40 protein-coding genes are annotated in these 52,144 nt (G+C 64.2%); 13 read left to right on the top strand and 27 right to left on the bottom strand.

Going from position 1 to position 52,144, the window contains the following annotated elements:
- Positions 1-211 precede the first annotated feature (211 nt).
- The 3 genes from QZY01_RS03440 to QZY01_RS03430 all read left to right on the top strand — a co-directional run bounded on the left by QZY01_RS03440 (position 212) and on the right by QZY01_RS03430 (position 5,784).
- The gene (locus tag QZY01_RS03440; RefSeq protein ID WP_294533370.1) at positions 212-811 is read left to right on the top strand and encodes an SLATT domain-containing protein; all 600 of its coding nucleotides are present in this window, start codon (positions 212-214) and stop codon (positions 809-811) included.
- Between the two features lie 538 nt (positions 812-1,349).
- Positions 1,350-1,772, top strand: coding sequence for a toll/interleukin-1 receptor domain-containing protein (locus QZY01_RS03435; protein WP_294533367.1), 423 nt, complete (start codon positions 1,350-1,352; stop codon positions 1,770-1,772).
- A 4-nt stretch (positions 1,773-1,776) separates the two neighbouring features.
- Positions 1,777-5,784 carry a hypothetical protein gene (locus tag QZY01_RS03430; protein ID WP_294533365.1) on the top strand — a complete coding sequence of 1,336 codons (4,008 nt, stop codon included), beginning with the start codon at positions 1,777-1,779 and terminating at the stop codon, positions 5,782-5,784.
- Between the two features lie 375 nt (positions 5,785-6,159).
- Here QZY01_RS03430 and QZY01_RS03425 read toward each other — a convergent pair whose 3' ends face one another.
- The 19 genes from QZY01_RS03425 to bchF form a co-directional block, all read right to left on the bottom strand.
- Complete coding sequence (locus QZY01_RS03425) at positions 6,160-7,203, bottom strand: phytoene/squalene synthase family protein (protein WP_294533362.1); 1,044 nt, start codon at positions 7,201-7,203, stop codon at positions 6,160-6,162.
- Entirely contained in the window at positions 7,184-8,713 is a 1,530-nt protein-coding gene (locus QZY01_RS03420) for a phytoene desaturase (protein ID WP_294533359.1), read from the bottom strand. Before QZY01_RS03420 ends, QZY01_RS03425 begins: the two co-directional genes overlap by 20 nt.
- A gap of 69 nt (positions 8,714-8,782) precedes the next feature.
- A complete protein-coding gene (bchO, locus tag QZY01_RS03415) occupies positions 8,783-9,658 on the bottom strand; it encodes an alpha/beta fold hydrolase BchO (protein WP_294533356.1) in 876 nt (291 codons plus the stop codon).
- 64 nt (positions 9,659-9,722) lie between these two features.
- Entirely contained in the window at positions 9,723-11,495 is a 1,773-nt protein-coding gene (locus QZY01_RS03410) for a magnesium chelatase subunit D (RefSeq protein ID WP_294533353.1), read from the bottom strand.
- Positions 11,492-12,508 carry a magnesium chelatase ATPase subunit I gene (bchI, locus tag QZY01_RS03405; RefSeq protein WP_294533350.1) on the bottom strand — a complete coding sequence of 339 codons (1,017 nt, stop codon included), beginning with the start codon at positions 12,506-12,508 and terminating at the stop codon, positions 11,492-11,494. The genes QZY01_RS03410 and bchI overlap by 4 nt, the downstream gene beginning before the upstream one ends.
- 434 nt (positions 12,509-12,942) lie before the next feature.
- Positions 12,943-14,259 carry a 5-aminolevulinate synthase gene (hemA, locus tag QZY01_RS03400; protein WP_294533347.1) on the bottom strand — a complete coding sequence of 439 codons (1,317 nt, stop codon included), beginning with the start codon at positions 14,257-14,259 and terminating at the stop codon, positions 12,943-12,945.
- A 34-nt stretch (positions 14,260-14,293) separates the two neighbouring features.
- The gene (gene puhE / locus QZY01_RS03395) at positions 14,294-15,400 is read right to left on the bottom strand and encodes a putative photosynthetic complex assembly protein PuhE (RefSeq protein ID WP_294533344.1); all 1,107 of its coding nucleotides are present in this window, start codon (positions 15,398-15,400) and stop codon (positions 14,294-14,296) included.
- A gap of 12 nt (positions 15,401-15,412) precedes the next feature.
- Positions 15,413-16,474 (bottom strand): magnesium-protoporphyrin IX monomethyl ester (oxidative) cyclase, encoded by a 1,062-nt coding sequence (acsF, locus tag QZY01_RS03390; RefSeq protein WP_294533341.1) that lies wholly within the window; start codon positions 16,472-16,474, stop codon positions 15,413-15,415.
- Positions 16,471-16,776, bottom strand: a complete 306-nt coding sequence (locus tag QZY01_RS03385; protein WP_294533338.1) for a hypothetical protein — start codon at positions 16,774-16,776, stop codon at positions 16,471-16,473. Before QZY01_RS03385 ends, acsF begins: the two co-directional genes overlap by 4 nt.
- Positions 16,773-17,255, bottom strand: coding sequence for a photosynthetic complex assembly protein PuhC (gene puhC / locus QZY01_RS03380; RefSeq protein WP_294533335.1), 483 nt, complete (start codon positions 17,253-17,255; stop codon positions 16,773-16,775). Before puhC ends, QZY01_RS03385 begins: the two co-directional genes overlap by 4 nt.
- 19 nt (positions 17,256-17,274) lie before the next feature.
- Positions 17,275-17,919: a photosynthetic complex putative assembly protein PuhB gene (gene puhB / locus QZY01_RS03375; protein ID WP_294533332.1), complete on the bottom strand. Its 645-nt coding sequence runs from the start codon at positions 17,917-17,919 to the stop codon at positions 17,275-17,277.
- Complete coding sequence (gene puhA / locus QZY01_RS03370; RefSeq protein ID WP_294533329.1) at positions 17,916-18,680, bottom strand: photosynthetic reaction center subunit H; 765 nt, start codon at positions 18,678-18,680, stop codon at positions 17,916-17,918. Before puhA ends, puhB begins: the two co-directional genes overlap by 4 nt.
- Entirely contained in the window at positions 18,677-20,122 is a 1,446-nt protein-coding gene (locus QZY01_RS03365; protein ID WP_294533326.1) for a BCD family MFS transporter, read from the bottom strand. Before QZY01_RS03365 ends, puhA begins: the two co-directional genes overlap by 4 nt.
- Positions 20,119-20,820 (bottom strand): magnesium protoporphyrin IX methyltransferase, encoded by a 702-nt coding sequence (gene bchM / locus QZY01_RS03360; protein WP_294533323.1) that lies wholly within the window; start codon positions 20,818-20,820, stop codon positions 20,119-20,121. The genes QZY01_RS03365 and bchM overlap by 4 nt, the downstream gene beginning before the upstream one ends.
- On the bottom strand, positions 20,820-21,701 hold the full coding sequence (gene bchL / locus QZY01_RS03355; protein WP_294533320.1) for a ferredoxin:protochlorophyllide reductase (ATP-dependent) iron-sulfur ATP-binding protein: 882 nt from the start codon (positions 21,699-21,701) through the stop codon (positions 20,820-20,822). Before bchL ends, bchM begins: the two co-directional genes overlap by 1 nt.
- A complete protein-coding gene (locus tag QZY01_RS03350; RefSeq protein ID WP_294533376.1) occupies positions 21,698-25,429 on the bottom strand; it encodes a magnesium chelatase subunit H in 3,732 nt (1,243 codons plus the stop codon). The genes bchL and QZY01_RS03350 overlap by 4 nt, the downstream gene beginning before the upstream one ends.
- Positions 25,404-26,969, bottom strand: coding sequence for a ferredoxin:protochlorophyllide reductase (ATP-dependent) subunit B (gene bchB, locus QZY01_RS03345; RefSeq protein ID WP_294533316.1), 1,566 nt, complete (start codon positions 26,967-26,969; stop codon positions 25,404-25,406). The genes QZY01_RS03350 and bchB overlap by 26 nt, the downstream gene beginning before the upstream one ends.
- A gap of 2 nt (positions 26,970-26,971) precedes the next feature.
- The gene (locus tag QZY01_RS03340) at positions 26,972-28,252 is read right to left on the bottom strand and encodes a ferredoxin:protochlorophyllide reductase (ATP-dependent) subunit N (RefSeq protein WP_294533313.1); all 1,281 of its coding nucleotides are present in this window, start codon (positions 28,250-28,252) and stop codon (positions 26,972-26,974) included.
- A complete protein-coding gene (gene bchF, locus QZY01_RS03335) occupies positions 28,249-28,758 on the bottom strand; it encodes a 2-vinyl bacteriochlorophyllide hydratase (protein ID WP_294533310.1) in 510 nt (169 codons plus the stop codon). The genes QZY01_RS03340 and bchF overlap by 4 nt, the downstream gene beginning before the upstream one ends.
- Positions 28,759-29,128: 370 nt before the next feature.
- Between bchF and QZY01_RS03330 the strand changes: the two genes are divergently transcribed.
- The 7 genes from QZY01_RS03330 (at position 29,129) to QZY01_RS03300 (ending at position 36,073) form a co-directional block, all read left to right on the top strand.
- A complete protein-coding gene (locus tag QZY01_RS03330; RefSeq protein ID WP_294533307.1) occupies positions 29,129-29,860 on the top strand; it encodes a cobalamin B12-binding domain-containing protein in 732 nt (243 codons plus the stop codon).
- A 35-nt stretch (positions 29,861-29,895) separates the two neighbouring features.
- Entirely contained in the window at positions 29,896-31,362 is a 1,467-nt protein-coding gene (ppsR, locus tag QZY01_RS03325) for a transcriptional regulator PpsR (RefSeq protein WP_294533304.1), read from the top strand.
- A gap of 203 nt (positions 31,363-31,565) precedes the next feature.
- The gene (locus QZY01_RS03320) at positions 31,566-32,921 is read left to right on the top strand and encodes a BCD family MFS transporter (protein ID WP_294533301.1); all 1,356 of its coding nucleotides are present in this window, start codon (positions 31,566-31,568) and stop codon (positions 32,919-32,921) included.
- Between the two features lie 29 nt (positions 32,922-32,950).
- Complete coding sequence (locus tag QZY01_RS03315) at positions 32,951-34,129, top strand: geranylgeranyl diphosphate reductase (RefSeq protein WP_294533298.1); 1,179 nt, start codon at positions 32,951-32,953, stop codon at positions 34,127-34,129.
- Positions 34,126-34,641, top strand: coding sequence for a TspO/MBR family protein (locus tag QZY01_RS03310; RefSeq protein ID WP_342394870.1), 516 nt, complete (start codon positions 34,126-34,128; stop codon positions 34,639-34,641). Before QZY01_RS03315 ends, QZY01_RS03310 begins: the two co-directional genes overlap by 4 nt.
- A gap of 5 nt (positions 34,642-34,646) precedes the next feature.
- A complete protein-coding gene (locus QZY01_RS03305) occupies positions 34,647-34,985 on the top strand; it encodes a hypothetical protein (RefSeq protein ID WP_294533295.1) in 339 nt (112 codons plus the stop codon).
- A 302-nt stretch (positions 34,986-35,287) separates the two neighbouring features.
- Entirely contained in the window at positions 35,288-36,073 is a 786-nt protein-coding gene (locus tag QZY01_RS03300; protein ID WP_294533292.1) for a cobalamin-dependent protein, read from the top strand.
- Positions 36,074-36,159: 86 nt separating this feature from the next.
- On the opposite strand, the gene QZY01_RS03295 is transcribed toward QZY01_RS03300, so the two are convergent.
- The 8 genes from QZY01_RS03295 to QZY01_RS03260 form a co-directional block, all read right to left on the bottom strand.
- Positions 36,160-38,961: a biliverdin-producing heme oxygenase gene (locus tag QZY01_RS03295; protein ID WP_294533289.1), complete on the bottom strand. Its 2,802-nt coding sequence runs from the start codon at positions 38,959-38,961 to the stop codon at positions 36,160-36,162.
- 35 nt (positions 38,962-38,996) lie between these two features.
- Positions 38,997-40,313 (bottom strand): transcriptional regulator PpsR, encoded by a 1,317-nt coding sequence (gene ppsR / locus QZY01_RS03290; RefSeq protein ID WP_294533286.1) that lies wholly within the window; start codon positions 40,311-40,313, stop codon positions 38,997-38,999.
- Positions 40,314-40,433: 120 nt separating this feature from the next.
- The gene (idi, locus tag QZY01_RS03285; RefSeq protein WP_294533282.1) at positions 40,434-40,967 is read right to left on the bottom strand and encodes an isopentenyl-diphosphate Delta-isomerase; all 534 of its coding nucleotides are present in this window, start codon (positions 40,965-40,967) and stop codon (positions 40,434-40,436) included.
- A gap of 3 nt (positions 40,968-40,970) precedes the next feature.
- Positions 40,971-41,672, bottom strand: a complete 702-nt coding sequence (bchJ, locus tag QZY01_RS03280; protein WP_294533279.1) for a bacteriochlorophyll 4-vinyl reductase — start codon at positions 41,670-41,672, stop codon at positions 40,971-40,973.
- Positions 41,638-43,380, bottom strand: a complete 1,743-nt coding sequence (gene bchE / locus QZY01_RS03275) for a magnesium-protoporphyrin IX monomethyl ester anaerobic oxidative cyclase (RefSeq protein ID WP_294533276.1) — start codon at positions 43,378-43,380, stop codon at positions 41,638-41,640. The genes bchJ and bchE overlap by 35 nt, the downstream gene beginning before the upstream one ends.
- Positions 43,381-43,508: 128 nt before the next feature.
- Positions 43,509-44,924: a poly(3-hydroxybutyrate) depolymerase gene (locus QZY01_RS03270; protein ID WP_294533274.1), complete on the bottom strand. Its 1,416-nt coding sequence runs from the start codon at positions 44,922-44,924 to the stop codon at positions 43,509-43,511.
- Between the two features lie 52 nt (positions 44,925-44,976).
- On the bottom strand, positions 44,977-45,429 hold the full coding sequence (locus tag QZY01_RS03265) for a hypothetical protein (RefSeq protein ID WP_294533271.1): 453 nt from the start codon (positions 45,427-45,429) through the stop codon (positions 44,977-44,979).
- Positions 45,430-45,546: 117 nt separating this feature from the next.
- Positions 45,547-46,272 carry a Crp/Fnr family transcriptional regulator gene (locus QZY01_RS03260; RefSeq protein WP_294533269.1) on the bottom strand — a complete coding sequence of 242 codons (726 nt, stop codon included), beginning with the start codon at positions 46,270-46,272 and terminating at the stop codon, positions 45,547-45,549.
- A gap of 164 nt (positions 46,273-46,436) precedes the next feature.
- Here QZY01_RS03260 and QZY01_RS03255 point away from each other — a divergent pair, with 164 nt between their 5' ends.
- From QZY01_RS03255 to QZY01_RS03245, 3 genes are all read left to right on the top strand, one after another.
- Positions 46,437-48,008 (top strand): arylsulfatase, encoded by a 1,572-nt coding sequence (locus QZY01_RS03255; RefSeq protein WP_294533266.1) that lies wholly within the window; start codon positions 46,437-46,439, stop codon positions 48,006-48,008.
- Between the two features lie 69 nt (positions 48,009-48,077).
- The gene (locus tag QZY01_RS03250) at positions 48,078-49,559 is read left to right on the top strand and encodes an arylsulfatase (RefSeq protein WP_294533263.1); all 1,482 of its coding nucleotides are present in this window, start codon (positions 48,078-48,080) and stop codon (positions 49,557-49,559) included.
- Positions 49,560-49,609: 50 nt separating this feature from the next.
- The gene (locus QZY01_RS03245; protein WP_294533260.1) at positions 49,610-51,979 is read left to right on the top strand and encodes an arylsulfatase; all 2,370 of its coding nucleotides are present in this window, start codon (positions 49,610-49,612) and stop codon (positions 51,977-51,979) included.
- Positions 51,980-52,144 lie beyond the last annotated feature (165 nt).

Here is a 52,144-nt window from a genome sequence, read left to right as displayed (position 1 = left end):
CGTATTGTCGATCATGGCGGGCGTGGCTGGCGTGAAACGTGTGAAGGGTTGGCTTAGACACCCGAATCCTACGCCTTATCATGGCCTTAAGCTATGCCCGCCAGCCCAAAAATCACACGCCGTGAATTATCCGGGCTAGACGGCGGAAGCCATTAAGTCGGAATGCTTTCGCTACGCCGCGCGTGTCGGTGCCTATGCAACATCCAACGCGTTGAAAACGTTTCTCGACCGCATCGACGGTTTCGCCAAGACCGCGACGGACGCGGGACTAACGCCCGTTGATGACCCGATTCCGGCCAAAGCTGACGAGCGTATGCCGTCTGATCCGATGGCTCCGCGTCCCGAGGACGAGGATGCGGCGAAATGCTGGTATGTGACGCACCGAATCGACGAGCAAATTGAATACTACCGCAAGGGGCAGGAGAAGAATGAGGCGCTGGCGCGCCGGCTCTGGTGGGTCGCGTTCCTCGCTGGCCTCGCGGCGGTGCTGTTCGGCGCAATCGGAGCTTACGCGCAGGCCTTCGCGCCGTGGATAGGCTCGTTGACGACCATCGCCGCGGCGGTCGCGGCCTATGGCCTTGTGGACCGGCGCAAATATCTCATCGCGAGCCACGCCGGGATGCAAGCCAGCCTTAAGCGGATCAAGGCATTAAACGAATTACAGCCGGCGAGCCTCGCCGATCTCGTCACCGAAACGGAGGACCTACTCGACCGAGAACACGGGGAATGGCAGCCGCACATACTCGGTACGCTCCATATGCCACAGCCGGAGGCGGCGGAAGCGCCCGGTGCAGCGGCAAGCGGCGGGTGACCGCGCGACAGCTACGCTCTTATTCATAAAGTTCACAGATTTTACCGTGTTTTGCGACCGGCCTGATTGCGGGTGCGTGGGTCCGTTCGGCTACGCGCCATGGCGGGCAAGCTGAAGGTCAGGGCCACTATTCCGCTTTGGAGTTGCAGAGTATCCATCCGCCGTGCCACGCCGGCACGTGCTGACCGGCTTCAAAGCGATCGCTGTCAAATCGCTTCCAACTCCGACCCCTTTTCGCGTCCAATAACCACCCCCTCGCGGCGTGAGGTTGCTGTTTGAGAATCGGGCGTCAAACAAGATGAGAGTTTGCCGCCGCAGTCGCAACGCAGGGAGGGCTGAGCCCGACCGAAGCTGCAGCTGCGGGCGTTCGCAGATGGCCCGTCGGGCGGGGGAGGATGTCGGCTGTCAAACCGGCATAACGCTCGTTAAGAGTTTATGGACTTTGACCCCAATTACAAGCACTATTGAACCAATTATAGCTCCACAGGCTGGCGCGACGGGCACCCGTCGTTTCTTGCCGCTTACTACGGGTCTGCAAATGTCCCGCATTTTTCTTAGCCATTCGAGCAAGGACGATTTTTCCGCCGTCGCGGTTCGCGATTGGCTAGGCGAGGAAGGCTGGAACGACGTCTTCCTTGATCTAGATCCGGCGCAAGGCATTCATCCCGGCCAACGCTGGGAACGAGCGCTTTATGAGCAGGCCAGCCGGTGCGAGGCGGTGATCTTCCTCGTCTCGAACAATTGGCTGAATTCCGACTGGTGCCGCAACGAGTATGAACTCGCCCGCCGGCTCAACAAGCGGGTGTTCGTCGTGCTGATTGAGAACATCCCCCATGGAGATTTGCCTGATTACCTCAAGCAGACTTTTCAGGCGGTGTCGTTCGCCTCGGGCGAGGATCCGCATATTCAGCGCGGTGCGGCCGGGCACGCAGGAGGAGCGCCACGTCACTTTTTCGCGTGAGGGGTTGGCGCGGCTCAAGGCCGGATTGACCCAGGCCGGTTTGGACCCACGCTTTTTCGCCTGGCCCCCGGAGGGCGACCTCGATCGCGCGCCCTATCGCGGAATGGAGCCGATCGACACCTTGGATGCCGGCGTCTTTTTCGGCCGCGACGGCCCGATCGTCGAGGCGCTCGACGCCTTGCGCGGTCTCAGGGAGGCTGCGGCGCCGCGGCTGTTCGTCATCCTGGGTGCCTCGGGCGCGGGCAAATCCTCGTTCCTGCGCGCCGGTCTGCTGCCTCGTCTTTCGCGCGATGACGTGAATTTCCTGTGCCTGCCGTTGATCCGCCCCGAACGCGCGGCGCTCACAGGCGTCAACGGCTTGGTTGCGTCGCTGGCGGCGGCCAGCGTCAGGGCCGGTCTGGAGGTCACGCGCGCCAGCATCCGCGCGGCGGCGGCAGGTGGGGGCGAAGCCCTGCGACCTGTCGTGCAGGATCTCGTCGCCCGCGCGGCGCTTGCAACGCGCGCGCAAAAACCTCCTTCGCTCGTCCTCGCGATCGATCAGGCCGAGGAGCTTTTTGCGGGGGAGGGCGCGCAGGAGGGTGAGGAGTTGCTGACCATCTTGCGCGATCTGGCGTTGGTCGATGCGCCCGCGCTTATCGTGCTGTTCGCAATTCGCTCGGATTCCTATGACGCGCTGGAACATGCCAAGCCAATGGAAGGCCTCGGTCAAAAGGCCTTTCCGCTGCTCCCCATGCCCCGAGGCGCCTATCAGACGGTGATCGAGGGTCCGGCGCGGCGTCTCGTCCAATCGGGCAAGAAGTTCGAGATTGATCCGAGCCTGACGCAGGCGCTGCTCGAAGACATCGAAAGAGGCGGCGGCGGCGATTCCCTGCCCTTGCTCGCCTTCACGCTGGAGCAGCTTTACCGCGACCACAACGACGGCAAGCGCCTTTCCCGCGCTGATTACGAGGCTTTCGGAGGGCTGTCGGGTGCGCTCGATGCGGCGATGGCTAGGGTTTTCGAGGCGGCGGACAGAGATGCTCGCATTCCCCGGGACCACGCGGCGCGGCTCGCGCTGTTGAGGCGCGGCCTCATTCCATGGCTGGCCGGAGTCGACCCCGAAAGCAGGACAACGCGCCGCCGCCTCGCCCGCGCGGCGCATATCCCGGAGGATGCGCGCCCGCTGATCGCCCTGCTGGTCGAGCAACGCCTGCTCACGCGCGACATCGACAAGGGCGCGGGCGAGACGACGATCGAGCCCGCGCATGAAGCGCTGTTGCGGCAGTGGGCCTTGCTTCAGGGCTGGCTGGCGGAAGATTTCGGCCTGCTCTCCACGCTCGAAGGCGTCAAGCGCGCCGCGCGCGACTGGGACGCGAACGCTCAGGCGGCGGCTTGGCTTGCGCATCAGGGCGAGCGGCTGGCCGAGGCGCAAGCGCTCGACCAACGGCCAGACATCGCGTCAAAACTCGATTCCCTCGACCGTACATACCTGTCGCATTGCCTCAATGAGCAGGAGCGCAGGCGTTCTGAAGCGGAATTGCGCCTGCGGGAGCGCGATGAAGAACGGGAACGGCGAACGCGAGACGCCGAGGCGCTCGCCATCGCTGAGCGAGGCATATCTGCGGCGCGTTTGGCGGAAGCTCAGGCTGCGCAGCGCGTTGCCCGGCGCACACGCATCGGATTGGCGGTCGCCAGCGCGCTGACGATTGTGGCCACAGCCCTCGGCTTGTATGCGACGCAAAAACAAAAATTCGCCGAACTGAAGATCGCGGAAGCCAAGCAGAAAACGCGGGAAGCCGAGTCAAATCTGGCTGCTTCGTTATGGCAACAATCGCTTTTCCTTTCGTCCCTCTCAAAGGAAGTGTCCGCGAACGGAAATGATATGACCGCCATGCTTCTTGCCATCGAAGCCTTGGGAAGTGTCCCGTTGAGCTCTAGTCCACCGCAGGCGGAGCGAGCGCTTTTTGAAGCGCGAGCTGACGCGAGAGAACTGGCGGTCTTTCCTAGGCATGGAGACGTTGTGAACAGCGTCGACTTCAGCCCAGATGGCGAGCGCATCGTGACCACTTCAACAGACAAGCCTAATCTCAGCAGCGATGATCCGACCGCTCGCGTCTGGAATATCAAAGACAAATCCCTCATTTCGGAATTGAAATTGCAATCGAGGGCGACTTCGTCTGTCTTCAGTCCAGACGGGCGATTGGTGGCCACAAGCGGGGATGTTGAGGCTGTTGTCTGGAATCCGGACAACGGCAAACTCGTCCGATCATTCAAACCATTGAATGCCCAACACCCGTCGTTTCATGGCGCCGTTGAATCAGCCGTGTTCGATAGAAGCGGCGGCAGGCTCCTAGTCGGATCGGAGGATTATAACGCGTATTTGTTTGATGTTGAGACCGGCCGCCAAATTCGAGACTTCATTGGACATCAAGGGAATGTTTTGAGTGCGGCCTTCAGCCCGGATGGCGCGCGCATAATTACAACTTCGGCAGACGCAGACGCGCGCATATGGGAGACGACTACAGGGACGGTCCTGCATGTGCTGAATGGCGTCGAGAGCGCGGCTTTCAGCCCTGATGGACGCAGCGTCGCGACGGTGCATGGCAATTTGATACGAACATACGATGTCGCCTCCGGAGCCTTGCTCAAATCGTTCGCCCGCGGCTTGCATAATTTCTGGAGTGTGACGTTCAGTCCGGATGGGAAAAATATTCTTGCAGCGTCAAACGATGGCGCCGCCCACATGTGGGATGCCAACACCGGCGTTCGGGTGACGCTATTCAAAGGGCATTCGGACGGTGTGCGGTATGCTCGCTTCAGCGCCGACGGCACGCTCATCGCCACAGCCTCAGCCGATCGAACGGCGCGCGTTTGGCGCACCACACCCTCCTTTGGGACAGCCGTCGCGTTGGCGGGGATAAACCGCGGCACGCATATGGTCTTAAGCCCCAATCATGCGACCGTGTTGATCTGGGATCATTCCACAAAGAATGCGCAAAATTTATTTGATGTTAAAAGTAACAAATTGATATCAAATCTGGGCGGTGCCGATAACGCAATCACAGATGCAATCTTCAGCGAGGATTCCGAAAAGCTCCTAACCATAAGCAACCATGGCTACGTTATTAAAGTATGGGATGTCAGTTCTGGGAAACTTATTTTCACCACAAGACCGGAAACGTTTCTGTCTGAAGCTTCTTTTTCGTCAGATGGAAAAAAGATAATTGGCGGCATAAGTAACGGAATGGCGCGCATCTGGGATGCCGATTCAGGAAAAGAGCTTCTAACCTTCAGCGAAAGGCTTCCGACTACGTTGCTAAGCGTCAGCTTTAATCACGACGGTCAATCTGCTGTGACCGGCGACTTCAATGGTTATGTTGCCTTATGGGACGCTAAAACAGGACATTTCATAAGATATCTTGATCGCGCTGGCTATGTTGGTGTAACAAATGCTCATATAGACTACAGAAATAAATCGGCAATGGCCACCACCCGGAATGATATAATATTGTGGGATCTCGATAATTCGCATATTAAATTAAGAATAAAAACGACAGACAGCTTCATCCGACAGGCTAATTTCAGTTCGACAGGAGAGCGTATTTTCGCAATTTTTGGTAACGGAGCGATCGAAGTGTGGGATGCTCACAATGGCGGCACTGTGGCGTTTTTTCCCGGAACCCCGCAAACCGACGGCGGCGACATTTTCGGCTCAATCGCGGGCAATTCGACCATCAGATTTGAATCAGATGGAATTGCAAGAATTTATGATTTCCACGAGCGAACCCAGTCTCTTGTGGAGGACGCGCAAAATAGAGCTTCGCGATGTCTTACGCCAGCTCAGCGTCGAGACTATTCGCTTAACTCGGATCCGCCCACCTGGTGCATCACTTCAAGTAAATGGCCATACGATACGCAGGACTGGCGGGATTGGATGCAGTACCGCTCTAGTTTCAAAGCTGTTCCGCGCCCAGACGATGAGCAATGGACGGAGTGGGTAGCTCACCGTAAGGCCGGACTGCTTTCGCGATAGTTTAGCGAGTTGGTCAACGAAATCCGGAGCGAAGCGCATGACTGACGGAAGGTCACGTTTCCGCTCAGATTCGCGCCCTCTGGAGCATCTCTCCCTTTCGATCCGGCGACGTCCGCTTATCAGCGGACATGAGGCGGTCAGGACCAAGCGCTGGACGACGCCTATGAGCCGATTCCGGCCATCGCTCGATTGGCTCGTTACGGTTTCGCAGGCGATCAGAATTATTCTTTCCCGTCGCCCGCCTCGCTTTGGGCGCGTTCGCGATCCTGTCGGATGCTGCGCTTTGTCGCGACCAACTGCCAAATCAGAATCGCCAGGATGACGCCGAAGGAAAAGACCATTTCGATGGCGCCGTAAGACTCACCCACCGGCGCCTCAGCGTCCCATTTGTTCGGCGCGCTCCAGGCGTTCAAACATTTCGAGCACGTTTACGAGGCGCGAACGCAGCGTCGCGCGCGCGACGGCAAAGTCGGGCGCGCGCTCGCGCAACACCGCCTCGACCAGAAAACTGGTCTCGGGCAGGGCCGGCGCCGCCGCGACGGAACGCGGGATGTAAGCGCGTACGCTGGCGTCGGCCAGCAGCGACAGCTTGCGCGCGCGTCCGACGCGCGCGCGCGCATTGACGGAATCGTGGCCACGCCGTTCGACCTCGCGGCCGATCTCGCAATAGATCGTCGCCGCCGCGAGAATGGCTGGCCGGCAAGAGGGCGGAAGCCGCGCCACGCCATCGCGCGCGCGCTGGTAAAGCCGGTCGGCCTCGGCGAGCAGGCGCGCGACGACGCCGGCCAGCGCGGGGGAGGGCGCCGGCGACGCCAAAAAGGCTTCGGCGTCGATCCCGGCCTCCTCAAGCCATTCGAGCGGCAGATAAAGCCGGCCGGCGCGGGCGTCTTCGCCGACGTCGCGCGCGATATTCGTCAATTGCATGGCGACCCCGAGGTCGCAGGCCCGCGCCAGCGCGAGCGGATCGCGCACATGCATCAGCAGGGTCATCATTACCCCGACCGTTCCCGCCACCCGCGCGCCATAGGCGCGCAGCTCCGATAGCGTCGCCGGACGGCGTCCCTCGCTGTCCCAGGCGAGCCCGTCGAGCAGCGCGAACGGAACCTCGCGGGGAATGCGATGAACCCGGGTGAGATCGGCGAACACCCGATCGGCGGGGTGATCCTCCGGGTCGCCGGCATAGACGCGGTCGAGCCTTTCGCGCAACCGCTCGACCGCCGCCGCCTTGGCAAAATTCTCATCTACCGCGTCGTCCGCGAGCCGGCAGAAGGCGTAGAGCCCGAAGGCCGGGCGGCGCACGGCGTCCGGCAACAGCCAGGACGCGGCGTAAAAGCTCTTCGATCCGCCGCGAATCGCGTCACGGCAGGCGTCATGGTCGGCGTCGCTCGCCAGATTCCCTTCAAACGAAAGCGGATGCATGTGGCGCCACCTTGTCAAGAACGCGCGCCGACGACAGCACGCCCGGAAGTCCCGCGCCCGGATGCACGCCGGCGCCAACTAGAAACAGGTTTTTTACGTCTTCGCTGCGGTTGTGCGGACGGAACCAGGCGCTTTGCGTCAGCAGCGGCTCCAGCCCAAAACCTTCCCCATGGGTGGCGTTGAGACGATCGCGAAAATCGATGGGAGTCGTCACTTTCGAAACGACGATATGGCGGCCAAGGTCGGGCAGCAGATTCGCTTCGAGCCAGGACTCGATGCGCTGGCGATAGGTCTCGGCCTCGACGCTCCAGTCCTGGCCGCCCTGAAGATTGGGCACCGGCGAAAGCACATAGAAGGCGTCGCAGCCCGGCGGCGCGACGGACGGATCGGTCGCGGTCGGGCGATGGAGGTAAAGACTGAAATCATCCGACAGTTTCTTGCGCCGGAAAATGTCCTTCAGCAATTCGCGGTAGCGCGGACCCATCAGGATGGTGTGATGGCCGACCTCGTCATAGCGGCGGTCGGTCCCGAAATACCAAAGGAACAGGCCCATGGAATATTTCGCGCGGTTCAGCTTGGCGTCGGTCCAGCGCCGCCGCGCGCTCGCCGGCACGAGATGGCGATAGGTCCAGGCGGAATCGGCGTTGGAGACGACGATATCGGCGCGCAGCCTTTCGCCGTCGGACAATTCGACGCCGACCGCCTTGCCGCCCTCGACCAGAATCTGGCTGACGTCGGCGCGGTAGCGGATTTCGCCGCCCTGCGACTCGATCAGACCGACAAGCCCGCGCGTGAGCGCGCCGGTGCCGCCGATCGCCGAATGAACGCCGAAGGTCGTTTCGAGGAAGGCGATCAGACAATAGATCGAGGAGGCGCGAAACGGATCGCCGCCGATCAGCAGCGGGTGGAAACTGAAGACGGTCCGCAGCCGCTCGTCTTTGAAGAAGCTCGACACCACGCTGTAGACGCTGCGATAGCCTTGCAGGCGGATCAGCTCCGGCGCGATTTTCGCCATGTCGAGTATCGAGTTGAAGGGCTCGTCGCCGAGCTTCTCGAAACCGATGCGGTAAATAGCTTCGCTCATCTTGAGGAAGGCGTCGAGATGATCGGCTTCTCCCGGCGAAAAGCGCTCGACCTCGGCCCGCATGGCGGCGCGGTCGGAGCTGTAGGTGAAGGTCGCGCCGTCGGGAAACCGAATCTTGTAGAACGGCTTCATCGGAACCAGTTCGACGTCGTCGGCAAGACGGCGGCCGCAGAGGCTCCATAATTCCTCGAACAGGAAGGGCGCGGTGACGATGGTGGGTCCGGCGTCGAAGGTGAAGCCGCCCATTCTATGCACGTAGGCGCGACCGCCGGGCGCGTCGAGGCGCTCCAGAATCTTGACCGCATAGCCGCGCGCGCCGAGCCTGACGGCCGCTGCGAGGCCGCCAAAACCGGAGCCGATCACGATCGCTACGGGTTTTGCCCGTCCCGACCCGCCATCTGAGTTGACATCTCGAACTGTAAACATAAATAGACACTATATACGTCATTTTCCAACAGACAAGTCGAATGTCGGCGCAAGGCGCGCCGGGACGGCTCAATCTGCAAAAAAGGCGGATTGGGCGGCCTCGATTTGATCGGCGACGGCGCGCGGGTCCTCCTCATGGGCGAGATGGCCGAGGCCCGGCAAGCGGATGATTTTCGCCCGTGGCAGGAATTTGGCGATTTTTTCGGCGTCGTCGGGGCGGATCGCCTTGTCGTTTTCGCCGACGATCAGCAAGGCGGGGATGGCGATGCGGCGCAGATCCTCGGGCATGCGCGTCAGATCCCAGTTCGCCATCATTTCCAGCGCGCCGGCGCAATGCGCGGGGTTTTGCATCAGGCGGGCGTAAAGATCGAGGCCCTGCGCGTCGAGTTTCGAGCCCATGCCGGCGATGAGTTGGGCGACCGAACCGCGATCGGCGCTCCAGGCGACAAAGCGCGCCGCGAGCGGGTTCAGGTGAAGCAGTCGCGCCAGGACGGGGAAAATCTGCCCGCCAAACCCCTCGAAGGGCAGAAAGGCCCCGTTGATGGCGACGAACAGGTCCGGCTCAAGCCGCCCCTCGGCGATGAGGCGGGCGAGGATCGCCGCGCCGGCCGAATGGCCGATGACCAGTTTGGGCGCGACGTCGAGCCGGGCGAGCAGCGCCGCGAGCGCCCGCGCATAGCCCTTGAGCGACCTGTCGGTCCAGCGTTCGGAGGTGGTGAAGCCATGTCCCGGCAGGTCGGGCGCGATCACGCGGTAATGCTCGGCGAGCAGCGGGCTCAGTCCGCGCCAGGAGTGCGTCGCCCCGGCGGCGCCGTGAACGAGCAGCGCGGGCGGGCCGGAGCCGATATCCTGCACATGCCAGCGAAACCCGTCCGCGACGACGAAACGGCTCGACTCGCGCAGCGGCCAGTCGGCGCCTTCGCGGGCGAAATCCAGACCTTTCATCGGTCCAAATCTTTCATCAATCGCGGTCTTTCATAAGTTCTGGCGTTTCAGTCGCTCTGGACCCTCATCGCTGCAGCGCGCCGCGCACGGCGGCGTTGATTCCGGCGGCGTCCGCCCGGGGCAGCTTGATATAGCGCGCGGTCATCGCCTCGGCCAGGGCCCGCACGGGCGCGTCGTCCCGCCCGGAGGCGCCGATCTGGGCCGTGTCTATGGCGAGCGCGGCGACATTTGCCGCGCGGATCCGGCGCGCGGCGTCGAGCGCGTCCTCCATCGCCCGTGGACGACCGGGCTCGCCGTCGCGCCCGATATTGGCGCGGCCGTCGGTCATCATCACGATCAGCGGCGTCTGGCCCTTGCGGCGGCTTTGATCGGCGACGCCGAGCGCGGCGTCGAGACCCGCCGCGATAGGCGTGCCGCCGCCGCCCGGCAGGCCGCTCAGCGCCCGCCGCGCCCTGGCCGTGGCGCGCGTCGGCGGCAGCACGAGTTCGCCGGTCCGCCCGCGAAAGGCGATCAGCGCGACGTGGTCGCGGCGCGCATAGCAATCGGCGAGCAGCAATTCGATCGCGCCCTTGACCTCGGCGAGCCGGTTCATCGCCAGCGAACCAGAGGCGTCGACGACGAAGATCGTCGTCGCGCCGCGCTTCTGGCGATGGCGGGTGATCCGGAAGTCCTCGGGTTTGACGATAATCCGCCTGGGCCCGGCCTGGATGGCGGCCCCTTGGGCGGCCGCGCCTTCGCGCAGCCGTCGCCAGGGCGCGGCGGCGCGAAGGGTGGCGACGAGGGCGAGCCTGCCCTTGGAAAGTTCGCCGGGCCGCGCGTCGAGCGGCCGGCCGCGTCGCAGCGAATAATTCTCCTCCCCGGACTTTCCGTCGCTGGCGCCGCTCCGGTTGCGCTGAACGCCGGCGGCCAGAGCGGCCAGCAAGCCCGGCGGCAGGGCCGCGCGGGCGGCTTCGAGCACGCGCTCCTCAAGCTCCCGGGGCGTATTGTCTTCTTCGGCCGTCTCGGTGTCATCAGCCTCATCCTCGGGCGGCGGCTCCTCCTCCTCCTCCTGGGGTTCGGCGGGCATCCGGGTGGCGCGCGGACCCAGCGCGAGCGCGGCGGCCAACTCGACATCCTCATCCTCGACCCGCGTCACGCCCCGCAACGCCGCGAGGCCGCGCGCCGCGCGCAAGGCGAACAGGACGGCGCGGGGCGAGGCGACGCCGAGTTCCACCGCGATTGCGACCAGCGTCGCACTCGCTTGCTGGCCGACTTCGACGCGCGGCGCGCGGATGCGCGCGGCGGCGAAATCTTCCTCCGACAGGATGGGCGGCTCGATGTCGCGCCAGCCGACGCCGTCGAGATCGACCCAGAAGGCCAGTCTTTCCGCGAGCGCGGCGGGCGCCGCCTCGTCGTCGCGGCCTTCGTCGAGCGCGACCACGCCGATGCGCGCGGGCAGGACCGCCGACAGGCCATCGCGTTGCAGGGCGATCTCGCCGGTATCCAGCGCGGCGGCGAGACGGGCCGCGACCCCGGTCGAGATCCGTTCCGCCATCGCCACGGCCAGCACCCCGCCGTCCGCCGCCGCGAGGACGCCGGTTTCGGCGATCGGCCTGCCGGCGCGCAAGGTGGCGGCGACGTCGAGACCGCCGATAAGCCGGTCGTCGGCGATATCGGCGGGCGCCCGAAAGAGCCGCATCGGCGCGAGGTCTGTAACGATCCTTGACATCAGCGCATCGCGCGCCGGACCCGGGCCCGAGCGCAGAAGCAGCCCGGAGCCAATCGGATCTAGTGCGAACAGGGCGCCGGCGAGGCTCGCGCGCCGCCAGGGCGTCGAGACGGCGTCCGACGCGGTCATGGCCCGAAAACCTCTTCGATCGCCCGCTGCACGCGCGGCGCCGAACCGCCATCGTCGAGCGGATTGCGGCGCAACCGGTGACTGAGGACCATGGGCGCGAGACGTTTTAATTCCTTGTCGCCGATCGCCGGAACGTCTTCGAGCGCCGCGAAGGCGCGCGCGGCCCGGATCAGCGTCAACTCGCCGCGCAAACCATCGGCGCCGAGCGCGATGCAGAGCCGCGTCGCGCGCTCCAGCGCCGCGTCGGAGGTCTCGACGCTCGCCACCCGTTCTCTCGCATGGGTGATCTGCGCGCGCAGCTTGCGCTCGGCGCCAGCCCATGTCCGATGAAACGCCTCGGGGTCGCGGTCGTAGTCGTTGCGCCGGCGCACCACCTCGATCCGCGTCGGCACGTCCTGTGGCGTCCTGACCTCCACGGCCAGCCCGAACCGGTCGAGCATTTGCGGCCGCAATTCTCCCTCTTCCGGATTGCCGCTGCCGATCAGCACGAAACGGGCGGGGTGGCTCAGGCTCAGCCCTTCCCTTTCGACAAGATTGACGCCCGACGCGGCGACGTCGAGCAGCAGATCGACGAGATGGTCCTCAAGCAGATTGACCTCTTCGATGTAGAGAAAACCGCGATTGGCGCGCGCCAGCAACCCCGGCTCGTAGTGTTTTTCGCCGGCGGCGAGGGCCCGTTCGAGGTTCAGCGCGCCGACCACCCGATCCTCGGTCGCGCCGAGCGGCAGATCGACGACGGGCGCGCCGCGCTGTTCCGCCTTCGGCTTCGCCTCGCCCGTGCAGGCGCCGCAGAGTCCGGCGCGGTTCTCGGGGGCGCAATTATAGGGACAGCCTGCGACCACGCGAATCTTCGGCAGCAGCGCCGCCAGTGCCCTCACGGCCGTGGATTTGCCGGTGCCGCGATCGCCGAAGGCAAGCACGCCGCCGACGGATGGGTCCACGGCGGCGATCATGAAGGCGAGTCTCATATCGTCCTGGCCGACGATCGCGGAAAAAGGAAAAGGATTGACCATAGGTTCTGACGTCCGGTTTCGACGCCTATATGTCATCCCGACCTGAAGGTTGGCAATCGTTTCCTCGCGATTTCCATCAAACCAGTTTGGCGGCTCGGGACAGGAAAAGTCGCGCCGTCGCGCTTTTTCGCGTGTCCGGCGGAGGCGCGCCGGGGTCGGGGACGCAAATGCGCGCCGCGCCGGAGCGCTTTCGAGCGAAATGGATGCGGGTTTGCGTCCACCGAAAGTCCGCGTCGGCGAATCAAACGCAAAAAAACGAGAGCGCGTTCGGAGAACCGAAGATCTCCGAACGCGCTCCGTTTGACGCCATATGCTTTTGCGAAAGGTCTTCGGCCTGTCAGGAATAGACCCCAGGCGCCGCGATTCAGGGAGGGCGCCCGCACCGACCGCGCCAGCGCGGCGAAGCGCTGGCGAATCGGGGCTTGAGCGACGTGCTATTCAGCCGCGTTGCGCATCTGCGGATAAACGCAGGCGGGCTCCGAACTCGGCGCGGGACGGCGCATCGGAAGAATCCGGGCGCTGGTGAAAGGCAGATCGAGTTCGCGCCAGACATCGACGATCGCTTCGACGAGGTCGGCCAGATGCGCTTCGGTATGGCGCGGCGTCGGCGTGATGCGAAGCCGCTCCGAGCCGATGGCGACGGTCGGATAATTGATCGGCTGGATGTAGATCGAATGCCGACGCATCAGCAGATCGCTCGCCGCCTTGCAGCGCGCCGCGTCGCCGATCATCAGCGGCACGATATGCGAGGGATTTTCGAGCACCGGCAAGCCGGCGGCCATCAGCGCGTGTTTCGTCGCCATCGCCATGAATTGATGGCGGGCCCTTTCCTCTCCCGACGTCTTGAGGCGCCTGATCGCGGCCCGCGCGCTCGCCGTCACCATCGGCGGCAGCGTGGTCGTGAAGATGAACTGGGGCGCATAGGACCGGACGGCGTCGACGACTTCCGCCTTGCCTGCGATATAACCGCCGAGCGCGCCGAAGCCCTTGGCGAGCGTGCCCTCGATCACGTCGATGCGGTGCATCAAGCCCTCGCGCTCGCAAAGGCCGCCGCCGCGCGCGCCGTACATGCCGACCGCGTGGACCTCGTCGATATAGGTCATCGCATTGTATTTTTCCGCGAGATCGGCGATTTCGGCGATCGGCGCCATATCGCCGTCCATCGAATAAAGGCTCTCGAACAGGATCAGTTTCGCGCGCTCCCTCGGTTGCGCCGCGAGCAGCCTTTCAAGATGGGCGACGTCATTGTGCCCGAACACCTGCTTTTCGCATCCGGCGCGGCGGATGCCCTCGATCATCGAATTATGATTCAGCGCGTCCGAGATAATCAGACAATCCGGCAACAGCGACGCAATGGTCGATATCCCCGCGAGGTTGGAAATCCAGCCCGACGTAAAGACCAGCGCGGCCTCCTTGTCGTGAAGATCCGCCAGCTCGCGTTCGAGTTCGACGATGGGATTATGCGTGCCCGAAATATTGCGGGTGCCGCCGGCGCCGGCGCCGTGCACGCCGATGGCGTTGGCGGCGGCGGCGATCACGTCGGGATGGCCGCCCATGCCGAGATAATCGTTGGAGCACCAGATCGTCACGTCGCGCGGGCTTTCGCTCGGGTCTTCAGGGCGCCAGAGGGCGGTTGGAAACCGATAGGCGTTGCGCTCAAGATTGGCGAAAACGCGATAGCGTTTTTCGTCCTTCAGCTTTTGCACAGCCGCGGAGAAATGGGCATTGTAGGCCTTGTCGTTCGGTTTCATTTCGTCCCTCCTGACAGATTGACTCTGATTGACTTCAAGCCGCGCAACCTTCGATCGCCGCCAGCAAACGCTGACGATCCATGCGACGGCCGATCGCGACAATACGTGGTTCCTGTGGGCGGCCCGGCGCGAAAGGCGTCATGCGCGCGCGGCTGCCGCTTATCTCGAAGGCGATCCAATGCGCCCGCGTGCGCATCGCGCCCCTGACCGCCTCCACCTCGCCGAAAGCGCCGGCGGCGACGAGTTCGAGGACCTGCGCGAGATTGCGCGCCTCGCAGAACGCCGGCAGCGGCGCGCTCCAGCTCTCCTCGCGCGCCTGCGCCGCCTTGGCGGCGAAGGCTTCGAGCGCCACCATCTCGCCCTCGATCATTCCCGAAAGATCATCCTGGCCGCGCCGCGACATCGGCCCCCACAGCGCATTGGCGTTGAGAGGCGCCACCAGGAACCAATGTTCGGCGACCGCAAGCGCCATCAGGGTCCCCAGCATCGTATAGCCGACGGCGTCGAAAGCCGTCGTGGCCGCCATGGCGTTCCAAGCCAGCCAGGTCGTCACCACCGTCGAAATCGTCACCGAGAACGGGAAGAACATGTTCATCGGCCGGCGCGTCATGTAGGTGGCCAGATAGCGCAGATGCTCGGGGATCATCTCCTCGCCCAGATTCGGCACGCCGAAAAACACGTTCAGCTTCGCGCTCTCGTGCATCCACCAAAGCGTCGCGTAGGTCCAGAATCCGAGTTGATTGGGCTGGTTGTGGGTCAGGGCAAGCAGAATCACCGCTCCGACGAGCGCGAAAAGTTCGTGATAGAGGCTGGTGCGCACGCCTTCGATGAATCGCGCCAACCCGCGAAGCCCGGGAGGGCAGGGCTTGCGCTGCGGGCCGGTGACAAAGCCGGTGTAGAAGCTGACGATCTGCCAGCCCCACAGGATCAAGCCATAGGAAAACGCCGCATAGGCGGAGTTGGCCGTCTGCTGGCCCCCCGTCGCCACGAGACCCCAAAGGGCGAGGACGACGAGCGCTGTCGCTCCGACCATGGTGTAGCGGAAGGTTTTCTGCGGCAGGCTGTCGACATAGAAGATCGCTCCGGTGGAGCCCCACCAAAGCGCCAGCGTCGCAAGGATCGGCAGAACATGATCCGTCAAGTTCGACACTCCTTACCAGATCGGCTTGAGACGTATTTCGGCCGGCAGCGGGTTGGCCTTGGCCGGAATCAGATAGAGGCGCGTGAAGACGAGCGCGGCTTTGGCCGCGCCAAACGCCTTCTTGACCTTGCCGGACAACCCGCCCTCGGCTTCGGCGCTTTCCATCGCGCGCGCGATCCCGACGAGGCGGTCGAAGCCCGCCTTGAAGCCGGGATTATCGAGATCGAGCGTCAGCGGGAAGGCTTGGCGCGTAATCTCCGAACACAGGCGGAAGACCTTGAAGTCGTATTCGTCCGGGCTGATGCCGACCGCCTTGTGGAATTCGGGCCGGTAATGGTCGCGGACATACATCGTTGCGTAAACCGAGAGCACGAAGAACTTGATCCACCAGACGTTGACGCCCTGGGTCAGCTTCGGATTGGCGCGCAGCAGCAGCGCAAAGGCTTCGCCATGCCGGAACTCGTCGTTGCACCATTCCTTGAATTTCTTGAAGATGGGATGGAAACGACGCTCGGGATGGCGTTCGAGCTGGCGAAAGATGGTGATGTAGCGCGCATAGCCGATCTTCTCGGAGAGATAGGTGGCGTAGAAGATGAATTTCGGCTGGAAGTAGGTGTATTTCTTGGCGCGTGTGAGGAAGCCGAGATCGACGCCGATGCCGAAATCCTTCAACGTGTCGTTGATGAAGGCGGCGTGACGCGCTTCGTCGCGGCTCATGAAGGTGAAGAGATCCTTCATGTCCTGATTTTTGGTCCGCTTTTTCATTTCGGCGTAAAGCACGCAACCGGAAAACTCAGCCGTGCAGGACGAGATCAGAAAGTCCCGGAATTCCTTGTCGAGTTCCGGCGCCAGTTCGAAATTCTGATCATACTCCTCGTCGCGCTGGAAATGCCGCTTGTTGAGGTCGGCGCGCATTTCCGCGATCAACTCATCCCATTGCGCGCGCACCGAACTGATATCGATCTTGTCCAGCGCTTCAAAATCGGTGGTGTAGAAGCGCGGCGTCAGAACCGTGTCCTGCTGCGCGATGCGGGTAGCCTCGGCCGTTTCGATATTCCGGATCGGGACGTTCATAGAGACCTCTTTTCGGAAAAGCTGACGTCGTAGAGTTCGGTGAGTTCAAGGTTGCCGGCGACCCGGGTCCAGAGCTTTTCTAAAGCGCCGGCGCGGGTAACGACGGCGCGACGGCGAACGACGATCCGCTCGCCATAAGGCGGGCGCTCGGGCGCATCGATGACCTGCACCTCGTCGCCCGGCGCGATCCTGAAATCGCCGTCGAATTCGACATGGGCGTGGAGCGATTCCGACGTGTTCTCGATTTCGACGGTGCAGGGAAATTCGAACTGCTTTTTGACGAAGGGAGACAGGAAGTTCATGGCGCCGTCTCCTTCCTCGATGAAAACAGGCCGGCGAACACCTCGGTCTGGTTGGGTCCGAAGGCGTCGAGATCGACCCGCCGCCCCGTCATTTCATCGGTCAGGGACAACGTGCCGTCGCTCCAGCGCGTGAGCTTGAACGGCGTCTGCGCGCCGATGCCGTCGCGCGTCCGCTCATGCGCGAGGCCGCGCATCATGCTGCGCAGGAAGCCATTGGTTCCCGGCTTGATCGTCGACAGGACCGCGCCATTGGAAGCATCGGTTATCGTGACGGAGCCGTCGTCGTGGTCGGCGAAGTGGAGAAGCAACGTCTGATAAGGCTGCGCCGCCGGCATGTGGACCGCGCCCATGTCGGCCGAGCGCCCAAACAGGGTGATGGAAAAAGCGAAGGCGAGCAGAACGGCCGCCCCGATCAGCAGGCCGCGCGGCGCGCCTTCGGGTCGATCGGCTCCCGTCTCCATGTTCGCGGTCTCACTCATCGTTTCGCTCCTGCTCGCCTCAGGCCAGCGCCGGAAGGTTGATTTCGCCGGTCCCGACGCCCGCCGCCGGGCGCTTGGCCGGCGTGGGCTCCTGCCCTGCCGCCGCCGACAGGGCGCGCCCGAGCGTCTCGGCGACCGCCTTTGCTTGCGGCACGCAACGCAGGGTCGGCTCCGGATCGGCGAATCGGAACGGACGGGCGCTCGGCCACAGCGCGATATAGGGAACGTGCTGATCCTTCGCGAGGCGCGCCGAGACGTCGCCGGTTCCATCCGCGTTCAAGCGAACATCGGCCGCGACAATGTGCTGGAACGGCAGATTGATGAAGATCGGCAAGGCGACGCCGCTCTTGATGACGAGGCGGCGCTCGGTAACGACATACAGGCTGTTGCGCGCCCCGAGCCAGGCGAGAAAGCCAAGCAGCGCCAGACTCGTCCCGCCGAATGCGAGCGAGCGCAGCGCCGCCAGGGCGGCGCTCGCGGCCCCTTCGTCGGCCAGGGCCGAGAGGAAGCTCCAGGCCGTCAGGGCCGCGAACCAGATCATCACCCAATCCGCGCGATAGGCTTTCCGCCAGAGGCTCGTCGGATCGGGGCGACCGAACCAGAGCACACGCTCCCCTGGCGGGATGTCGGTGGGCAACAGTTTTGCAAGGTTGACCGTTTTCATATCAGGGGCTCCGCGCGATCGTGGGTCGCATAGAGCGTGCCGGAGCCATAGAAGGCCCCGATAATCTCCTCTTCCTGAAGCGTAACGGAATCCGGGTTCTTCAGCTTCGGAACCAGCCCGATTTGTGCGGAAGTGAGCGCGTTGATCCTGATGGAGCGCGCATTGCCGTTGACATCGACGAAGTTGACGGGCGCCAGCACCGAGCCGCCCTTGTCGAGGGCGATCTCATAATAGCGCAAGACGGTCTCGCCGCGGTCGACCCAGAGGTCCTTGACGACGCCGGCGGCTTTGCCATCGGCGGCGATCGCCGCGAAACCGAGCGGGTTGGCGCCCTCGACGGCCACGGCGAAATTGGTCGCAACGCGAAGCGGCGCGATCAGATCATGACCATCCGCGGTCTGGTAGGGAAAGTCCGGCCTGACCGCCCAGGAACCGGGACCGACTCCGGCGAGCAGCGGCTCGCCGGTCGGCTCCAGCGGCGCGCCCGGCCATGGATCGCATTTGACCGCTTTGATCGGCCGCGCGTCGCCTTCATAGGTCGGCGCCAGAATGCTGGTTCCGTCGCTCAGACGAAAAGTTTTAGGATCGGGAATGAAGAGGAACCCTCGCTCCCTGAACCCGCCGTCGGACTCCGACTCGAGCGGGTAACCCTCGCGTCGGTCCTCCTGGCGCAGGTACCAGATCAGCGCCGCGAAAAAGGCAAAGAAAGCATAAAGAACGATTTGCGCCACATCGAGGTGGCCGATTGCGCCGTGGATCATGGCATGCCTCCGGGGTTTAAGCCAATGGAAGAGGGGCCGCGCAGCGAAGTCGTTTCGACCGCGTGGAATTGTCTCCGCGAGAGCGGCCCGATCGCGATAATCGCGGCGAGCAGCAGCAGGATTTCGATTGCATAGACCGCGCAATAGCCTGTGACGGGATCGGCGAGCGCTTCGCCGAGCGCGCCCTGCACCGCGAGCGAGCCAACCGAGTCATTGATCAAACCGCTGAACGCGATGGCCAGACCCGCCGCCGTCGACTGCGCGGCGCCCCAGGCGCCGAGCGCCAGTCCGCGGGCCTCGGGCCGGGCCGCAGCCATGCTCGCGGTCAGGCCGCCATGCGCGAACAGCCCGCCGCCAAAGCCGATGAGACCAACCCCCACGCCGAAAGCTTCAGGCGATTGCAGCGGAGCGGACACCAGGATGAAGGCGAAGGCGATCACGCCGACGAGGGCGCCGAAGCCCGCGACCCGATGCGCATCGGCGCCGAGGTTCAGCCGCCGCGCCGCCAGGAGCAAGCCCAGTCCGCCGCCGAGGGCGAGCATCGCGGTCAGCGTGGTCGTCGCCCCAACGGGGAGGCCGAGGATCTTGCCGCCATAGGGCTCCAGCAGAATGTCCTGCATCGAGAAACCGGCGGTGCCGAGGGCGATGGCGACAAGCCGGCGACGTGTGCGCGCCTCCCCGGCGAACAGGCTCCATGCTTCGGCGAATCCCGCGCGGCGGGCGGCCGGAGCCGGCAAGCTGTTGCGGGGCTCCTGCTTCCAGAGCGCGATCGAATTGAGAACGACCGTGACCACGGCGGCGCCCTGAATGACTTGAATGAGCCTCACTTCGCTGAAGGTGCGCAACACCAGGCCGAACACAACGGCGCTCGCGGCCATGCCGATAAGCAAACTCGCGCAGAGCAGCGCCACGACCTTGGGCCGCACGCGTTCGGGCGCCAGATCGGTCGCAAGCGCGAGGCCGACGGTCTGCACGGTGTGCAGTCCGGCGCCGACGAGCAGAAAGGCAAGCCCCGCCGCGACCTCGCCGACCCACATCGGCCCGGTGGTGTCGCCCGACAGCAGCAGCAGCGCGAAGGGCATGATCGCGAAACCGCCGAACTGCGCCATCGTGCCGAACCAGAGGAAAGGCACGCGGCGCCAGCCCAGCACCGAACGGTGGCGATCCGAGCGGAAGCCGATGACGGTGCGCAGCGGCGCGAACAGCAGCGGCAGCGCCAGCATGAGCGCGACGATCCAGGAGGGCACGCCCAGTTCGACGATCATCACGCGATTCAGCGTGCCGATCATCAGCACCGCGGCCATGCCGACGGTGACCTGAAACAGCGACAGGCGCAGCACGCGGCTCATCGGCAATTCCGCCGTCCCCGCGTCGGCGAAGGGCAGGAAACGCGGACCGAGGCGCATGAAGCCCTCGATGATGGCGGCGCTGGCGCGGTTCATATCGGGCGCGCCTCCATCGCTTGCGAGATGTAGAAGCCGCGCGCGACGCGATGCGAGCGCGTAAGACCCCAATCGGTGAGGCCGGCATGGCGCTTCATGGCGCGGTCGAGCGCGCGCGGCGCAATCGGCGCGATCGCCGGCGCGCGGTCGCCACGGGGGAAGACGCGGCCGACCGTGTGCATCACGGTCAAGGCCGCCGTGCGCGGCGCGATGGTGAACAGGACGGCGCGGGAGGTGCGGGAGGCGAATTGCGCGAGGACGCTGGCGATGTCGGGGCCGTCATAGTGGATGAGGCTGTCCATCGCCACGACATAGTCGAAGCGGCCGAGCTGCGGATCGAGCATGTCCCCGACGCGCCAATCGATATTGGTCGCGAAGGATTCGGTCTGCGAGCGCTCGCCGGCCAGTTTGACGAGGGTCGGCGAGATATCGATGGCGACGACGTGCGCGCCGCGCCTGGCGAGTTCGACCGCAAGCGCGCCGGACCCGCAGCCCGCGTCGAGGATTCGCGCGCCGCTCGGGTCCTGCGGCAGCCAGGACAAAAGATTTTCCCGCATCTCGTCTCGGCCGGCGCGCACCGTGGCGCGGATCGAGCCGACGGGCTCGTTGGAGGTCAGCCGCCTCCAGGCTTCGACCGCCGTGCGGTCGAAGTAGGTCAGAAGCTCGTCGCGGCGCGCGTGGTAGCTCAGGCCGGTCATTAGTCGAACCCCAGGAATTCAAACAGATCGCGATCCTTCATCGGCTGCGCCGCAATCGGATCGATTCCCTGCCAAAGCCGTTCGGCGAGCGCCAGATATTCATTGCAGACCTTGTCGATCTCGGGCGAGGAGTCCATTTCGAACAAGGTGCATTTCTTCAGGCGGCTGCGGCGCACCGCGTCGAGATCGCCGATATGGGCGACGCGCTCGAGGCCGGTTTCGCGGCAATAGCGGTCGATTTCGTCCGTGCCGGCGCTGCGGTTGGCGATCACGCCGCCGAGCCGGACATCGTAGTTCTTGGCCTTGGCGTTGATCGCGGCGACGATCCGGTTCATCGCGAAGATCGAATCGAAATCGTTGGCGGTGACGATGAGCGCGCGATCCGCATGTTGCAGCGGCGACGCGAAGCCGCCGCAAACGACGTCGCCGAGTACGTCGAAAACGACGATGTCGGTGTCGTCGAGCAGACGGTGTTCCTTGAGAAGCTTGACGGTTTGCCCGACGACGAAACCGCCGCAGCCGGTGCCGGCCGGCGGCCCGCCCGCCTCGACGCACAACACGCCATTATAGCCCTCGACGACATAATCTTCGGGCCGCAGTTCCTCGACATGAAACCGGACGGCCTCCAGCGCGTCGATCACGGTCGGCGCGAGACGCTTCGTCAGCGTGAAGGTCGAATCATGCTTGGGATCGCAGCCGATCTGCAGCACGCGCTTTCCGAGCTTGGAGAAGGCGACCGACAGATTCGACGAGGTCGTGCTTTTGCCAATGCCGCCCTTGCCATAGATGGCGAATACCTTGGCTGTGCCGATCCGCACATCGGGGTCCAGTTCAACCTGGACGGACCCTGGCGGCTGGGGACTACGGATAACTGTGTTCATGCGACCTCCGCGATAACGCCTTCAAGGCGATCTTCCATGGCCTCGCCCGCATCCCGCAGCGCCGAAAGCAGGGCGGGGTCGGGTTTCCAGTATCCGCGCTCATGGGCTTCCAGGAGACGGTTGGCGATCTTGGCGGTGGCCGTCGGGTTCAGGCTCGCGAGCCGCTCGCGCATCTCCGGGTCGGTCACATAGGTCTGCGTCAGACGTTGATAGACCCAGGGCTCCACCTGCTCCGTGGTCGCCGACCAGCCCATGGTGTTGGTCACATGGGTCTCGATCTGGCGCACGCCCTCGTAGCCATGCTTGAGCATGCCCTCGTACCATTTGGGATTGAGCATGCGGGTGCGGGTTTCGAGCGCGACCTGTTCGTTGAGCGTGCGCACCAGGCCCTGTCCCTTGGTCTGATCGCCGATATAGACCGGCGCGACCGAGCCTTTGGCCCGTTTGACCGCCCGACTGATGCCGCCGAGTGTGTCGAAGTAATTATCGACCGTGGTCACGCCGAGTTCAACGGAGTCGAGGTTCTGGTAGGCGAGATCCACGCCGCCAAGCACGCTCTTGAGCAGTTCCGGCCGCTGGACGGGCGCGCCCGCGCGGCCATAGGCGAAGCCCTTGCGCCGCGTGTAGGTTTCCGCCAGTTCGTCCTGATTTTCCCAGTTTCCGCTCTCGATGAGGTTGTTGACATTGGAGCCATAGGCGCCATCGGCGTTGCCGAACACCCGCAGCGAAGCCGTCTCGAGATCGCCGCCATGCTCGGCGACAAAAGCGAGCGCGTGCTTGCGCACGAAGTTGCGATCAATCGGCTCGTCGGCGCTGGCCGCCAGGAAGGCGGCTTCCGCCAGCAGCTTGATTTGCAGGGGCAGCAGGTCGCGGAAAATGCCCGAAAGCGAAATCACGACATCGACGCGTGGACGGGCGAGTTGTTCGAGCGGAATGAGCTTCGCGCCCGCAAGCCGGCCATAGGAATCGAATCGCGGGGCGGCGCCCATCAGCGCCAGCGCCTGGGCGATCGGCGCGCCTTCGGTCTTCAGATTATCGGTGCCCCAGAGCACCATCGCGATGGTCTCGGGGAAGGGATGGCCGTCGCTGAGGTAGCGTTCGAGCAGGCGCGCCGCCTGTTTCGCGCCATCCTGAACCGCAAAGGCGCTGGGGATCCGGAACGGATCGAAACCATGCAGATTTCTGCCGGTCGGCAGAATTTCCGGCATGCGCAGCAGGTCGCCTCCCGGCGCCGGCCGCACGAACCGGCCGTCCAGCGCCCCCAAAATGCCGGCGACCTCATAATCGCGCGACAGAAGATCGGAGGGACCCGCCAGCGCCCGCAGCGCGTCGCGAGTCGCCGGTTCGCGCGAGATCGAGTCGATCGCGACGCCGCCGACCAGAGCCTTGACGTCCTCGCGCGCCAGATGGACGCCCTGAGAGGCCTCGGCCATCGCCAGCAGCATGTCGACGCGCTCTTCGCTGGACAGCGGTTCGCCAACGATGTGGAGGCCATGCGGGATCAGCGTATATTCGAGTTCGAGGACGGCGTCGCCGAGCGCGTGGATGCTGGACTCGGCGTCCGGACCCCAGGCCGGCTCGGCTTTGGCGAGATCCAGTTCGCTGGCCTGCAATTGAATGATCTCGGCAAGGTCCCGGCGTTCTTCGTCGGCGTCCGGCGCGCACCGGCGATAGCGATCGAGCGTCGCCTTCAGATCGACGAGGCCGCGATAAAGGCCGGCATTGGCGACGGGCGGCGTGAGATAGCTGACGAGCGTGGCGCCGGCGCGGCGTTTGGCGATCGCGCCCTCGGACGGATTGTTCGACGCATAAAGATAGAAATTCGGCAGATCGCCGATCAACCGATCCGGCCAGCATGAGCCGGAAAGGCCGGTCTGCTTGCCCGGCATGAATTCCAGCGCCCCATGCGTGCCGAAATGCAGCACGGCGTCGGCGCCAAAATCTTCCTTCAGCCAGCGGCAGAACGCGGAAAAGGCGTGGGTCGGCGAAAATCCGTGCTCGAACAGCAGCCGCATCGGGTCGCCTTCGTAGCCGAGGGCGGGCTGAATGCCGACGAATACGTTGCCGAACCGCTCGCCGAGCACATGGATCGACGCGCCATCGGTGTTCTGCCGGCCGGGGGCCGGGCCCCACTGGGCTTCGATCTGCTTCAACCAGCGCTCGCGGCGCACGTGGTCGTCGACGGACACCCGCGCGTGGACGTTGGCGACGGCGCCAAAGCGCTCGGAATTGCCGTGAATGATGGCGTTTCGCAGCGCGTCGACGCTCGCCGGCGGATCGAGCGTATATCCTGCCGCCTTCATCGCCACGAGAACGCGGTGCAGCGACTCGAACACCGACAGATAGGCCGCGGTTCCGGTATTTCCGGCGTTCGGCGGAAAGTTGAACAGGACGATCGCGATCTTCCGCCCGGCGCGCTCGGAACGGCGCAGCACCGCCAGTTTCTCGACGCGCGCGGCCAGCGCCTCGGCGCGCTCCTTGCAAACATGCATGTCGCGCAGGCTTTCCGACTGCGGGAAGCGGCATCCGTCGGCGCATCCCGAACAGGTCGTTCCGCCCTGCGCGCGCCCGCCGAACACCGCCGGGCCGGTGGAGCCGTCGAGTTCGGGAATCGCCACCATGATCGTGGATTCCACCGGCAACAGGCCTCGCTCCGACCCCTGCCATTGTTCCAGCGTCTGGAATTCGACGGGATGGGCCGCGATATAGGGCACGTCGAGCCGGGTCAGGATTTCGTCCGCCGCCTTCGCGTCGTTGTAGGCCGGGCCGCCGACCAGGCTGAAACCCATCAGCGACACCATCGCGTCGATGGTCGGACGCCCGTCCTGGAAGAAGAATTTTTCGATCGCCGGCCGGGCGTCAAGGCCGGTGGCGAAAACCGGGACGACCTTCAACCCGCGCGCTTCCAGCGCCGCGATCATGCCATCGTAATGGCCCGCGTTGCCGGCGAGCACATAGGAACGCATGACAAGAACGCCAACCGTCGCCTTGGTCCGGCCGGCGGTCTGCGGAAGCTTGTCGAGCGATTCGGCGACACCGCCGGGAATGCCGGGATGATAGACGCCGACGTCGGGATATTCTTTCGGCGGCAAAGCCTTGATCGCGCCGCGAAGGCTCCGCCTCGGACCGTCGGCGTAGCGATCGACCAGAGAACGAACCAGATTGGCCATGTTCTCTTCGGAACCGGCGAGCCAATATTGCAACGTCAGGAAATAGGCGCGCACATCCTGAGCCGTGCCGGGAACGAAACGCAGCAGCTTCGGTATCCGGCGCAGCATCGTCATCTGGTTGGCGCCCGCCGACCCGGTTTTCGGCTTGCCGCCGCGCAATTTCTTGAGCAGGGCCATCGGCCCGCTCATCGGCGCGCTCATATCGAACTTGCCCATCCGGGTGAGCTTGGTCACCTCGCCCGCCGACATCGCGCAGACCATGGCGTCGCAATTGTCGCGGCGAGCCATCAGCGCCGGGAGCAACGGCTGAAAATGTTCTTCCAGGAACAGCATGACGCCGATGATGATGTCGGCGTCGGCGATATCGTCGAGGCAGTTCCGCAATCTGCCGGCGTCGGCGGCGAATTCGGACGCCGCGTGGACATGCAGCTGCAATCCGGGAATTTCCTTTTCCAGGGCGAGACGCGCGCGATCGGTCGTGCTGGCGACATGCGAGTCCATCGTGACAATCACGACTTTCACGGATGTTTCCTCAACGGCCGTAGTGGGCTTTCGCATCATACAAAGTCCCCAGACTGATCGTCGTCAGGCCGCGCTCGCGCGCGAACTTCTCGGTGTTTCCGCGTGCCTTGCCGCGAACGAAAAACGGTATCTTGCGCAGTTCCTTCGACGCCTCGTCGCTCCATTGGGGGTCGAGCGGCGCCGATTTTTCCGCCAGCGCGGACAAGGGCGGCGCCTGGGCTGCGGGGGCGCGTTGCGGCGCGGAGAAGGCGCCCAGATGCGACGCGCTCGCGCCCTCGTGAAATTCCGAATCCTCGCGGAACATGCCGAGCAGATGCTCCTCAAGCCCCATCATCAACGGATGAACCCAGGCGTCGAAAATGACGTTCGCGCCCTCGAAGCCCATCTGCGGCGCATAGCGCGCCGGAAAATCCTGAACATGGGTGGGCGATGAGATGACGGCGCAGGGCAGTTGCAGCCGCTTGGCGATGTGACGCTCCATCTGGGTGCCCAGCACGAGGTCGGGCTGCGCGGCGGCGATTGCTTCCTCGACCTCAAGATAATCGTCGGTGATCAGCGCCTCGATGTCGTGAACCTTGGCGCGTTCGCGGACCTCGCGCGCCCATTCCCTCGAATAGGTCCCGAGACCGACGACGTCGAAGCCCATTTCCTCGCGCGCAATCCGCTCCGCCGCGAGCGCATGGGTTGCGTCGCCGAAGATGAAGACGCGCTTGGCCGTCAAATAGGTCGAGTCGACGGAGCGCGACCACCACGGCAGCCGCGACTCCTCGATCTTCGACTCCTGCAGCGGCGCGCTCGCATTAAGGCTTGCGAGGGCGCGCACTTCGGCGATGAAGTCCCGCGTCGCGCCGACGCCGATCGGCGCCGTCCTGGTATAGGGCTGGCCATGCGCCTTTTCGAGATATTGCGCGGTCGGCAGGGCGATCTCCGGATAGAGCACGATGTTGAAGTCGGCCTCGCCGAGCCGGGTCAGGTCGTCCGGCGACGCCCCCAGCGGAGCGGTGACGCCAATATCGACGCCGAGCGCGCCGAGCAGTTTCGAGATCTCCACCGTATCGTCGCGGTGGCGGAAGCCGAGGGCCGTCGGGCCGAGCAGGTTGGCGAGCGGACGCGGCCGTGACGGGCGTTGGCGGCGCCCGCCTGAAAGCCCGCGCGCGAGGCGGTACAAGGTCTCCGCCGCGCCCCAGTTTTCCTTCTTGTCATAGGCGGATAGTTCGAGCGGAATGACGGGGATGGGCAGGTCGAGCGCGCGGGCGAGGCCGCCGGGATCGTCCTGAAGCAGTTCGGCAGTGCACGAGGCGCCGACGATCATCGCGCGCGGGCTGAATCGCTCGAAAGCTTCATATGCCGAGGCCTTGAAGATTTCAGCGGTGTCCGAGCCGAGATCGCGCGCCTGGAAGGTCGTATAGGTGACCGGCGGCCGCTCGGCGCGGCGCTCGATCATGGTGAACAGCAGATCGGCGTAGGTATCGCCCTGCGGCGCGTGCAGCACGAAATGCAGGCCGTTCATGGCGGTGGCGACGCGAATGGCGCCGATGTGCGGCGGACCCTCGTAGGTCCAGAGCGTCAGCTGCATGGCTAGACCTCCAGACGCGACCGGCGCGCGAGCGGCCGGGCGAAGAGTTCGGCCAGATCGCCGGCCTGATCGTAGCCCTGAATGGGCGTGAACAGCAGTTCGATCGACCATTTGGTCGGCAGGCCCTCGGCTTCGAGCGGGTTGGCGAGACCCAGGCCGCAGACGGTAAGGTCGGGACGCGCGGCGCGGCACCGATCGAGCTGGCGATCGACGTCCGGGCCCTCGAAAAGCCGCGCTTCGGAGGGAAGCAGGGCGAGTTCCTCCTCTAGCAGCTGCCGGTGAAGATAGGGAGTGGCGACCTCGATCGGCCGCATTCCGACCTCGCGCGCGAGAAACCGCGCCAGCGGGATCTCGAGTTGCGAGTCCGGGAAAAAGAAGATCCGCTTGCCCGAAAGCCGCTCGATATGCCGGGTGAGCGATTTCTGGGCGCGCGCGCGCCCGGGGGCGACCGCCGTTTCGAAGCGCGACGCCGGGACGCCGAAAGCGTCGGCGGCGGCCTTGAGCCAGAGCGTCGTCCCCTCGGCGCCAAGCGGAAAGGGCGCGGCCAACCGCCGCGCGCCGCGCGATTCGAGGGCCCGGGCGGTTTCGGCGAGAAAGGGCTGCGCGAGGAGGAACCGCGTATTCGGCCCTACCGCCGGCATGGCCGAGGCGCGCCGCATCGGCAGGAACCGCGCATCGGCGATGCCGATATCCGCGAAGATAGCGGCGAATTGGTCCTCGACAATGTCGGCGAGCGCGCCGACGACGAGCAGGGAAGGGGCCGCCGTCGCGGCTTCCGCCGGCAATTCCGGAACCAGCGCGGCAAGGCACGCGTCCTCGCCCTCGGTAAAGGTCTTCTCGATGCCGCTCCCCGAATAGCTCAGCACGCGGGCGCGCGGCTCATGCTGGCGGCTCAGGCGCCGGGCGGCGCGAACCAGGTCGATCTTGATGACCTCCGAGGGGCAGGAGGCGACGAGAAACAGCAGCTTGATGTCGGGCCGGCGCTCCAGCAGCCGCGAGACCACGCGGTCGAGTTCGTCGTTGATGTCGGCGATGCCGGCAAGGTCGCGTTGATCGAGGATCGCCGTCGCGAAGCGCGGCTCGGCGAAAATCATGACGCCGGCGGCCGACTGAATGAGGTGCGCGCAAGTGCGCGAGCCGACAACCAGGAAGAAGGCGTCCTGAATCTTGCGATGCAGCCAGACAATCCCCGTCAGGCCGCAGAAAACTTCGCGCTGGCCGCGTTCCTGGACAAGCGGCGGCGCGCCCGGCGCGGGCGGGCGAAGGGAAACCGTCTGGTTCATGGCGCGCACTCCGTCGCCGCGACCGCGTCGGCGGATTGAAGCCTGGCCATGCGCAGCTTCAGCACGAATTGCGTGGCGTTGATCGCATAGGCCGCATAGGCCGCGAGAGCGATCATCATCTGCCCCCGGGCGTCCAGGGAATGGGTCAGCAGCGCCGCCAGATAGGCCGTGTGCAGCGCGATGACGGCCATGCTGAAAACGTCCTCCCAGAAGAAGGCCTCGGCGAACAGGTAAACGCCGAACACCACCTTCTCCCAGATCGCGCCGGTGATCATTATGGTGTATAGCACCAGGGTCTTCACGACGATGGACGCCGTCGCCGCCTCTTGCCCCTGACCGGTCAGCAAAAATCGTGTCACCAGCGCGAGGGAGATCAAGAAGACCAGGAACTGGAACGGAGCGAGAAGGCCCTGGACGAGCGTCCATACGGTGGCGTCGCGCCGCTCCCGCTGCTCTGGGGTGTAAAGCGATTTGGATGTCGGGTTGCTCGTCCGATGACCGCTCATCTACCCTTCCCTCGATCGGCGGGTGTCCCTCGAAAAGGCGTCGAAGCCCTCGCCTTCGCAACAATCCTAGGTCGGGCCCATAAAAAATGTCAAGATAAATTGACGTCAACTAAAAAATACATTTAAATCGGTATCGAGCGTATGAATGGCCGTGGTTTGGCCGGGCAGGAAGACCCACGCTTGGCGCCTGTTTCAGACGCCGCCGTTATGGGCGGGGGAACATTTTTTGGGGGGCGGCATGTGGGATTCAGGCATGTTCCCGGACTTTTTTGCATATGATCGTTCCGTCCCGACTCCCGCGCATCCGCCGGGCGGCCCGGACGCGCCGGGGCTTTGTGGGCCGGGACTTTGTGGGCCGGGACTGGGAGCCATGCTGCGCGAAATCATCGGCGCCGAGGTTTTGCCGCGGCTGCTTGACGCGAATTGGGCGAATCCGGAGCGGATCGAAACGGGGAAACTCGCCAGACTGCTGGTCGAGGGGCGCGACGACGACTTTCGCTGTGAGATTGGCGGGCGCCTCGCCTCGGGCGCTTCGCCATTCGCCATCATGACCGGGGTTCTCGCGCCCGTCGCGCGGGAGCTTGGGAGTCTATGGTACGATGACGATTGCGACCTGATCGACATGCAGCGCGCATCCGGGGCCCTGAAACGCTGGATAAGCGAAATCGGACCCTGCGCCTGCGAGAGGACCTCGGGGCGGTCGCCGTCGATCCTGGTCCAGGTCGCTCCCGGAGAAACCCACACGCTTGGCGTCGATATCGCCGAGGCTCTTTTCCGCGGATCGGGCTGGAGCGTGGACAGGGGCGAGGGGCGGGGTTTTCAGGCCGAACTGGCGGAGCATTGGCGCGACGTGGTAGGCTTTTCGCTGAGTTGCGACCGCCACATCGATTCCTTGAAGAGGGCGATCGCCGAGGCGCGCGAGGCCTCGCGAAACCCGGGACTGGTTGTTCTTGTCGGCGGGCCCATCTTCGCCGAGCACCTTGGACTTGCTGCGAAACTGGGCGCGGACTTCTGCGCCTGCACGGCAGAAACGACTGTCCGGGCTCCACACGCTTTGCTAGACGTGTCCACGACGTCAAACATGGTTAACATAAGCTGCTGAGCATCGATTCGGCGAGCCGGAACAGGAACCCATCCGTGATTGACCGCGCGTCGGCTCCCGCATACCGGGGAGGTTTCTCCAACGCGACTGAAAATTTCGGCGCCATCGACGCCGAGGTAGCAGGAGCGCTTGTCGCCGCCTCGGCGGATGTATCTCTCGTCATGGACAAGGACGGCTTGATTCTCGACGTCGCCTTTTCCGATGCGGATCTTGCCAAAGCGGCCTACAGCGGTTGGCTGGGGCGACGTTGGACCGAAGTGGTCACCAGCGACACGCGCCCGAAGATCGAAGACATTCTGCGCGAGGCCAACGCCAGTCAGCCGACGCGATGGCGCCACATCAATCACCCCTCGACGTCGGGCGGCGCCGACGTTCCGGTCCGCTATTGCGCGATGCGGGTTGGCAACGAGGCCCGGGTCGTGGCCGTGGGCCGCGACCTGCGCGTCCTGGCGGCGCTGCAACAGCGACTGGCCGACGCCCAGCAGGATATGGAGCGCGAATATGCGCGCATCCGCGACGCCGAAAAGCGCTATCGCCTGCTGTTTCAACTCTCGGCCGAGCCTGTCGCGATCGTGGACGCCGCGACGCAGCGCATCGTCGAGGTCAACCCGGCCGCCGCCGAACTGTTCGGCGTGGACCCCAGGCGCATCCCCGGCTCGTCCTTCAGCGATCTGTTCGAAGTGCGGAGCCGGCAGGCCATCCAGTCCTTCGTCGCCGCCGCCCGGCTCGCCCCGCGGGTCGACAACGTCCTGGTCGAGATTGCGGCCCAAGGCCCCCGCGTCCTGATTTCGGGCTCTTTGTTCCGGCAGGACAGCGCGGCGCACCTGCTTATATTATTCTCGCGCGTTGAAGGCGCCGGCGCCGGCGCACTGAACGAACACGACGCCAACCTGCTGCAGATGATCGTGGCGATGCCGGAGGCGTTCGTCGTCGTCAACTCCGACTTGCGCGTCCTGAGCGCCAACGCCGCTTTTCTCGACCTGGCGCAGGTCGGCGTCGAGGCGCATGCCCGCAACGAGAAGATCGAGCGCTGGCTTGGCCGGCCTTCGGTTGACGTCGGCATTCTGTTCGCCAACCTTCGCGCCCACGGCGCGGTGCGTCACTTTTCCACCGTCATGCGCGGCGAGCTGGGCTCCACCGAGGATGTCGAGGTCGCCGGCGCGGCTTTGCCCGGCGAAGGGGAGCCCTGCTACGGCCTCGCCATCCGCGCGGCGGGCTGGCGCGCCGGACGCGAGAGGCTTGGCGGTCGCGAACTGCCGCGAACGGTCGAGCATTTCATCGATCTCGTCGGTCGCGTCCCGCTCAAAAATCTGGTGCGCGAAACCACCGATCTCATCGAAAGGCTGTGCATCGACGCGGCCCTGCAGCTGACGGAGGACAATCGCGCCGCGGCGGCCGAAATGCTCGGCCTCAGCCGTCAGGGATTCTACGCCAAATTGCGCCGCTACGGCCTCGGAAATCTTGGCGATGGCGACGAAACCGCTCCCGAGGACGAGACCTGACCTCGCCGGCGAAGGCTTGTCCTGCAACCGTAAATTTTACTTGACACTTTTTTTTGCCACGTCTAGCTTTTTTTTCGTGTCCGGACCGCAATTTTAAGCTTTGCTTGAACCGCCGGGACCCATCGATCGGTTCGCAACTGGAGCGTATCGCGCGCGCGATGGGTGGGCGGGATCGGTGGAAATGAAGTGAAGAGGAGGTGGAAATGAACGACGCATCGCTCTCTCCGTCGCCACCTCCCTCGCTTTCCTGGCCCGGGATCTTGCGTCTCGGCCTGGTTCAGACATCGCTCGGCTCGATCGTGGTGCTGATGACGGCGACGATCAATCGGGTGATGGTGATCGAACTCGCTTTGCCTGCGGTGGTTCCTGGTTTGCTGATCGCCTTGTTCCATGGCGTCCAGATCCTGCGCCCAGCCTGGGGCTATCGATCGGACGTCGGCGGCCGGCGCACGCCCTGGATCGTTGGCGGCATGGCGGCGCTCGCGGTCGGGGGCGTGCTCGCGGCGATGGGCGCCGCGCTCGCCGGGACCTCAAGGGCCGAAGGCCTGGCCGTCGCCGCGCTCGGTTTCCTGCTCGTGGGCGGCGGCGCGGGCGCGGCGGGCACCAATGTGCTGGCGACGCTCGCGGTCCGGGTGGCGCCCGAACGCCGCGCCGCCGCCGCGACCCTCGTCTGGGTGATGATGATCGTCGGATTCGCGCTGACCGCGCCCATCGCCGGCCATTTTCTCGATCCTTATTCCAGCGCGCGGCTGATCGCGGTGACGAGCGTCGTCTGCGCCGCCGCCTTCACGGTGGCGTGCCTCGCGGTCGCCGGCGTCGAGACCCGTTCCAGGGCGCAGGCTGCGGCGGAACGTCGGGCGTCCTCGTTCCGCGATGCTTTCCGCGAGGTCTGGATGGAGCCGGCGGCGCGTCGGTTCACGATCTTCATCTTCGTCTCGATGCTCGCCTACAGCGCGCAGGAATTGCTCGTGGAACCCTTCGCGGGCCTCGCCTTCGGGTTGTCGCCGGGCATGACCACCAAGCTAGCCGGCCTTCAGCATGGCGGCGTGCTGCTCGGCATGATCCTTGTCGCGATCTGCGCCTCGGCGATTGGCGGACCGCGCCTGGGCAATCTGAAACTCTGGATCGTCGGCGGCTGTCTCGTCTCGGCGGCGGCGCTGGTTCTGGTGGCTGCGGCCGGCCTGGTCGCTGCGGATGTGGGCCCTGTGCGGGCGGCGGTGTTCGCGCTGGGCTTCGGCAATGGAATCTACGCGGCCTCGGCGATCGGCGCGATGATGGGCCTCGCGGGCAAGGGCGCGGGCGCGCGTGAGGGCGTGCGCATGGGTCTATGGGGCGCGGCGCAGGCGGTGGCGCTCGGCGCGGGCGGTCTGACCGGGGCGAGCCTGGTCGATATCGCCCGCTGGGGCCTGGGTTCGGCGCTGGCGGCCTATGGCGTGGTCTTCGCGATCGAGGCGCTCGCTTTTGTGGCGGCGGCGCTGCTGGCGACGCGGATCGAGCGCGAGGCGGCTGAGCCTCGCGCCGGGTCCATCGAATATGGCGGCGCGACCACCCGCGCTTGAAAATGTTGCAATAGACAAAGGAGGACTCCGTGCCAGATCAAGATCGTTTCGACGCGGTTGTGGTCGGAGGCGGACCAGCGGGCGCCACCGCCGCGCAAGACCTGGCGCAGGCAGGGCGACGCGTCGCGCTGCTCGACATGGCGGGGCGAATCAAACCCTGCGGCGGCGCGATCCCGCCGCGTCTCATCCGCGACTTCGACATTCCGCAGGATCTGCTGAAAGCCCGCGTGACCTCGGCGACCATGGTGTCCCCGACAGGGGTGCGCGTCGAAATGCCCATCACGGGCGGCGGCTATGTCGGCATGGTGGACCGCGCCGAATTCGACGAATTTTTGCGCGACCGGGCGGAAAGTTTTGGCGCGGTGCGGTTTCGCGGAACCTATCTGCGCCTGACGCGCGAAACCGGCGGCGTCGTCGTGGTGCATTTTCGCCCCAAAGGCGAGACCCACGAGGAGACGCTGAGAACGAAATTGGTGATCGGCGCCGATGGCGCCCTGACTCCGGTCGGCCGGCAGGAGATTCCCGGCGCCGATCGGACGCCCATGGTGTTCGCCTTTCACGAAATCGTCGAGACGCCCCGGGAAAGCCCAAACCGCTGCGAAATCTACTATCGCGGAACGCTGTCCCCGGACTTCTACGCCTGGATATTCCCGCATGGCGACACCATGAGCGTCGGCGTCGGATCGGCGCGCAAGGGATTTTCGCTGCGCGGCGCGGTCGCGGCGCTGCGCGGCGAAACGGACCTCGGCGCCCAACGCACGGTGCGCAAGGAGGGCGCCCCCATTCCGCTCAAGCCGCTCAAACGCTGGGACAATGGACGCGATGTTCTGCTCGCGGGGGACGCGGCGGGGATCGTCGCGCCTTCCTCGGGGGAGGGCATCTACTACGCCATGCTCGGCGGACGGCTCGCGGCCGAGGCCGTGGACGAATGTCTGCGCACCGGCGACGCGCGCGCGCTGTCGCTGGCGCGCAAGCGCTTCATGAAGGCGCATGGGCGGGTGTTCTGGATTCTTGGGATCATGCAATATTTCTGGTACTCCAGCGACAAGCGCCGGGAAAGCTTCGTCAAGATCTGCCGCGACCCCGATGTTCAACGCCTGACCTGGGAATCCTATATGAACAAGGAGCTGCCGCGCCGCGATTATCGGGCTCAGGCGCGCATTTTCTTCAAGGACCTTGCGCATCTCTTGCGGCTCGCGCCGCGATGATGCAAACCTTCTGGGCCAATTGGGGACCCATTTCGGTCGCGGCCGGAAGCGCGGTTTTCGTCGCCGTCATCGGCGGACTGACAACCGACGTCGGGCCCTGGTACGAGAAGTTGCGTTTTCCGGCGATCAGACCGCCCAACTGGCTGTTTGGACCGGCCTGGACCTTGATCTTCTCCCTGACCGCGACGGCAGGGGTCATCGCCTGGAACGAGGCCCCCGACGCCGGGGCGAGAACGATCCTGCTGGCGCTGTTTGCGGCCAACATCTTGCTCAACATCGCCTGGAGCCCGCTGTTTTTCCGCTGGAGGCGGCCGGACTGGGCTTTCATCGAACTCATTCCGTTCTGGGCGTCGATCCTCGCCCTGATCCTGCATTGCGCGCGTTTCTCGCCGCGCGCCGCGTATCTGCTCCTCCCCTATCTCACCTGGGTGACATTCGCCGGCTGGCTGAATTTCCGCGTCGTTCAGTTGAACGCGCCTTTCGCCAGGTCAGGGAAAAAGACGCAGGAGTAGTCGCCGTGAGCGCCATCGATCCGTTCTATATCGATTTCGCGCTGGCGATGATCGGGGTCGAGGGAGTTGCGCTTCTGGCCTGGCGGGCGCGGACCGGGAAAGGCCCGGCGCCTCGCGCGCTGATCGCGAATCTGATGGCAGGCGCCTGCCTGCTGCTGGTCGCCCGAGCCCTGCTCACCGACGCCGGCGCTCTGGCGACGTTCGCCCCGTTGACCTTGGCGCTCGCCGCGCATATTTTCGATCTCGCCGCCCGTTGGGAGGACGCATCGCCCGCGCGCGACGTGGAGTCTTCGCGTTGCTTGCAAGGTGAGTCCGCACATTTGGACGTTAAGTCGAAAGTATAGTGACAATCTGTCGCAGCTGGGAAAAAAGTGTTTATTTTCCGTGCTCTAGGACTGCGCTGACGCTCCGGGAGCGCGCTACGCCTGACAATCCTTCGCGACAATGTGAAAACCTGTCATTTTAGCTTTACTCCCGTCGAGTTTTTATGCTTCTATAACAATGCTGGTCGCCTCAAAGACTGGATCACAGGATTTGCCCATCGGTGCTTTTTGACCGGGAGGGATTTATGGGGTTGGTTGGCATTGCCTCGGAGTGCTCTGACCGCCAGACAAGTTTCCTGGCGCAGAATGGCCCACATCTAAGATTGCCAGGCCAGAGTCCGCTTGTCGGCGACGGCGACAATGGGCTCCTCGAACGGGTTGTCGACGAACATGTCGGGCCGAGGCTTTCGAGCCTTCACAGCCATTGGCGGGTTCCGGCTTTCTCCTGTGAACCCGATGCGGATGTCATCGAAAACTTCGCCCGGCTGGTGATCTTGCCCAACGGAGCGCAAGCCGCCAATTTCTTTTTTCGCAAACGCGACGACGGCATGGGCATGGCCTTGCTGTTGGAAAAGCTTCTCGCCCCGACGGCGAGGCGGCTCGGCGACTTCTGGTTCGAGGATCAAATCGATTTCGTCGACGTGACCCTGGGCGTCACCCGACTCCGCGCGCTGCTCGGGACCTGCGTGCGCTGCGGGAGCGGCCCGGATGCGCCGAGGCGCAGCGCGCTGTTGATCTCGGCGCCGAAAGAACGTCATTTTTTCGGCGTGGATGTCGTTTCGGCGTTCCTCGTCTCATCGGGATGGGACACGGTGGTCTCTCTTGGACGGTCCGCATCGGATAATGCCCGCGCCGCCCAATTGCGATCGTTCTGCGTGCTTGGCGTCACCGTCAGCGAGGAGGCGCATCTTGAAGACGCCGCGCGCATGATCGAGATGGTGCGCAAGCGTTCCGCCAATCCGTCGATCTCGGTCATGGTCGGCGGCCAGGCGCTGCGCGGCAGACCGGATCTGGCCGCTCGCATTGGCGGCGACGCCATGGCCGAGGATGGTCCGGGAGCCTTGTTGCTCGCCAATCGTTTCTATTTCGACCAACTCACCGCCGGCTAATCCCATCTGCCCTTGAAAAGGACCGATGGTATAAAAGCGCTCGGTCGCACATTTGCGCGCGGCAGGCCGTCTTCAACTGGCGATCTTCAGGCGGAAGCCGAGCCCCGCCAGTCCTTCATCCAGCATTCGAACGCGGTGAACATGGCGATGGCGGAAGCCTCCGCCGCATCCTCGGATCGCGGATCGGCGGCAAGGGAATCGAGCCGTGCGAGGAAGGATGCCCACATCGACGCGTTCGCCTTCCCATGCCCGGCGAAAAAGCGGACCTGGTCGCGATGGAAGCCCGATTTGACGAGGGCGCGGGCGATTTTGGCCCCCCCCAATGCCGAGCCCTCCGTGACATAGAGCGCGCCGAGCCAGGCCGGTTCGGCGTCCGGCGCGGGCAGACCGTCGCAGACCGGCAGCCTTTCGAACCGTCCTGCGAAGCCCAGGGCGAGGAGGTCGTCGCGAAGCCTGGGCGTTCGCGTGCGCTTCGCGAGGTCGATCGCTTCGGCCATGGCGGCGGGCGCGGTGGCAAAATGGCTTTCGAACGGCCGATAGAACCCGTAAAGTCTGGCGAGCAGATCGACATAGGCCGGGGCGTCGAGACGTCCCTCGACCGCCGCGAGAAAGCCGTCGTGCCGATGCATGCGCTCATGGGCCGCGCGCGTCGCCGCGCGCAATTTTTCGTGCAGCCGTCCATCGCCACTGGCGGCGGCGCCCCGTCCGAGGCGCCGGCGGGTTTGCGAGGGCGCTCGCGTGGGGGGCCGGGTCACAAAGCGCTCCAGAACCTCGGCGCTGCGCTTCACGGATTCGTTAATGCCCTCCAGCAACCCGCGCACCTTGGCGGGATCGGCGGCGTCGGTAACCTCGAGCGCCGCGAGCCTGGCGTTGTCGACGATCTGCTGTAGCAGGTTGCGAATCCTGAGATCTTGACGGGTCTGCAAGGGCGAGGAAAGCCGGCGCCGGCTGGCGATGACCCCCTCCTGAAAACTCTGGCGCGCGGCCTCGACCTCGCGCTGCTCCGTCAGGTCCGAAAAAAGCAGCACAAAGCCGAGCGCGCATTCGCTTGGCGCGGCCACCGGGTCGGCCCGCAACCGCAAGGCCAGGCCCGCCGAGTCGCCGGTCTTGACCGAGACCTCCCCCCTCAAGCTTCGGCAATCGTAGCGCAGCGCCCTCAGGCGGGCGGCGAAATCCTCGGAACCGGCGAAAAAATCCGCCAGTTCGTCGAGATGGCGGATCGTCTGGCGCCGATCTCCCAGCAGCGTCACCAGGGCGCCGCTGGTTTCGAGAATCTGTCCGCGCGAGTCGGCGACGATCACGAGTTGCTTGGCCGCCCTGACGCGCCTCGAAACCTGATTGAGCTGATCCTTGGCGATCACGAGCTGGATCGCCCGGAATTGCAGGACCACGTCCATCACGGCGGCGCCGATCAATTTTGCGGTCGCAATATCCGTCGGCGTCCATGGATCGGACGTGCCCTCGACGACCTGGTGCCATTGCGCGAAGGATCGGCGCGGTGAAAGTTCGCTGGGGTCGTCGTCGTCGGACGGCGATTTGAAAGGCTTGCCGCCCCAGGTGATGGTGCGGACGCGCTCCGGGCGAAACCAGACGAGCAGTTCCTCGCCGTCGCCGGAGACCCGCGCCGCGGCGATGCCGGCCGATACGCCGACGATGTCGGCGAATTCCGGCGCCTCGGACGCCAGCGCGTTGGTCGCATAAAATCCATCGGCCATCCGGTTCGCCAGCCAGGCCGCGACCGAGCGGATCCGGTTGGCGCCCGGCGCCTCTCCCGTGGTTTGAATTTGACCTTCGTAGAGGAGGGCGGCGCCGCCGGCGCCAAGCGGCAACAGCAGCGACCGCGCCGAGTCGAATAAAGCCCCGCGCCAGTCTCCATCGCGCGAAATATTTTCGAGCATGCGCTGCTCAAGCCGCCGGGCCGCGAATTGGCATTGTCCATGCGCGAAACTCTCCAGAGCGGCGATACGCGTGCCAATCGCCTCGCTGATCAGTTCGCAGACCGAGCGCAACTCGAAAAACAGAAAACGGGGCGAATAATGATGGCACGAGACCAGGCCCCATAATTTCTCCCCGACCATCAGCGACACCACGAGCGTCGCCGAAACGCCCATATTCTTGAGGTATTGAATATGAATGGGCGACGCGCTGCGCAAATAGCACAAGGACATGTCGAGTTCGTCCCCGGTCAGGGGCGAGAGCCGGGGCGTGACCGGCGACGGCGCGTGGTTGACGTCGCCGAGCAGGCGAACGCGATTCTTGACGTAGAGCCGCCGCGCGATCTGGGGAATGTCGGAGGCCGGATAACGATTGCCGAGAAAGGCCTCCAGTTCGGGCCGGCGGGTCTCCGCAAACACCTCGCCATGGCCGTCCTCGTCGAAACGGTAGATCATGACCCGGTCGTACCCGGCGATATCCTTGAAGATGCGCGCGCTCACGTCGCAGAGCGAAGCGATGGAACTGGCGTTGGTGATGGATTGCAGCGCGCTTTCGATGTCGGGGGAGAAATCGATCGTCGGGCCGGCGTCTTCGATTTCGATCACCACCTCGCCGCCTTCCGCCCGATGCAGCAGGGCGTTCAACGGACGCGCGAGATCGGCGAGACGACAGGGCGACAGATAGGGTATCAGGTTCGGGTCGTCGGGCATTTCGCGCGCGCGCAACCAGAGGTCGCCGCCCAGATCGCGCAGGCTCAGGCCGATGGGATCTCTGTCAAACCGAACAAAGGCGCTGAAGTTGGCGCTCGATTGCAGGATGATTTGATCGGTCTCGCGGATCGCCAACAGGGCGCCATGCGGCTGGATGCACCCCGCCAGATGGATTTGTTCGCGCTCGCAGTTGGAAAGAGTCGCTTCCCCGAACGCGGGCGTCGCCGGATTTAGACTCGACACGAAACTCCCCCCAGCCAGACGATCACGTCCGTCGCTCAGATATGATCGAGCTTGTACCGATTGAGTTTAACGTGAAGAGTCTGGCGGCTCAAGCCCAGGTATCTGGCCGCGAGGGTTCGGTTACCATCGTATTTGGCCAGGGCTTGTTGAATGTAGCGACGTTCGATCGTTTCCACCGACGCCCGCACGACGGCGTCGAGGGTTTCGTGCGGCGGAGCGTCGCCGCCGGCGAGGTCGCCGGGTTCCAGCGCGGCGTGTTGCGCGGGCCGGGCGCTCCGCGATCCCAGGTCGCGGATCAGCAATCCGACATGGCGCAAGCGCCGTGACCGGTCGCCGACGGCGGAGACCTCCACCTCGCTTACCGACCCCAGTTCGCCCTCGAGCCGGCAGCGCAGCATCCTCAGATCGCCGCGCGACTGGACATGGCCCAGGATGGCGGAAACATCCTCGCCGGGATAACAGAGCCAGCGGCCGAGACTCTGCCCGACGGCGACGCTTTCGACGCCGAGTTGCGCGAGATCGAGGAAGGCGGGATTGGCCTTGAGAATGGCGCCCTCCCGGTCGACGATCACCAGGGCGTCGGGCAACCGGAACAGGATTTGTTCGACATCGCAGACGTCGTCCTGCGACTCGGCTTCTCCATCGAGGACCGACATGCGCAGCAAATAAATGGCGTCCGGTTCGCGCGTGACGAACGAGGCCGTGAGAGTCCAGCGCGAGGCGTCGTTCAAATTCAGGACGATGCTCGGCGCGCGCCCCTGCGCCCGCACCAGTTCCAGCGCCGCTTCAAGCTGTTTGCGATCGCGCGCGGGGAGATCCGGGACGAATTCCGCGCCCGGCACCAGGCCAAGCGTCCGCGCGGCCATGACATTGGCTTCGATGACCCGCATCGTCGAAGCGCGAACCAGCGCGACCGCTTCATTGGAGGCGTCAAGCAAGGCGCGATAGCGCGATTCGATATCGCGGAGTTTCCAGAAATCCTGTTCGCGCTCCTTTTGCGTCGCGACAAGGCGGGTTTGCAGTTCCGAAAGCCCTTCGAGGCTTCGTCCGATGGCGACGACGCCCGCTCTTTCGCCGAGGCTAACCGTCGTATATTCGATGCTTAATTCGCGTCCGCTGGGAAACTGCTGACAGACGCGGAAACAAAAGGATTCACCGCTCTCGAGCGAGGCTTTCATGGCTTTGGCGACGCGTGCGACGGCGTCCGGGGGTATGGTTTCGCTCCAGGTGCGGCCGCGCCAGGAGTCGAGGGCGTCGTCCTTGAAACAATCCGACGGCGCAACGCCGGTGATCACGCCCTCACGATCGAGCGTCAACGTTATGTCGGGTCTTTCTTCGGTCTCGCCATTCATGGACGTCGCTCGCTCTTGGCCAAAACGCCTGCGAATCGCTCGCCGACGCACCTCCGTAACCATATCTTGCGGCTGACTTCAACTGCCGCCTATCCACGAACCTGCCGCCTTCCGCCAAGCCTATGCCGCGCCCTGGAATATCTCGTCTTCGTGATGATGAAGGTAATGACGGAACCAATAAGTGTAGGAATCGGGACGGCGCAGCACGTCGGACACCAGATCGCGACGCGAAAACCATCCATAATCCATAACCTCCTTGGCGTCGGGACGCGGGTCGCCCTCGTATTCGCCATGGAACATATGGACGATTTCGTTCTCCACAAGATTTGCGCCGACATTGGCGCGATATTGCGTGAGGCGAAGGAAGTTGAGGGAACACTCCACTCCGAGTTCTTCCCTGAGGCGCCGGACCGCCGCTTCCGCCGCCGCTTCCCCGAGCCGGGGATGCGTGCAGCAGGCGTTGGTCCACAGGCCGCCCGAATGGTATTTTCCGATGGCGCGGCGCTGCAACAGCATATCGCCCCGGGGGTTCGTGACGCAAATCGAAATGGCGCGATGGCGCAGCCCCAAAAGATGCGCTTCGAGCTTGCCGAGCGCCCCGATCTCGCGGTCCTCGGCATCGACCAGTATGACGGTTTCGCGCTCATCGATCATCGGTCAACCCCAGGTTCGAGGCGTCGGCGCGACGCCTTTCGCGCCCGCCCAATCCAGTCGAAAGCGGCAGCAGGCGTCGCCGCGCGCGCAGCAGTCGATTTCCTCGACGCGCGAGGACGGCGACACCAGGGCGCGAAACAGCCTTTCGAAGACGGCGGCGTGCCAGACGCAGGCCGGGGCCTCGGCGCGCAGGCCCGAGCAGAGCGGATTGTCGCGGATGCTGGCTTGCGCGCCGGAACCGGTCGAGAACGGGCTGGCCGAGAAGCTGAATACGCCCGACCCAGCAAAGGTCCAGGCGTGGGCGGAAATCGCCCGCATCAGGACCCAGGCAGAGAGGCGCGCCGGCAAAAGCTTTAGAACAGTCTGCGCGGCCGGAGGTATGCGGTTGGCGAGCAGGTAATCGGCGGTCAAGCGGCCCGCCTCCGAAAGCGCGGCTTCCGCGCGAGGCGCTGGAAGCAGGCGCCGCAACCCGACATGCAGGCGGGCCGCATCGCTGGCCGCGATCATCTCATGAGGGGGAGCGTCGAGCCACGCGTCGCGGCCCGATTCGCTGAAGAGACGCGACATCGCCTCGGTCTCGCCAAGCGCCTTCAAGGCGACGATCAACTGAACCACCGCGTTCGGACCGATGCGGTCCGGACTGGCGGGGGCGTCGCGCGACCGGGAGAATTCAGGCGCCGATATTGACGCTCTGCGATTGCTCATCCCTCATTTGCTCCTCGCCGCCGCCGCAGGCTTTGATGCCGGCCAGTCGCGCAGCCTTGGCGTCGAGATCGATGCCCTCCGCGTCCTCATCCGCCATTTGCTCATCGCCGCCGCCGCAGGCCTTGATCTCGCCGCAGTTCTTGAACTCGGGAGCGCGCGCCATCATTTTCCGCGAGGCCTCTGAGGCCGCGCGCCAGTCGGATGTCGTGGCCGCTTCCAGCTTGCGCGTCATGTCGAACTGGAAATCGACTGTCTTGCGCGATTGCGGACCCCAATAGTTCACCTTGCCGAGATCGTAGAACTTGCGCTGGAAGCCGGCCTTGAGGAAGGCCTTCAGGCACCCGAGCAGATAGCGCCGACGTTGGCCGGTGCCGGACCAGGGATAGGAGAACAGCGCCTTCTGGGAATAGAAGCGCCGATAATTATTCATCACCCTGTCGAGCAATTCACCCCGGTCCATCGACTCCGGCTTGATGATCGGCGTGACGAAATTATATTTCTCGAAGTCGAAAACCTCGACCCGGTCGCTCATCTCGTTGAACAACTGGGTGAAGGGCCAGGGGGTATACATCGCCCAATTGGCGAGATCGGGCTTCCAGTCCTGCGCCATCCGATAGGTTTCTTCGAGCGTCTCTGCCGTTTCGTTCTCCAGGCCGACGATGAACTGCGCCTCGACGACAATGCCCGCTTCGCGCAGCAACTGGATCGCCCGCTTGTTGTCGGCGACCTTGGTCTCCTTGTTGAAGAGATCGAGCTTCAACTGCGCCGCCGCCTCGGTGCCGAGCGAAACGTGCAGAAGACCGGCCTTGCGATAAAGCGGCAATAATTTCTCGTCGCGGAGAATGTCGGTCACCCTTGTGTTGATTCCCCACTGCACCTTGTCGGGCAGGCCGCGCGCGATCAGTTCCTCGCAGAAGGCGACGAATTTCTTCCGGTTGATCGTCGGCTCCTCGTCGGCGAGGATGAAAAACCGCACGTCGTGCTTTTCATAGAGACGCTGGATCTCGTCCACGACCTTCTTGGGATCGCGCACCCGGTAATCGCGCCAGAACTTCCATTGCGAGCAGAAGGAGCAGGTGAAGGGGCACCCGCGCGCCATATTCGGAATGGCGACCCGGCAGTTGAGAGGAATATAAGTGTATTTGGACCATTCGAGGATGTCCCAGTCGGCCTCGATCCCGTCCAGATCCTTGATCGTGGGCGCGGCCTCGGTGGCGACGATCTTCGAGCCGCCGTCTTCCCGGTCGACGAAGGCCAGGCCTTTGATTTCCCTGCGGCGATTCAGCCAGTCGCCCGCATCCCAGGCGCGAATGATCTCGACGAGAATCTCCTCGCCTTCCCCTCGCGCGATCACATCGATCCAGGGCGCTTCCGCGAGCACCTGCTTGAACATGAAGGTGGCGTGGATGCCGCCCAGCACCGTCAGCGCGTCGGGACATTCTTCCTTGGCGATCTGGAGCGCCCGCTCGGCCTTGTAGATCGAGGGCGTGATCGCGGTCGCCCCGACCACATCGGGCTTCAATTCGCGGATCCGTCGCGCCAACTCGTCATCGTCGATATGATTGGTCATCGCGTCGATAAAGATGATATCGTCGAACCCCGCCTTGCGGATCGCGCCCGTCAGATAGGCGGCCCAGGCCGGCGGCCAGTTTCCGGCGATCTCGGCGCCGCCGGAGTGGTAATTGGGGTGGATGAGCAAGAGACGCATGGTTCGACCCAAATCGTAATTGTGAGTTGACACCTTAATTGTAAAGATTAGTTGACATTTGTCAATAGATTCCTCGCCCCCCTCGTGCGGCGCAGGATCGCGATCTTCCGAGCGATTTTCCTCCCGCCTCAGGGGCACGATCCCGGCTTGGCGCAGGGCGCGGGAGTCGGGCGCGTCGCGGCTTTGGCGACGTTCGACGGCGCCTGTTCGACGCCTTCGAACAGCGCCCTGACTCGCCAAGCGTAGGCTGTCGCCGGCGCCAGTCCCCGATCGCCGAAACTCGGCCCGGCCGTCTCGCCGACGGTCTGGAACTGGCCGTCGGCGCCCGCCCTCTCCAAACGGTAAAGGGAGGCGCCCGCGACCGGCGTCCAGGCCAGAGCGGCGGCGGCGTCGGAAATGTCGTTGACGATCAGGCGGACCGCCGCGCCGCTCTGGACCGGCGCGGGCGCTCCATTCGCCGTCAGCGCGTCGAGCATGGATTTGATGGCGGCGATCTGTTTGCCGGATTTGGCGACGTAACTGGAATCGTGCGTCACATAGCCCCACCAGTCCCAGCAGGCCTTGGGATTTAACGGCAGGAAGGGGCTGGACTCGGTCTGCGGATAAAGCACGATGATCCGATTGGAATCGGCCCAGGCGTTATAGCCGGACTGCCTGACGAAAAGCTTGCCGATCGACCCGGCGTCCTGCAGGCAGCCATGCAAGGCGACATGGACGCGGCAGCCGGCGCCTTGCTCGCAGGATTTCGGCACGAAAACATAGCCCTTGTCGGAGAGGCTCAGCGCGCCGGGAATATCGGAGCCGGTGTAATGACTCTGGTCGAAACTTTTCAGCGTCCCGCCGAGCGGACCCGGCGTCGGCGGATTCAACGCGCCGTAAATGTGCTGGAGGATGATTCCGGCCTGGTCGTAGCCGCAACGATCGATGTAAGGCTTTTTGTTATCCGCGCAGGAATCGAGTTCCGGGTCCTGCCGGTTCGCGACGACGAAGGAATGGCCGGCGCCGAGGGCGTTTTGATAGAACAGATTGCCGCTCGCGGCATTGCCGAGCCATGTCCGGTAAAATCGCTCGGCGGCGTCGGTCACCGATCGGGCCACGACCGCATCGTTATAGCCATGGAACAGATAGATTTTCTGCCGCTTGACAAGATCAGGCGGATCGATCGCCGCCTCGGCGGCCTTCTGGGTCACCGCCTCGAGCATCGGAGCCAGATCGGGCGGCGGCCCGTTCATGCAGGGCCCCGTGGCGGTGAGAATCGGCGAGATATATTCGTTGAAAAAGTCCGAGGCCTTCGCCTGCGCGCAATAATAGGGACCGCCCGCGACGACGCCGACGCCCTTGACGATCGAAGACCAGGCGACGCCGAACTGCACCGCCATGAACGCGCCCGAGGATATGCCGGAGACCGAGCTTTCGCCGAGCGCCGCCCGGTAGGATTTGAGCGCCTGCGCCGCAGCCGGACGGAGGCCGCCCGAAAACGTCGCCGCAATCGAAAATGCGAGCGCCAGTCCAATCGCCGGGCGGGTCCTGTATTGCGCAACCATGGCGTTCTCCAGTTGGACAGGACCGCGTTCGGCGCCAGCGCGCGGTCCTTTGTCACCCTCGGGACTGCTCGACTTTTTCGATGGCGCCAAAAAGGAAGGCCGTCGTCAGCCCGAACAGGATAAGTCCGTTCATCGCCTCGATGGCGCCGAGCAACCGCCAGCGGTCGGGCAGATAGACTCCGGCGTGCCCATAGCTGGTGATGGCGCCGAGCGAATAAAGCATGGCCGTCTCGGCGTCGGGCAAGGCGTCGAGCCAGAGATAAAGCATGGCCCAGACGCTGGCCTCGAAGGAATGCAGCGCCGCCGCGCCCAGCGCGATCAGCGCGATGCCCAAAATGAAACGGCGGCGGCGTTGGGGTCTTGTCTCCAGATCACGCGCCTTGCTGACGCGCGCCTTGCGCACCATCGTCCGGCCCATCAGCACGAATATCGACACGTGAAAGACCACCGTGAGGATCAGCAGCGGAAGACCCCAGAACCAGTCCGCGACCCAGCCCCAGCCCATGATCGGTCCTCGCAGCGAGAGAATATCCGCCGTCCTGCAGACGGGTAGCGCGCCGCCAACCTTTAGCAATGTGGCGGCGCGCGGTCAAAGCCAAGCCCGAGGCCAGCACGGCGGCCGTCAGTCTCGCAGCCGCGCCCGCAAAGCTTCCGCGTCCAGAATGCGAATCCGGCGATAGAGCTGCTCGATCTGGCCCGAGTCTTCGAGCTTTCGCAGCACCGAGCCGGCGGTGGTCCGGGCGACATTGGCGAGCACGGCGATTTCGTCCTGACTGAAATCGATTTCGGCGCAAGACGAAGCTGTGGATGACCTGTATCGGCATCCTCCAAGGCGCAAAAGAACGGCGACGCAGCGTTTGACGTGGTCGCGAATCATCAAGTCGTCGCAAGCCCCGATCGCCATATCGATATGGCCGCTTGTTACGAGGGCAATCAGTCTCCATGCCTCGGGATCCTTGGAGACGATTTCGTTTATCTTCGCCAGGGGCAGGTGCATCAGTTGCGCGTCGCGCGTCGCCGTCAGGCCAATGCGACGCGGCTGCCCGGTAATGGCGGCATTTTCCCCGAACCAGGTCCCTGGCGTTGCCAGATGTGCGAAATAGGGTCCGCGTTCTCCCGGCGCTATCGCTATGCCGAGGCCGCCGGCCACAAGGCCGAACATGCCGCCGGGCGGGTCGCCGGCCATGAATATGCACTGCCCGGCCTTGAACCCTTCGAGCCGACACCGGTCGAGAACCAAAATCCGGAACGAGGGCGGCGTCAGGCTGAGCCAGCCATTCTCGGCGGCGATCTTTCGCGCGGCCTCCAGCGAGAGCATTTTTTCCCCCAATTGATCGTCGATGAACAATCTTCCATCGAATGGGAAGCTATACAAGCCAGAGGTTCGGTCCGGGGCCGTCGACGACATGGATGCCGGATCGTTGTGGCCTCGATGCGCCGCCGTCGAAAGCCGATCAAGCGCTGCCGCTCGAAAAACAGCCCGCAATGGGCGCCCGATGCCGGAGGAAATCCATGCAAGGCGAAAAATATTGCGAAGCGATCAAGGCGTTAGCCCTCGCGGCCTGCATTGTCGTCGCGTCGTCGACCGCCTTCGCCGGGGACGCGGCGGCTGTTTCGGGCGGAAAGCCCAATATATTGGTAATCTTCGGCGACGACATCGGCTGGATGAACGTCTCTTCCTTCGGCGGCGACATCATGGGCGTTGCGACCCCCAATATCGACCGCATCGGCAGGGAGGGCCTGCGCCTCTCCGCCTTCTACGCGCAACCGAGTTGCACCGCGGGCCGCGCCGCCTTCATCACCGGCCAGCTGCCGGTGCGCACCGGTCTGACCACGGTTGGAACGCCGGGCTCGCCCGCTGGCCTGCAAAAGGACGACATCACCCTCGCTGAAATCCTGAAAACCAAGGGCTACGCCACGGCGCAATTCGGCAAGAACCATCTCGGCGATCTCGAAGAACATCTGCCGCAGCATCACGGTTTTGATGAGTTTTTCGGCACGCTCTACCACCTCAACGCCAATGAGGATCTCGAAGACCCGGATCGCCCGACCAATCCGGAATTCCGGAAAAAGTTCGATCCGCGCGGGGTGATCTCCGGCACGGCGGACGGTCCCACCAAGGACGAGGGGCCGCTGACCGTCAAGCGCATGGAGACCATCGACAACGAAATCCTCGACCATTCGCTGAACTTTCTCGACCGTCGCGCCAAAGACGGCAAGCCGTTCTTCCTCTGGCACAACACCACGCGCCAGCACGTCTTCATCCATGTGGGCGAGAAGGATCGCGGCGTCTCACGCGCCGGCATCGAGGACGTTTATGGCGACGGACTGGCCGAGCATGACGCGCAGGTCGGCGCGCTCTTGAAAAAGCGCGACGAGAGCGGGCTCGCCAAAAACACCATCGTGATCTACACGACCGACAACGGCGCCTATCAATATATGTGGCCCGAAGGCGGGACCTCGCCCTTTCGTGGCGACAAGGGCACCACATGGGAGGGTGGCGTGCGCGTGCCGTTCGTCATCCGCTGGCCGGGCGCTCCCGCCGGGCGCGTCAGCAGCGAAATCGTCGACATGACCGACCTGTTCCCGACGCTCGCGCGCGCGGCGGGCGAGCCCGACGTGGTCGAAAAGCTCAAGACCGGCGCGACTTTTGGTGATCGGACCTACAAGCTGCACCTCGACGGCTTCGACCAGACCGCGTTGTTCGACGGCGCGAGCGACAAATCCACGCGCAAATTCATCTTTTACTATGACGAGACTGTTTTGACGGCGGTTCGCTACCAGCAGTTCAAGATCACCTTCTCGGAGAAGGAGGGCGGCCACTGGGACGATCCCTTGCTGAACCTCGGGCGCCCGCGCATCACCAATCTGCTGACCGATCCGTTCGAGCGGCAGACCGGCGATCTGAACCGGCAAATGAACGAGCACAAGGCCTGGGGCCTGACGCCGCTGCTCGGCGTCATCCAGCAGCATCTGGCCTCGTTCCAGCAATTCCCGGTGCGTCAGGTCGGGCTCAGCGCCAATGTGGGCAAAACCATCGAAGGGATTCAATCCCAATTGATGAAGGTGCAGACGCATGATTGAGCTTCGTCGGCCGCCCGCGACGGGCTTATGAAAACGGGCAACCCCTTGCCGCGAAAAAGGAACGTCTCCATGCGCATTTCCTGTGTGATGGCCAGCCTTGTCGGACTGAGTTGGGCGATTTCGCCGGCTCTGGCCGCCGAGGAAGCCAAAAAGCCCAATATCGTCTTCATCATGGCCGACGATCTCGGCAATGCCGACCTCGGCTACCGGGGCGGGCAGGTTTCCACGCCCAATATCGACAAGCTTGCGAGCGAGGGCGTCCGTCTCGAATCCTTCTATGGCGAGCCGGTCTGCACCCCCTCGCGCGCGGCCTTGATGACCGGGCGCTATCCGATGCGCTATGGTTTGCAGACGCTGGTGATCTTCCCGAGCCATACTTACGGTCTGGCGCTGGACGAAAAGACCCTGCCGCAGGCGTTGAAGGAGGCGGGCTACAAGACGCTGATGACCGGCAAATGGCACCTCGGCCATGCCGACAAGAAGTTCTGGCCGCAAAATCGCGGCTTCGATTATTTCTACGGCAATGTCGTCGGAGAGGTGAATTATTTCACCCGCGAACGCGGCGGCCTGATCGACTGGCAGCGCAACGGCGCGTTCCTCAAGGAAGAAGGCTATTACACCGACCTGATCGGCGACGATGCGGTCCGGCTGATCGACCAGCAGGACGGCAAGCAGCCCTTCTTCCTCTATTTCGCTTCGCTGGCGCCGCATGGACCCTATCAGGCGCCGGAAAGCGCCATCGAAAAATACAAGGATACGCCCGACAAGCTGCGGCGGACCTATATGGGCATGATCTCCGAACTGGACGTCCAGATCGGGCGGATCGTCGCCGAACTCGATAAGAAGGGCTTGCGCGACAACACCATCATCCTGTTCTCCAGCGATAATGGCGGCGCCACCAGCGGGCTCTTCGCCCAAGGCGCCAAGAGCAACGAGGAGCGCGAGCACGACGAGGGCGGCATCGAGCAGGGGCAGAAAGCGCCGGCGATCAACGCGCCGTTCAGCGGCGGCAAGGGCAGCCTCAAGGAGGGCGGCGTTCGGGTGCCGGCTTTCGTCAATTGGCCGGCCAAACTAAAGCCGCGCATCGTCAACGAGCCGCTGCACATGGTCGATGTCATGCCGACGCTGCTGGCGCTGGCGGGCGGCACAGGCAGTCCCGACCATCCGTTCGATGGCCGCGACACCTGGAAAACGCTTGCCGAGGGCGCACCTTCGCCGACCGACGATGTGCTGATCAATGTCGAGGCCTTCCGCGGCGCCATTCGCAAGGGCGACTGGAAACTGATCAAGATCGCGCTGCTGCCGGGCAAGACCGAGCTTTACAATCTGGCGAAGGACCCGGGCGAAACCACCAATGTCGCGGCCGAAAACCCCGACATTGCGCGCGATCTCGAAGCGCGGCTGCTGCGCTACGCCGGGGAGCAGAAGCCGAGCCTGTGGATCAAGGCGCAGCCGGCCTTTGTCGGCGCGCAGGGCAAGACGGTGATGGATCCGGATTTCGACATCGACGACGGCGGCTTACCGCAAGAAAAAATAGCGATCCCGAATTGATGCGGAGGCTGAATCCGTCGCCATGAATCGGCCAAGGGATGAGGTGAGGCATGAAAACTTTATTCAGAACGGTTCTCGCTTTCGCGGCGATTTCCGGCGCGCTGCTTTATCCCGCTTTGGCGGCGGAGGTCAAGACGCCCGATAATGGCGCGGTCCTGCCGTTCCCGCCGGTCCCTTCGGCGAGCATTGTCCGCCCGACCTTGCAGGAATCGAAGAATATCTGGCGCGCCGAGCCAAGCCACCTGCGCTCCGACGCGCCCAATATACTGATCGTCCTGCTCGACGACGTCGGCTTCGGCCTGCCGGATAGTTTCGGCGGCGAAATTCATACGCCCAGTCTGACCCGCCTCGCCAACGAGGGCGTCAGCTACAACACTTTCCACACCACCTCGATCTGTTCGCCGACCCGCGCCGCCCTTTTGACCGGGCGCAACCACCAGCGCGTCGGCTCCGGCACCATCGCCGAGCGGGCGCTCGACTTCGACGGCTATACCGGAATCATCCCGAAAAGTTCGGCGACCATTGCCGAAGTTCTGCACGAATACGGCTACAAGACCGCCGCCTTCGGCAAATGGCACAATACGTCGGCGACGGAGACGACGGCGATGGGGCCGTTCGACCGCTGGCCGACGGGCTATGGCTTCGATTATTTCTATGGCTTCCTGGCCGGCGAAACTTCGCAATACGAACCCCGCCTGTTCGAGAACCGCAATCCGGTCGAACCGCCGCACGATCCGAACTATCACCTGACCCAGGACATGGCCGACAAGGCGCTGACCTGGCTCAGCCGTCACCGGTCTTTCTCGCCGGACAAACCGTTCCTGATGTATTGGGCGCCGGGCGCCGCCCATGGGCCGCACCATGTTTTCAAGGAGTGGGCCGATAAATACAAGGGCAGGTTCGACGACGGCTGGGACGCCTATCGCGAGCGCGTCTTCGACCGCCAGAAGAAGCTCGGATGGATTCCGCAAGACACGAGGCTGACGCCCCGCGCGGATTCGATGGCGTCGTGGGACAGCATCCCTGAAACGCAGAGGCCTTTCCAGCGCCGGCTGATGGAAATTTTCGCCGGTTTCGTCGAGCATACCGACGCGCAGGTCGGAAAACTCGTGGATGGAATCGAACAGCTTGGGCTGCGCGAAAACACCATCATCTTTTATATTTTCGGCGACAACGGTTCGAGCGCCGAAGGCCAGAACGGCACGATCAGCGAACTCCTCGCGCAGAACCAGATCCCCAACACCGTCGAGCAGCAACTCGCGGCGCTTGACAAGATCGGCGGAATCGACGCGCTCGGCACGTCCAGGGTCGATAACATGTATCATGCCGGCTGGGCCTGGGCGGGGGATACGCCGTTCCGCTACACCAAGCTCGTCGCCTCGCATTTTGGCGGCACCCGCAATCCGCTGGTGGTCTCCTGGCCGAAGGGCATCAGGCCAGACAAGACCCCGAGGGCGCAGTTTCATCACGTCAACGATGTCGCGCCGACCATCTACGATATTTTGGGCATCACGCCGCCGGAAGTCGTCAATGGCCAGAAACGGGACCCGATCGACGGCGTCAGCATGACATATTCCTTCGCCGACGCTGCGGCGCCGGGGCGCAAGTCAACGCAATATTTCGACAATAACGGCAGCCGCGCCGTCTATCATGACGGCTGGATCGCGGCGGCTTTCGGTCCCCTGACGCCATGGCTGACCGTCAGCCCCGGCCTCGCCACCTGGGATTCCACCAAGGACGTCTGGGAGCTTTACAATATCGACAAGGATTTTTCCGAAGCCGACGATCTCGCGGCGAAGGAGCCGAAGCGTCTCGAAACCATGAAAGCCTTGTTCATGAAAGAGGCGGAGGCCAATCGCGTGTTCCCCATCGGCGCGGCGCTCTGGACGCGGCTGCATCCCGAGGACCGTATAAGGACCCCGTACATCCAGTGGCGCTTCGACGCCACGACGACAAGGCTTCCCGAATTCGCCGCTCCCGGCGTTGGACGCGAAAGCAATCGGGTCATCGTCGATGTCGACGCCGGCAAGGACGCGTCGGGCGTGCTTTATGCGCTTGGCGGCATTGGCGGCGGGCTGACGCTCTACATAGACAAAGGGCGGCTTGTTTACGAATATAACATGATGATGATCGAGCGCTTCATCGGCCGTTCGCCTGAGGTTCTGGCGGCGGGAAAACATCGGATCGTCGCGGACACCAAAATCGCCAGGCCGGGGGCGCCCGCCGATGTGACGATTTCCGTCGATGGCGTCGAGGCCATGCGCGTGGCGGTAGCCAGGACGGTTCCCGCCGCCTTTTCGGCGAGCGAGACTTTCGACGTCGGAACGGATCTCGGCTCCCCGGTTTCCTTCGACTATTTCGACCGCGCGCCGTTCCCTTTCGACGGTAAAATCGAAAAGGTGGAGGTAAGCCTGCAATAGGACGCAATCGGGAGCCGACGGAATGCGCAAGGCCTCTCTCCTCCTCGCATTTGGTGCGATGGTCGCCGGGAGTTTCGCGATGGCGTCGCCCGCGGGCGCCGTCGTCAGCGCGCGAGGCCGCCATCGCGCGGGTTGCGCCGGGCCCGGGGGGGGGGGGGGGGGGGG

Source organism: uncultured Rhodoblastus sp., from assembly GCF_903903185.1.
GTDB lineage: Bacteria > Pseudomonadota > Alphaproteobacteria > Rhizobiales > Beijerinckiaceae > Rhodoblastus.
This window is presented reverse-complemented; position numbering and strand designations above follow the sequence as displayed.

What these genes read in the sequence shown, in the direction of transcription:
- QZY01_RS03435 (WP_294533367.1), top strand. Translation starts at nt 1,350, where the DNA reads ATGTCCCGCATTTTTCTTAGCCATTCGAGCAAGGACGATTTTTCCGCC.
- QZY01_RS03425 (WP_294533362.1), bottom strand. Translation starts at nt 7,203, where the DNA reads ATGCATCCGCTTTCGTTTGAAGGGAATCTGGCGAGCGACGCCGACCAT.
- QZY01_RS03420 (WP_294533359.1), bottom strand. Translation starts at nt 8,713, where the DNA reads ATGTTTACAGTTCGAGATGTCAACTCAGATGGCGGGTCGGGACGGGCA.
- bchO (WP_294533356.1), bottom strand. Translation starts at nt 9,658, where the DNA reads ATGAAAGGTCTGGATTTCGCCCGCGAAGGCGCCGACTGGCCGCTGCGC.
- QZY01_RS03410 (WP_294533353.1), bottom strand. Translation starts at nt 11,495, where the DNA reads ATGACCGCGTCGGACGCCGTCTCGACGCCCTGGCGGCGCGCGAGCCTC.
- bchI (WP_294533350.1), bottom strand. Translation starts at nt 12,508, where the DNA reads ATGGTCAATCCTTTTCCTTTTTCCGCGATCGTCGGCCAGGACGATATG.
- hemA (WP_294533347.1), bottom strand. Translation starts at nt 14,259, where the DNA reads ATGAAACCGAACGACAAGGCCTACAATGCCCATTTCTCCGCGGCTGTG.
- acsF (WP_294533341.1), bottom strand. Translation starts at nt 16,474, where the DNA reads ATGAACGTCCCGATCCGGAATATCGAAACGGCCGAGGCTACCCGCATC.
- QZY01_RS03385 (WP_294533338.1), bottom strand. Translation starts at nt 16,776, where the DNA reads ATGAACTTCCTGTCTCCCTTCGTCAAAAAGCAGTTCGAATTTCCCTGC.
- puhC (WP_294533335.1), bottom strand. Translation starts at nt 17,255, where the DNA reads ATGAGTGAGACCGCGAACATGGAGACGGGAGCCGATCGACCCGAAGGC.
- puhB (WP_294533332.1), bottom strand. Translation starts at nt 17,919, where the DNA reads ATGAAAACGGTCAACCTTGCAAAACTGTTGCCCACCGACATCCCGCCA.
- puhA (WP_294533329.1), bottom strand. Translation starts at nt 18,680, where the DNA reads ATGATCCACGGCGCAATCGGCCACCTCGATGTGGCGCAAATCGTTCTT.
- QZY01_RS03365 (WP_294533326.1), bottom strand. Translation starts at nt 20,122, where the DNA reads ATGAACCGCGCCAGCGCCGCCATCATCGAGGGCTTCATGCGCCTCGGT.
- bchM (WP_294533323.1), bottom strand. Translation starts at nt 20,820, where the DNA reads ATGACCGGCCTGAGCTACCACGCGCGCCGCGACGAGCTTCTGACCTAC.
- bchL (WP_294533320.1), bottom strand. Translation starts at nt 21,701, where the DNA reads ATGAACACAGTTATCCGTAGTCCCCAGCCGCCAGGGTCCGTCCAGGTT.
- QZY01_RS03350 (WP_294533376.1), bottom strand. Translation starts at nt 25,429, where the DNA reads ATGCGAAAGCCCACTACGGCCGTTGAGGAAACATCCGTGAAAGTCGTG.
- bchB (WP_294533316.1), bottom strand. Translation starts at nt 26,969, where the DNA reads ATGCAGCTGACGCTCTGGACCTACGAGGGTCCGCCGCACATCGGCGCC.
- QZY01_RS03340 (WP_294533313.1), bottom strand. Translation starts at nt 28,252, where the DNA reads ATGAACCAGACGGTTTCCCTTCGCCCGCCCGCGCCGGGCGCGCCGCCG.
- bchF (WP_294533310.1), bottom strand. Translation starts at nt 28,758, where the DNA reads ATGAGCGGTCATCGGACGAGCAACCCGACATCCAAATCGCTTTACACC.
- QZY01_RS03330 (WP_294533307.1), top strand. Translation starts at nt 29,129, where the DNA reads ATGCTGCGCGAAATCATCGGCGCCGAGGTTTTGCCGCGGCTGCTTGAC.
- QZY01_RS03320 (WP_294533301.1), top strand. Translation starts at nt 31,566, where the DNA reads ATGAACGACGCATCGCTCTCTCCGTCGCCACCTCCCTCGCTTTCCTGG.
- QZY01_RS03310 (WP_342394870.1), top strand. Translation starts at nt 34,126, where the DNA reads ATGATGCAAACCTTCTGGGCCAATTGGGGACCCATTTCGGTCGCGGCC.
- ppsR (WP_294533286.1), bottom strand. Translation starts at nt 40,313, where the DNA reads ATGAATGGCGAGACCGAAGAAAGACCCGACATAACGTTGACGCTCGAT.
- idi (WP_294533282.1), bottom strand. Translation starts at nt 40,967, where the DNA reads ATGATCGATGAGCGCGAAACCGTCATACTGGTCGATGCCGAGGACCGC.
- bchJ (WP_294533279.1), bottom strand. Translation starts at nt 41,672, where the DNA reads ATGAGCAATCGCAGAGCGTCAATATCGGCGCCTGAATTCTCCCGGTCG.
- bchE (WP_294533276.1), bottom strand. Translation starts at nt 43,380, where the DNA reads ATGCGTCTCTTGCTCATCCACCCCAATTACCACTCCGGCGGCGCCGAG.
- QZY01_RS03270 (WP_294533274.1), bottom strand. Translation starts at nt 44,924, where the DNA reads ATGGTTGCGCAATACAGGACCCGCCCGGCGATTGGACTGGCGCTCGCA.
- QZY01_RS03265 (WP_294533271.1), bottom strand. Translation starts at nt 45,429, where the DNA reads ATGGGCTGGGGCTGGGTCGCGGACTGGTTCTGGGGTCTTCCGCTGCTG.
- QZY01_RS03255 (WP_294533266.1), top strand. Translation starts at nt 46,437, where the DNA reads ATGCAAGGCGAAAAATATTGCGAAGCGATCAAGGCGTTAGCCCTCGCG.
- QZY01_RS03250 (WP_294533263.1), top strand. Translation starts at nt 48,078, where the DNA reads ATGCGCATTTCCTGTGTGATGGCCAGCCTTGTCGGACTGAGTTGGGCG.
- QZY01_RS03245 (WP_294533260.1), top strand. Translation starts at nt 49,610, where the DNA reads ATGAAAACTTTATTCAGAACGGTTCTCGCTTTCGCGGCGATTTCCGGC.